Source organism: Achromobacter sp. MYb9 (assembly GCF_002975275.1).
Lineage (GTDB): Bacteria > Pseudomonadota > Gammaproteobacteria > Burkholderiales > Burkholderiaceae_B > Achromobacter.
Genome location: NZ_PCOQ01000001.1, coordinates 396,758 through 453,760 on the forward strand (window position 1 = coordinate 396,758; position 57,003 = coordinate 453,760).

Here is a 57,003-nt window from a genome sequence, read left to right on the forward strand (position 1 = left end):
GGTGAGCCACAGCAGGGCCAGCGGCAGAACCACGCAGGTGACCAGCGATTTGGGCAGGCCGGCAAAACTGCGGGTGCGCACGGCGCGCAGCAGTTCAAGCGCCAGGCACACGGCGCCCAGCAGCGGCAGCAGATAAGCGGTGCCGGGCACCTTGCCGTCCACCAGCATGGCCAGGGTCAAGGCGCCAAACGCCACGAACTCGCCCTGGGGAATGAAAATGACGCGCGTAACGGCGAAAACCAGCACCAGAGCCATGCCCAGAAGGGCATAGATAGCGCCGTTGACGACACCGTCTTGCAGCAGGATCAGCGCAATTGAGGAATCCATCTAACAACCTTATTGATTCTTGGTGTCCCGGCCCCACCCGGGACACTGATACGACACACCGGCCGGAAAGGCCGGTGCGAAGCATTGCTCGGGTGCCGCAAGGCAAACGCCGGTCACTGGCATTTACCCCACGTGGCGCACCCGTGGATCGGGCAATCCTGGGAAATTACAGGCCGGGCTGATAGACCCACTTGCCGCCTTCGACCTTGACGATGACGCGCGAACGCTCGTCAAAGCCGGCGTGGTCGGTGGGCGACATGTTGAACACGCCTTGCGACGCGGCCAGGTCCTTCACGCCTTCCAGCGCGTCGCGCATGGCGGCGCGGAATTCCGGCGTGCCGGGCTTGGCGCCCGACTTCAGCGCCACGGGCAAGGCCGCCACGACCAGTTGGCCGGCGTCCCACATGTGGCCGCCGAACGTGTTGGTCGAGCCGGCGCCGTTGGCCTTCTCGTAGGTCTCGACGTAAGCCAGGGCCGACTTCTTGACCGGGTTGGAATCGGGCAGTTGAGCCGCCACCAGCAGCGGGCCGGCCGGCAGGAGCATGCCGTCGCAATCCTTGCCGCAGACGCGCAGCACGTCGTTGTTGGCGGCGCCGTGGGTTTGATAGATGGTGCCGCCGAAATTGCGGGCCTTCAGTTCCTTTTGCGGCAGGGCCGACGGCGTGCCGGCGCCGGCGATCAGGATGGCGTCGGGCTTTGCGCCGACCAGCTTCAAGACCTGCCCCGTCACGCTGGTGTCGGTGCGGCTGTATTTTTCGATGGCGACGATCTCGATGCCCTTGGCCTTCGCGGCCTTTTGCATCACGTCCAGCCAGCCGTCGCCGTAGGCGTCGGCAAAACCGATGAAGCCCAGCGTCTTGACCTTGGACTTTGCCATGGCGTCAGCCAGGGCACCGGCCATCAGCGCGTCGTTCTGCGGGGTCTTGAAGACCCAGCGGCGCTTGTCGTCCACGGGTTCGACGATCTTGGCGCTGGCGGCCACGCTGATCATGGGCACCTTGGCTTCGGCGGCCACGTCCACCATGGCCAGCGAACCCGGCGTCACGGACGTGCCGATCAGCACGTCGACCTTGTCGTCGGAGGCCAGCTTGCGCGAGTTCTTGACGGCTTGCGTCGTGTCGGTGGCGTCGTCCAGGACGATCCATTCGATCTTCTGGCCGGCCACTTCCTTGGGCAGCAGTGCCACGGTGTTGCGCTCGGGAATACCCAGCGACGCGGCGGGGCCGGTGCTGGAGACCGTCACGCCCACCTTGACCTGCGCACTCGCCAGGAGCGGCAGAGTCAGGGCTACGGCGGCAGCCGCCGCGGACAAGCCGAAGTGCTTGCGCATATTTTTGTCTCCTGTGGTGGCTCTTATGTGCCTCGATTGAGGCGAAGCGAGCCTAGTTAAAGTTATACAGAAAAAAATATTATAGGGTTAAAACAGTATCAAATGACTTCCCGCAACTACGGTAAATCCCTGATGTGCTACGGAAACCTGGTTTTAGCGAACGCATTTGTTAATGGCGAACTTGTACTAGAAAAGCTTTCGACGCGTCAGTTGGGGGATTCCCTGTGCCGGCTGCCTTACCGTCCCAGCATTGGCCACACGCGCTCCACCCGCGAGGCGACCCACGCGGCCACGACGGCCTTGACCAGATCGCCCGGCAGGAACACCGCCACCGCCATCGCCGCTTTGGGCAGGCCCATCTTGGTCACGGACGCCAGCCACGGCACGCCGAAGGCATACACCACGGCGATGCCGCCCACGACGCAGGCGGCCACATAACCCGCCAACCCCGTCCAGGTCCCCGTGGCGCGGCTTGCCAGGCGGCGCGCCAGCCAGCCCGTGACGAAAGCGCCTGCCACAAGCCCGATCAGGAACCCGCCCGTGGGACCGAAGAAAGCGCCCAGTCCGCCGCGGCCGCCGGGCAGGACAGGCAGGCCAATGGCCGCCAGCGCCAGATACAGCAAGCAGGCCAGCGCGCCACGCACGGGCCCCAGCATCGCGCCGGCCAGCATGGCGCCAAGCGTCTGCAGCGTAATGGGCACCGGAATGCCGGGCAGCGGGATCGGCGGCATCAAGCTCAGCACGACAATCAGCGCCGCGAACAGCGCGATCAGCACGGTGTTATTGGATTTCATGGTTTTCCCCTCTACGGAATCAAGGCAGTACGCGCCACCATCATGGGCTGCGTGCGTCGATGGCTTCGGCCACTTCCTGGGCGCGCTTCAAGGTCAGGACGATCAAGGGCACGATCAGCGCCACGGGATGGGCCCCCAGCCCGCGCGCGGCTTGCGCTTCGCGGATTTCTTGGAAATTGCGCCAGATCTCGGGCACGAAACGCAAGGCCAACGCCAGCGCCAGCGCGACCTTGCCTGCATCCACCAGACCGATGCGCTCGAACGGCGCCAGCGCTCGTTCGCAGACGGCAATCAGGTCGGAGGTCCGGGTGGACAGCGTCACCGCCAGCGCCAACCCCACCATCGCCCCCACGCGCAGCACTACGGCCAGCGCTTCAAGCCAACCCTGGAACCACCCGGTGAACAGCGCCACGGCCAGCAGCACCCAAAGCAGCCCGCGCGTCTGCCGCCAGACGGCGGCGGCGGTCACGCCCGTGGACCCGGTCAACGCCACGGCGGCGGCAAACGCCAGCGCCAGCCAGCGGGGGTCGCGCAGCATGAACAACCCGGCCCCGGCCGCGACCAGCGCCGCCAGCTTCAGCCAGGCCGGCAGCCGGTGCAACGGCGTCTGGCCGGCGACATATAGGGGCTCCATCATGCGCAGTGCTCCCGGTACCAGCGCAGGGCGGCGGCAGGCGTGTCGTCCGCGGCGATGCCGCCGTCACGCACGACCAACACACGGTCGAACGCTTCCAGCAATTCCAGATCGTGGCTGACGACAATGGCGTCATGGGGCAATGCGGCGATGGCGTCGCGCACCCGATTGCGGTTGCGCAGGTCCAACTGGGTAGTGGGCTCGTCGAAGACGATCAGCGCCGGCTCCATCACCAGCACCGCCGCCAGGGCCACAAGCTGGCGCTCGCCCCCCGACAGCGTATGGCTCGTGCGGTCCGCCAGATGGCCCACGCCCAGCGCACCCAATTGGGATTCGATGCGGGTTTCGCGCAGCGCCTTGTCGGGTTCCAGGCGCTTCAGCCCGAACGCCAGGTCTTCCCGCACGATGGGAAAAACGATCTGGTTTTCCGGGTTCTGGAAGACGAAGCCGACCCGCTGGCGCACGGCCTTCAGGTCTTTCCGGGTATCCAGCCCGTCGACGCGGACGCTGCCGGCGGACGGCAGCACCAGGCCGTTGACCAGCCGCGCCAGCGTGCTTTTGCCGGCGCCGTTGGGGCCGACGATGCCGACGCGGCGTTCGGCCAGGGTCACGCTCACCCCGCGCAGCACTTCCGCCTGGGGCGTGGACACTACCGCCTGGTCAAACTCGATTAACATGGGGCGGGATTATGCCCGAACCATTTCGGGCATCGGGACTCCAAGAGCTCATATGGAAAAAGTACGCAAAACCGACGCCGAATGGCGCGCACAGCTTTCCCCCGAAGAATACGTGGTCACCCGCGAAAAGGGTACCGAACGCGCATTCACCGGGCGTTACTGGAATACCACCACGCCGGGCATCTACCGCTGCGTGGGCTGTGGCACGGCCCTCTTCGCATCCGACACCAAATTCGACGCCGGCTGTGGGTGGCCCAGCTACTTCCAGGCACTCGACCCGGAACTGGTCCGCGAAGAGCGCGACACGACCCACGGCATGGTGCGCACCGAAGTGCTGTGCAACGTCTGCGATTCGCACCTGGGCCACGTCTTCCCCGACGGCCCTCCGCCCACCGGGCTGCGCTATTGCATCAATTCCCTGTCGATGACGTTTGAACCCATAGAAGACTGAATGAAGAAGTTTCTGTTCGACCTGTTCCCGCTGTTCCTGTTCTTCATTGCCTACCGGTACACGGATATCTTCATCGCCACCGGCGTCGCGATGGCGGCGGCCGTGCTGCAGATCATCTGGCTGAAAGCCACGGGCCGCCCCACCGAGGCCATGCACTGGATCAACCTGACGGTCATCCTGGTCTTCGGCGGCGCCACGATCTGGTTGCACAGCGACGTCTTCATCAAGTGGAAACCCACGGTGCTGTATTGGCTCTTCGGCGGCGCGTTGCTGTTCGCCCGCCTGCTGTTCGGCCGCAACCTGATCCGCCGCCTGATGGAAAAGCAGATCCAGTTGCCCGATACCGCCTGGGACAAGCTGAACCTGGTCTGGGCCGGGTTCTTCCTCATCGCGGGCGCCCTGAACCTGTATGTGGCGTTCTCCGGCCATTTCACCGAATCTCAATGGGTCAGTTTCAAGGCCTTCGGCCTGATGGGCCTGATGGTCGTGTTCGTGATCGGCCAATCGGTATGGTTGGGCAAACACATCCAGACCGACGAAAACGCCAGCTCCGGCACCCCGCCGAGCAAGCCCTGATCCGCCAGACGGCCCTATCATCGGCGTGCCCGCCCTTGGGCGGCGCGCCGGAACTTACACACTGCCGCCATGTCAGACAACACCGACCGCATCGCCCTGATCCGGGAGCGCCTAGCCGCCCTGGAACCCCTTACCCTGGACATTCTGGACGACTCGCATTTGCATGCCGGCCACGAAGGCAGTAAAAACGGCGCCGGCCACTATCGCGTGCACATCGTTGCGTCTTGCTTTGCAGGGCTCTCCGCCGTAGCGCGACATAGGCTGGTGTATCATCATTTGCAAGATTTGATCCCCTATCCGATTCATGCGCTTGCGCTAGATGCCCAGGCTCCCAAATAGAAAGTCAAAGGATATTCATGAAACGCATCGTCATGCTGGCTGCGGCCTGCGTCATCGCCGTGCCTGCTTTCGCGCAAAACGTGACAACCGTCAACGGTAAGGCCATTCCGCAGAAGAACCTGGATCAATTCGTCAAGCTGCTGGTCAGCCAGGGCGCGACCGATTCGCCGCAACTGCGCGAACAGGTCAAGCAGGAAATGATCAACCGCCAGATCTTCGTGCAAGCCGCCGAATCCAGCGGCATTGCCAAGCAAGCCGACGTTCAGACGGAAGTCGAACTGGCCCGCCAAGGCATCCTGGTCCGCGCCCTGATGGCCGACTACCTGGCCAAGAATCCCGTGTCGGACGCCAAGGTCACGGCGGAATACGACAAGATCAAGAAAGAACAAGCTGGCAAGATGGAATACAAGGTCCGTCACATCCTCGTCGAAGACGAGAAGACGGCCAATGACCTGCTGGCCCAGATCAAGGGCAATAAGGGCAAGTTCGACGATCTGGCCAAGAAAAACTCGAAGGACCCCGGCAGCGCCGAAAAGGGTGGCGATCTGGGTTGGGCTCCCCCGACCAACTACGTCCAGCCGTTCGCGCAAGCCGTGACCCAGCTGAAGAAGGGCCAATTGGTCGACAAGCCGGTGCAAACCCAGTTCGGCTGGCACATCATCATGGTCGACGACACCCGTCCGGTCGAATTCCCGCCGCTGGATCAAGTGCGTCCGCAACTGGAAGAAATGCTGCGCCAGCAAACCCTGGCCGACTACCAGAAGCAACTGCGCGACAAGGCCAAGATTCAGTAAGCCTGCGCCAGACACAAAACTGCCCGCCCTTGCGGGCAGTTTTTTTTTTCCGCGCGGTAGCGCGGCGCCAAGACAAGAACCGCCCTCCCTTGGGGCAGCAAGCGCCCAAAAAAAACTGCACGCCTCGGGCATGCAGTTCTTTTGTTTCCAGGGGACAGGCCGGCTTGGCCCTAAGACATGCCCAGCAGGGCCTTCAGCGCGTCTTCGTCCAGCACCGTCACACCCAGTTCCTGCGCCTTGGTCAGCTTGCTGCCGGCCTCTTCACCGGCCACCAGATACGCGGTCTTCTTCGACACCGAGCCGCTGACCTTGCCGCCAGCGGCCTGGATGTGCATCGAGGCCTCTTCGCGCGTCCAGTTGGGCAGCGTGCCCGTCAGCACAAACGTCTTGCCGGCCAGCGTCGTGCCCTGCGGCACCGCTTCGGCCACCGGGTTCACGCCCTGCGCCTTCAGTTGTTCGATCACGTCGCGGTTGTGCTGCTCGGCGAAGAAGCGGCGAATGGACGCCGCCACCACCGGGCCCACGTCGGGCACCGAAGACAGGGCGTCTTCGTCCGCGTCCATGATCGCGTCGATGCTGCCGAAATGCCGGGCGACATCACGGGCGGTCGTTTCGCCCACGTGGCGGATACCCAGCGCGAACAGTAAACGGCCCAAGCCCGGCTCGCGCGCCTTTTCGATGGCGGCCACCAGGTTGTCGGCGGACTTCTGGCCCATGCGGTCCAGCCCCACCAGTTCCAGCGGCCGCAGGCTATACAGGTCAGCCAGCGTCTTGACGCGACCGCTGTCGACCAACTGGTCCACGAGCTTTTCGCCCAAGCCTTCGATATCCAGCGCCTTGCGGCTGGCTGCATGCCACAGGGTCTGCTTGCGCTGCGCCCCACAGAACAGGCCGCCGGTGCAGCGCGCGATGGTTTCGTCTTCCAGCCTTTCGATGGCCGACCCGCAGACGGGGCAAGCCGTCGGCATGACGAATTCCCGGGCATCATCCGGCCGTTTTTCAAGCACGGGCCCCAGCACCTCGGGAATCACGTCGCCGGCGCGGCGCACAATGACCGTGTCGCCGATTCGCACGTCCTTGCGGCGGATCTCGTCTTCGTTGTGCAGCGTGGCGTTGGTGACGGTGACGCCGCCCACGAACACGGGCTTCAGGCGCGCCACCGGGGTGATCGCACCGGTGCGGCCGACCTGCACCTCGATATCCAGCAACGTCGTCGTGGCCTCTTCGGCGGCGAACTTGTGCGCCAGCGCGAAACGCGGCGCGCGCGCCACAAAGCCCAGCACCTTCTGGGCCGGCAGCGAATCCACCTTGTAGACCACGCCGTCGATGTCGTAGGGCAGGGTCGCGCGCATCGCGCCCACCTTGGCATAAAAGGCCATCAGCCCTTCGGCGCCCGTGGCCCGATGGTTGTGCATCAGGTTGACCGGCAGGCCCAGCTCGTGCAGCCATGCCAGCATCGCGCCGTGCGATTTTTCGGGCAGCAGCGACGCTTGGCCGGCACCGGCCGACGCCTCGTCGAACAGGCCGCTCTGCGCGCCGGGCAGGCCTTGGACCTCGCCCCAGCCGTAGGCGAAAAAGCGCAACGGCCGCTTGGCCGTGATGCGCGGGTCCAGCTGGCGCAGGCTGCCGGCGGCCGCGTTGCGCGGGTTGACGAACACTTTTTCGTCGCGCTTGGCCTGGGCCACGTTCAGTTTTTCGAAGTCGGCGCGGTTCATCAGGACTTCGCCGCGCACTTCCAGCACCTTGGGCGCGCCATCCTTCAATTGCAGCGGAATCGCCTTGATCGTGCGAATGTTGGACGTGACGTCCTCGCCCGTCTGGCCATCGCCGCGCGTGGCGGCCTGCACCAGGCGGCCGTCTTCGTAGCGCAGGCTGATCGCCAGGCCATCCAGCTTCAGCTCACAGAAATAATCGGCCTGTTGCGCCTGGCCCAACAGGCCCGCGCCGCGCAACGTATCCGTCACGCGGCGATCAAAGGCCGTGACCTCTTCTTCGTCGAATGCATTGTTCAGCGACAGCATGGGCACGGCGTGGCGCACCGCGCCGAACGCCGAAACCGGTGCGGCGCCCACGCGCTGCGTAGGCGACTCCGGCGTGACAAGTTCGGGGTGCTCGGCCTCCAGGGCTTCAAGCTGGCGCATCAAGCCGTCGTACTCGGCGTCCGAAACGGTGGGTTCGTCGTAGACGTAATAACGGACGTTGTGCTGTTCAAGCTCTGCGCGCAAGCGCGCCGCGGCCTTGGCCGCGTCTTCCCCACCGGACGCGCTGCTCATTAAGCGAACACCCGTTGAGCGCGCTCGCTTCCGGCGGGCAGGCCCGCTTGTTCGAGCTGTTCGAACAGCACTTGCAGCCGTTCGTCGATGACCGTCTCCGACCCCTCGGCAAGCGGTTTGCCTTGGTCGTCGACCAGTTCGGCACGCAAGCGCGCCGCCAGGTCGCGGCCCACATCGACCATGCGGCCAAAGGCGCGGCTGTCCGCCGGCGCGCAAGGCACGTCCAGCAGCAAGTACAGGCGTTCGATGCCGCCCATTCCGGCGTCAAAGGCGGCGCCGTCGGCACGCGACAGCGTGAACCGGGTCGCGCCATTCTCGGCCGGCCAGGCAAGGCGATTGCCTTCGGCCACGAAACCCGTATCACGGGCGACGGACAGGACTTCGGCGGCCGGTTGGGCGGTGCCCAGCATCAGGGTCAGGCCGACCTGGGTATCCAGCGCGGCGCAGGTATCGTCCAGACGGGCGCCCTGCTCCAGCACGGCTTGCTGGTCGGGGCCTTCGATCGTGGCGTCGAAGCGTTCAGCCATGTCTTGCGCACGGGCCCAGGCTTGCGACCATTCGATGGCGGTCAGCGGACCGCTGCGGTTGGCCAGCAGCACGGCCAGTTGCATCGACGCATAGGTTTCGCCGGCATGGACGCGGGCACGATGACGGCGCTGGTCGGTTTCGGCGAACACGCGCATCGGCTTGCGGCCAACATGGCGCAGGCTTTGCATATACGGCAGCAGGTCGGCGCCGCGAACCGGTTCCGCGAAGTTGATCTCGATGACCACTTCGCAGGCGGGATCGGGTTCTTCGGTGTCGTCGGCATCGCTGCCCGGGTCCACCGGTGCCGGCTGGCCTTCCTTGCGCGGTGCGTCGCCACCCATGCCGGGCTCGCGGCGGGAAACCGCCCCGGAGGCCGTGGTCGCCGCGCCGGCCGCGGCCGCAGCCGCGCCGCCCAGCAGGGGATCCTGCTCGGAGGTGGGGAAATGGCTCTGCATCTTGCGCCGGACGCGCCGGTCCTGCCACCAGTTGAACCCCAGCACCAGCAGTATCAGCAAGACGCCCAGGGCAATCAGCCCGATCTGCAAATCACTCATGTGTAAATCCCGCGCCAACAGGGCGGCGCCTTTCTAAATATTGGGTTTATGCCGCTTCGGAGGCCATCATCTGCACGGCCGAATCTATATCTACCGCAACGATACGCGAAACCCCTTGCTCTTGCATGGTTACCCCGATCAGTTGCTTGGCCATCTGCATGGCGATCTTGTTGTGCGAGATGAACAGGAACTGCGTTTGCTCGCTCATGCTGGCGACAAGATTCGCATAACGTTCCGTGTTCGCATCGTCCAGCGGCGCGTCCACCTCGTCCAGCAGGCAGAACGGCGCCGGGTTCAGCTTGAACAGGGCGAACACCAGCGCGGTCGCGGTCAGGGCCTTTTCGCCGCCCGACAGCAGGTGAATCGTGCTGTTGCGCTTGCCCGGAGGCTGCGCCATCACCTGCACGCCGGCGTCCAGGATTTCCTCGCCAGTCATGCTGAGCTTGGCCTCGCCCCCGCCGAACAGCTTGGGGAAGAGCTCGCCAAAGTGGCCGTTCACGACGTTGAACGTCTCTTGCAGCAGTTCGCGGGTCTCGCGGTCGATCTTGCGGATGGCGTCTTCCAGGGTCTCGATGGCGGTCATCAAGTCCTGGTGTTGCGAATCCAGGAAGCCTTTGCGTTCGCGCGACGTGTTCAATTCATCCAGCGCCGCCAGGTTGACCGAGCCCAAGGACTCGATCTGGCGCGAAATGCGCCCCACTTCCTGCTGCAGCCAGCTGGCGCGGCGCCATTCGTCGGGCGCGTTGGCCAAGTCCTGGGCCAGCGCTTCGCGGTCGACTTCGCGGGCGTTCAACTGCTCGGTGAACTGTTCCTCGGCCAGGCGGGCCGCCTGTTCCTGCAACTGCAATTCCATGATGCGCGCCCGACGCGGTTCCAGCGTTTGCTCTTGCTGCTGCCGGTCTTCGTCGGCGCCGCGCAACAACGCCGACAGGTTTTCCATTTCCTGGCGGGCGCGGGACAGCGCTTCCTCGCGTTCGGCACGCGCTTCCAGGGCATCCTGCAAGCCGGCCTGGGACGCGGACGCATCCAGCTCGGCCAGATCGCCCATCAGTTGTTCAAGTTCAACCGCGCCGCGCTGGCTCTGGTCGGCCGCCAACTGCTGGTTGCGTTGCAGGTCGGTGATGCGGACCTGGATGCCGCGCTCGGCGAACTCGGCTTCCTGGGCCGCGCGTTCCAGTTCACGCAGGCGCGTGCGGGCCGCCTCAGCTTGGGCGGCCAGCGTTTCGCCGTCGATCTCGGCGTCGGCGAAACGGGATTGGTGTTCAGCCAGCTCTTCGTCCAGGGTTTCGAAGCGGGCTTCGGCCTCTTCGCGCGTGGCAAGCAGGTCTTCTTCCTGCACCTTGATTTCTTCAAGGTCCTGCCGCAAGCGCGACGCGCGTTCGCCGGATTGCTCGGCCTGTTGCTGCAGCCGCGAGTGTTCCAGCTGGATGTCGTGCACCCGGCGCGTGACTTCCGCCACGCGGGTGCGCGCCGGCGCGATGGCCTGGGACACCTGCTGCCAGGCCGCTTCGGCACGGGCGACCGCGGCGCGCGCCTGGTCGGCGATCAGTTGCTGGGCTTTGATTTCGCGCTGCAGGTTTTCGATTTCCTGCTGGCGGGCCAGGAGGCCGGCCTGCTCGGAGTCTGGCGCGTAGAAGCGCACGCTGTGCGCGTCGACCAGATGGCCGGCCTTGACCACGCAGGCGCCGCCGGCGGGCAAGGATGCCCGCATGGCCAGGGCCTGGGTTACGTCGGTCGCGGTGTAGACACCGGCCAGCCACTCGTTCAGAAGCGTGCGCAGGTCGGGGTCGGTAATGCGCAACAGGCTGGCCAGCGGTGTCAGGCCGGCGGGTGCCGCCGGCGCGGGCGCGGCGACGGGCAACTGGTAGAACGCCAGGCGAGCCGGTGGCGCATCTTCGGCAAAGGCGCGGGCCCAGTCCAGGTTGCGCACTTCCATCGACGCCATGCGTTCGCGCAGCGCCGCTTCAAGGGCGGTTTCCCAGCCTGGCTCGACATGCAGCTTCTGCCACAGGCGCGACAGGCCGGCGAGCTCGTGCTTGGCCAGCCAGGGCTCCAGCGCCCCCTGCTTTTGCACGTCTTCCTGCAATTTCACCAGCGCCGACAGGCGGGCTTCCAGGCGCGCCAGATTCTGCGCGTCGGTCTGGGCGGCGGCCTGGGCGCGACTGCGCTCGGCGTCCGCTTCCGGCACCCGGCCTTCCAGCGTGGCCAGTTCTTCCTGGGCTTCTTGCAGCTGGTCTTCGCCCGCAAGGCGGTCGCCGGCCAGTTGTTCCAGACGCACCGGGTCCGGGGCGTGCAGTTCGCGCAGTTCCTGTTGCAGACGCTCGCGCCGCTGCTCCAGGACCTGCATCTGGCGGTCGGCGTCGCGCTGGGTCTGAGCGACCAGCGCCAGGTTCTGCTCGACGCGGGCCAGCGCGGCTCGCATTTCGTCGCGGCCGGATGCGGCCTCGCGCACGCGCTGCTCGACCGAAGGCAGGCCGGCCTGGGCATCTTCCGCCGTGGCGCGCGCCTCTTCGGTGCGGGCGGCGGCGGTGGCCAGGTCGTCTTCGGCCTGGGCGATCTGTTCCGTGCAATGCTCGCGCTGGCTGGTCCATTCCGCGATCTGCTGCTGCAGTTGGTCGCGGCGCGACTGCAGGCGATTGCGGGAATCGACCACGTGGCGGATCTCGGCCTCCAGGCGGCTGACCTGGGCGTTGGCCTCGTACAGCGCGCCCTGGGCGGTGTGTACCGCGTCACTTGCGGCGTAATGGGCCTGGCGCCGGGATTCCAGCGCGGCTTCGCCCGCCCGCAGGCCGGCGATGGCGGCTTCCAGCTCGTTCTGAGCCTGCGCCATTTCCTGGACTTTCTTGGCGCGCTCCTCGCGCGCCCCGGTTTCCTTCAGGAACCACAACGCATGCTGCTTCTTTTCGCCGTCGGCCTGGAGTTCGCGGTAGCGCGTGGCCACTTCGGCCTGCGCTTCCAGTTTTTCCAGCTGGCTGTTCAGTTCACGCAGGATGTCTTCGACGCGGGTCAGGTTCTCGCGCGTGTCGGACAGGCGGTTTTCGGTCTCGCGGCGGCGTTCCTTGTAGCGCGACACGCCGGCCGCTTCTTCCAGGAAGACCCGCAGTTCTTCAGGGCGCGCCTCGATCAGGCGGTTGATCATGCCCTGGCCGATGATGGCGTAGCCCCGCGCGCCCAGGCCGGTGCCCAGGAAGATGTCGTGGATGTCGCGGCGGCGGACCTGCTGGTTATTGACGAAATAGCTGCTGGTGCCGTCCCGGGTCAGAACGCGGCGCACGGCGATTTCGGCGTAGGTACTCCATTGGCCGGCGGCGCGCCCTTCGCTGTTGTCGAACACCATTTCCACCGACGCCCGGGCGGCCGGCTTGCGGTGGCCGGAGCCGTTGAAAATGACGTCCTGCATGGACTCGCCGCGCAGCTCGGAGGCCTTGGCCTCGCCAAGCACCCAGCGTACTGCGTCAATGATGTTCGATTTTCCGCAGCCGTTGGGACCCACCACGCCGACCAGTTGGCTGGGCACGGGGATCACGGTGGGATCAACGAAGGACTTGAAGCCGGCGAGTTTTAGCTGAGTAAGACGCACAGTACGATGACGACGGGGTGGGTTGAACGAAAGGCGTTAACGGACCTGCCGCACAGATTGCAAACCGGCCCGTCAAGGGCCGGCTCACATATGGGTCGTATGATACCGCAGGCAGTCTGTCCCTAAACGTTAGCAACGGTCAACCCACGGGCAAACGCTCAATAGCGCGCACCCACGCTCCGGCTATACTCCCTGACACTTTTTGGCACGACACATAATTTTCACGCGGACCGGCCGGGCTCAGGCCAAAGAACGGGGACATTCTTGAAACGTGGTTTCTATCTGGTCATGGCCGCGCAGGCCTTCTCGTCATTGGCGGACAATGCGCTGTTCATCGCAGCCATCGCCTTGATACAGGAGCTGCATGGCCCCGACTGGCTGGCGCCCATGATGAAATGGTCTTTCGCGCTGGCCTACGTGGTGCTGGCCGCCTTTGTTGGCGCCCTGGCGGACTCCTTCCCCAAGGGGCGGGTGATGTTTTCCACCAACGCCTTGAAAGTGGCCGGCTGTCTGCTGATGTTCTCGTACGCCAGCATCGGCGTCGCCCCTGAATATCAGACGTATCTGGTGTGTGCCGCCTACGCCGTCGTGGGCATCGGCGCCGCTGCGTATTCGCCCGCCAAATACGGCATCGTCACCGAAATGCTGCCGCCCCACATGCTGGTCAAGGGCAACAGCTGGATCGAAGGCCTGACGGTCTTCTCCATCATTCTTGGCACGGTGCTGGGCGGTCTGTTGATTTCTTCCTCGGTCTCCACCGCGCTGCTCAGCCACTCGTTCATCGGCAGCCTGGTGCACACGCCGGCCGAAGCCGCCATCCTCGTGATCGCCTTCGTCTACCTGCTGGCGGCGCTGTGCAACCTGATGATTCCGCACACCCACGTGCGCTATCCGCCGCAGCAAAAGAACCCGGTACGGCTGATCCGCACGTTCTGGGGCTATGTCCGCGTGCTTTGGCGCGACAAGCTGGGTCAGATCTCGCTGGCCGTCACCACGCTGTTCTGGGGCGCCGGCGCAACCCTTCAGCTGATCGTCATCGAATGGGGCCGCAGCCACCTGGGCTATCAGCTGGACAAGGCTTCGATGCTGATGGGCGTGGCCGCGCTGGGCACGGTGGTGGGTTCGATCCTGGCGGGACGCATCCCGCTGCGCCGCGCGCTGGCCGTGCTGCCCGTGGGCGCCGCCATGGGGCTGGTCGTGCTGCTGATGCCGCTGGTCTACTCGCCCTGGAGCGTCTACCTGCTGCTGCTGATCACGGGCGGCCTGGCCGGGTTCTTCGTGGTGCCCATGAACGCCCTGCTGCAACACCGCGGCCACGTGCTGCTGTCGGCCGGCCATTCCATCGCCGTGCAGAACTTCAACGAACAGCTCAACATCCTGCTGATGGTGGCGATGTACACCCTGCTGCTGTGGCTGCAACTGCCGATCAACATCATCATCATCATTTTTGGCACGGTCGTCGCCGTGCTGATGGTCGTGTTCATGCGCTGGAGCAAGCGCAACATGCTGGCCAATCCCGATCTGCACGACCAGATCGGCCAGGAAGGCCATGGCCGCGCACTGGACTCCACGCACTAGGAAATCACCGCCAAGCGATTGATATTCCAAAGAAAAACCGGGCCTTGGCCCGGTTTTTCTTTTGCGACCGGCGGCCGCCGTCAGACCATGCGGGACGCCAGCTTCAGGTCCTGCCAGGCCCGCGCCTTCTCGGACGGGCTGCGCAGCAGGTACGCCGGGTGGTAGCTGACGATGACCGGAATCTCGGCGCCTTCGTCCGTCTTCAACGAATGAACACGGCCCCGCAGGCTGCCGATCGTGGCGTCCGTGCCCAGCAGCGTCTGCGCCGCGAAGCGGCCCAGCACCAGGATGCGCTCGGGTTTGAGCAAGGCAATCTGCCGCATCAGGTACGGGCTGCAGGCCGCGATTTCCTCGGGTTTGGGGTTGCGGTTGCCCGGTGGACGGCACTTGATCACGTTCGTGATGAACACGTCGGTTTCCCGGCTCATGCCCACGGCGGCCAACATCGCGTCCAGCAGCTGGCCGGACCGGCCCACGAAGGGATGGCCCTGCCGGTCTTCTTGCTCGCCCGGGGCTTCGCCCACGACCAGCCAGCGGGTCGGGGTGGCGCCTTGACCGAACACGGCGTGGCGCCGCCCGTCGCACAAGCCGCAGGCGGTGCAGGCCACGACCTGTTCACGCAATTCGTCCAGATTGGCGTTCTTGACGGCCTCGGCCACCGGGATGCGCGGCGCCTCGACGACGTCGTCCTCGGCCGCCTTGGGCTCCGGGCGCGGAGGCGGGCCCGTGCGATTCAGGATGGACGCCGGAATGCCCGGACGGCCATTCGCGCGCTTGGACGCGACGGTCTCGACCACAGGCGCGGCGCCAGCAATGGCAGCCGGCGCGGCAGGCGCGGGCGCAGGCGCCACGGGCAGCGGCGCGGTGTCTTGCACAACGACGGCTGGCGTTGCGTCGGGAACGGAAACCGGTTCGGAAACAGGCGCTTGCGGCACCACGACGGGACGCACGGCGGCGGGCGCCGGACGCATCCACAGGCGTTCCATGCCGATTTCCCGCAGCCAGATCCTTTGCAGCGGATTGATGCGGGGAACGGCCGGCTTGGCGGCAGCGGTCGGCAGGCTCATGCCGCTTCCTCCGCCGCAGCCGCAAACCGCTTCTGCATGACCAGCGCGTCTTCACGGGCCCCCTTGGCGGCCGGGTAATACCCGCGCCGCACGCCGATCTGCAAATAGCCGTGATGTTGATAGAAGCTGACGGCGGACGCGTTGGACGGGCGCACTTCCAGCAGCACGCCTTCCAGTCCGCGCTGGCGCGCCTGCTGTTCGCACCAGTCAAGCAGGACGCCGCCCAGGCCCTGGCGATGCAGGGGCTTGGCCACGGCGATCACCAGCAGGTGAGCCACGTCGGGGGCGAACATCAGGATGCAGAAGCCCGCCACCTTGCCCTCGCGGCGGAGCACCCAGGCGCCGTATCCGGCAGCCAGCGCATCCGCGAAATTGCCGCGGGTCCAGGGAAACGCCTGCACATGGGCTTCCAGCGCCACGACGTCGTCCAGGTCGGCTTCGGTGAGCGGCTGCGGGATCAGGGGCGCTTGCGACGCCAGTGACGGCTGCGCCTTGGGGTTGCCACCTTCGCCACGCATGCGTTCGGCGGTGGTGAAGGCCACTTTGTCGCGCACGTACAGCGGTGCGGCCTGTTCGGGCGGCAGGGCCTCGCCACGCAGCCATCCCTGGCGCGCCAGCCGCGCTACGCTGGCGGCTTCAGGCCGTTGCGCGTCGGCGGCGCGGCGCCAGGCCGCGGGATGCGTCATGTCAGCCGCATAGGCGTCCCAGGCGTCGCCCGCCAGCACCAGATTCAGGCTCAGCCCCGCCTGGGCCGACCACGCTGGCAGATGGTGCTCGGTCCAGGGCACGACTTCGGCCGCCGCGATCAGCAGCGGCGGCTGCACGGTTTCCCAGCCGCCCTCGCCTTCCGGCGCGGCCGCCGGGCGGTAGACCGCCAGATAGACTTCATTCATGCGGGCGTCCAGGGCCACGACGATGGCATCGGACGGGGTTGCGTCCGCGACCTGGGCGGCAACCGCCTGGTGCGACACGACCGGCAGCACGGGTATGCCCAGGCCCAGCCCCATGCCCTGGGCCACGCCACAGGCCACGCGCAGCCCCGTAAAGCCCCCCGGCCCCTGGCCGAAGGCCACGGCGTGGAGCGACGAAGGCGCCAGGCCCGAGGCCGCCAGAAGCTCGTTGGCCATCGGCAAAAGCCGTTCGGCGTGCTCCTGGGAGCCCTCGTGTTCCCGGGTACTGACCTCCAGGCGGCCATCGACCGCCCGCAACAGGGCCACCCCACAACGGGACGAAGACGTTTCCAAAGCCAGCAGGTTTAGTTCCATAGATGCAGATTGTACGAAATACGGCGGCTTTGCCCCCGGTTGTAAGGGGGATTTCAACCATGGTTCGCAATGTGTAATATCTTGTGAACGCCCACTAGCCGCTGGTTCTCGTCACTGTTACATTTCCGGCCATGAATACGCAAAACACCACCCCCACCCGAAAAATCCTCGTCGTCGACGATGATCCGCGCTTGCGCGATTTGCTGCGCCGGTATTTGTCCGAGCAGGGATTCAACGTTTTCGTTGCCGAAGACGCCAAAGAGATGGGCAAACTCTGGCAACGCGAGCATTTCGACCTGCTCGTGCTGGATCTGATGCTGCCCGGCGAAGATGGCCTGTCCATCTGTCGTCGGCTGCGCGGTGGCCACGACAACACGCCCATCATCATGCTCACGGCCAAGGCGGAAGAAATCGACCGCATCGTGGGCCTTGAAATGGGCGCGGACGACTACCTGTCCAAACCGTTCAACCCCCGGGAACTGCTGGCACGGATCAACGCGATCCTGCGCCGCCGCGGCACCGAGGAACATCCCGGCGCCCCCAGCCAGGAAAACGAATCCATCGCCTTCGGCCCCTACGTGCTCAACCTGTCCACCCGTACGCTCACGCGCAACGGCGAACAGGTGCCGATCACCACGGGTGAATTCTCGGTGCTCAAGGTGTTTGCGCGCCATCCGAAGATCCCCCTGTCCCGCGACAAGCTCATGGAGCTGGCGCGCGGCCGCGAATACGAAGCTTTCGATCGCAGCCTCGACGTCCAGATCTCGCGCCTGCGCAAACTGATCGAACCTAATCCGTCCAAGCCCGTGTTCATCCAGACCGTTTGGGGTCTCGGATACGTGTTTGTGCCGGACGGTGGTAGCTGATCGGCTCGCCCGCCCCGGGCAGGAGCGCAGCCTCGTGCCCCGCTTGCGCAGAACCTTCAGGAACCTGACTTCACGTTTGCGGCTCGGCTTGTTCGGCCGCACGTTCCTGCTGCTTGCCGCGCTGATGTTGGTCAGCCTGGGCGCGTGGCTACAAGTCTTCTTCAGCATGGAGCTGGGACCGCGCGCCAATCAAATGGCGCAGCGGGTGATCACGGCCGTCAATATCACACGCACGGCGCTGATCTACTCGCACAACGGCGAACGCAGCAAGCTCCTGCTGGACCTGGCCACCAACGAAGGCATCCAGGTCTATCCGCGCGAAGTCACTGACTTTGCCGAAGCCCTCCCCGACGACGACTATTGGCAACGCGTTGCCCAGCATATCCGCACGCGCTTCGGTCCGGAAACGCAGATCGCCTGGGGCGTGAACCAGGTGCCTGGCTTCTGGGTCAGCTTCCAGATAGAGAAAGACCTGTACTGGCTGGTGTTCGAGCGAGAGCAGATCGGGTTGACGGGCGGGATCGAATGGTTGGGCTGGGGCGCCACGGCGTTGCTGCTTTCCCTTGTCGGGGCGGCGGTCTCGGTGGGCTTCGTGAACCGGCCGTTGTCGCGGCTGGCCCGGGCGGCCCAGGTGCTGTCGCGCGGCGAGACACCCGCAGCCCTGCCCGAGCAGGGTCCGCTGGAAATCCGCGACCTGAACGCCTCGTTCAATCGGATGGCCAAAGACTTGCGACAGGCCGAGGCAGACCGGGAACTGATGCTGGCGGGGATTTCGCACGACCTGCGCACGCCGCTTGCCCGCATGCGGCTTGAGATCGAACTGAGCGGCGTGTCGGAAGACGCCCGCCAGGCCATCGACGAAGACCTGGGCCAGATCGACCACAGCATCGGCCAGTTGATGGAATACGCACGTCCGGCCGGCACGCTGCCGCAACTGGCGACGGACATCTCGGCGGTCCTGGCCGAACTCTACGAACGCGAACGCAGCCACACGGCGTCGCTGGGTGGAGACCTCGACGCCTCGCTGGAACCGGGGCTGCGCGCCCGGATCACGGCGCTGGACTTGAAGCGCGTGGTCAGCAACCTGATCGAAAACGCGCGGCGCTATGGCCGGTCCAGCGACGGCATGGCGCACCTTGTCATGACGCTGCAAGCCGAAGGCGGCATGATCGTGATCGAAGTCTGCGACCGCGGGCCCGGCATCGCTCCTGAAGATGTCGACCGGCTGCTGCGGCCTTTCTCGCGGGGCGAGGCGGCGCGTACCGGTGTCAGCGGCGCGGGCCTGGGTCTGGCCATCGTCGAACGCCTGCTCAAGCACGTGGGCGGCACGCTGCGAATGCTCCCCCGAGAGGGCGGCGGGCTGACCGCGCGGATAGAGTTGCCCAAAGCCAAGTTTAGGAATTATCAATTAGACAACGATAATCCATAGCGTAGAATTTATGCTTTAAGGCACAGCCTTATTTCCACCAACAACTACTGGGAGTACACATGAAAACTGTTGGCGACAAACTCGAGCCCTTCAAGGTCACCGGCGTCAAACCCGGCTTCAACCAGCACGAAGAAAATGGCGTGTCGGCGTTTGAAGACATCACCGAAAGCTCGTTCCCCGGCAAGTGGAAGGTGATCTACTTCTACCCGAAAGACTTCACGTTTGTGTGCCCGACCGAAATCGTCGGCTTCAACAAGCTGGCCAAGGATTTCGAAGACCGCGACGCCGTCCTGCTGGGCGGCTCGACCGATAACGAATTCGTCAAGCTGGCATGGCGCCGTGAGCACCCGGACCTGAACAAGCTGGGCCACTACCAATTCGGCGACACCACCGGTGCCCTGATCGACCAGCTGGGCGTCCGTGAAAAGGGTGCTGGCGTTGCCCTGCGCGCCACGTTCATCGTTGATCCGGACAACACGATCCAGCACGTTTCGGTGAACAACCTGAACGTCGGCCGTAACCCGGAAGAAGTTCTGCGTCTGCTTGACGGTCTGCAAACCGACGAGCTGTGCCCGTGCAACCGTACGGTTGGCGGCGCCACGCTGTAATTTCCAGCCCGGCAACGGGCCTGCTTGCAGGCCCCGAGCTGGGCTTTAATTGCGCTAGATTATAGGTAAAAACTATGGAATTTCTTACCACCATTAAGGAACAGCTGCCGGATTGGGCCAAGGACATCCGCCTGAATCTGGACGCCGTGATTGCCCGTTCGACGCTCGCCCCTGAAGATGCCGTGGGCGCCGCCCTGTCCGCCGCCTACGCCGCGCGCAGCCCGGTGCTGGTGGAAGCCTTCAAGAGCGGCTTGTCGGAAGGCGACGCCAATGCCGCGCTGACCGCTTCGGCGCTCATGGGCATGAACAACACCTGGTATCCCTACGTGGAAATGACCGGCGATGCGCAGTTGAAGAGCCTGCCGGCGCAGCTGCGCATGAATGCCTACGCCACCCACGGCGGCGTGGAAAAGAAGCGCTTCGAACTGTTCGCGCTGGTGGCCTCGATCATCGGCAAGTGCCACTTCTGTGTGGCCTCGCACTATGAAAACCTGAAGAACGACGGCCTGTCGACCGAACAGCTGCGCGACGCGGGCCGTATCGCATCGGTGGTGAACGCCGCCGCCCTGGCACTGGCCGCCCAAGGAAAATAGCCCCCACGCCGCACACGCTGCGCGTGCTTGCTGCCCCCCGAGGGGGCGCTTTTTGCCTTGGGGCGGCCCGGCGGCAAAAATGGCCCCCACGCCGCACACGCTGCGCGTGCTTGCTGCTCTGCTCCTTGATGGGCACAAAAAAACCGCCTGTTCGCACAGGCGGTTTTTTCATGCGGCTGGCGATGGCTACTTCTTCGCCATGTCCGAGGTGGTCGGCAGGCCGTTGGCGGCCCATGCTTCGACGCCGCCGCGGTACCAGTAGGCCGGCCAGCCCAACGTCCCGGCGCGCAGGGCCGCGTTATAGGACGAACGGTCGTTCATGCTGCCGCCCAGGAACACGACCGGCACATCCCGCTTGCCGCCGCTTTTCTTCAGCAACCAGGCGTCCAGCGAGGCTTGCAGCTGATCAGTGACGCTGCCGTCCGAACCGGCGTCGGCCAGCGGGAAAGCGATCGGCACCGTGTCGCGCAGGCCGCTGGTATCGACGATCAGGATGTTCTTGTCGTTCTTGACCATCGACACCAGATCCGCAGTGGTAATCACCTGGGCCCGGTAGATCTGGTTGGGCGTCGGCCCCTTGTAGGGCGCGGCGAACAGCATGGTCGTGGGCGGCACGCCCATGTCTTTCAGTTCGTCGATGGCGCTGGGGGGCATGCCTTGGCCGGGCGCCGATTGCGGCTGCTGGCGTGGCGCAGTGGCCGGGCCGCCGCCCTTGTTGGCCACGACTTCGCCATTGACGGTACCCATTTCGATATCGGAAATCATCACCGCGATGCTCTCGATGAGCTCATAGCACATCGTGATCGAGCCTTCACGCGGGCTGTACCAGGCGTTGAGCTTGCCGCAGTCCTTGAACACCACGTTTACCGGACGCGGCAGCACATAGGTCTGCCCGAGCAACTTGATGTTGTTCGTGATCGCTTCGGAAAGGTTGTTGGCGAACAGATTGCCGATCTTGCGCGAAGACGGTTCGAAGACCACCTTCACCGGCGCGCCGGGCGCATTGGCAGGCTGCAGGCCGTCCGGCGTCCAGGTGCCGACGCGGGTATAAGGCGCCAGGATCTTGCGCCAGGCGCGGTTCTGCTTGTTGAATTCGTCCGAGCAACGCGCCTTGGTCCGGTCTTCAAGCCCGACGTGCTTGGCCACCGGCTCGAAGACGCTGGGATTACCGCCATACATGATGCAAAGCATGTTGCGGAAGCGCTTGAGGTCGCCCGTATGTTCGTCTTGCCAGGCCGAAGAGGCCGACGCGCCGTTGCTTTCAGCCACTTTGCCGCTGTAGTACCACTGCAGCGCGGCATAGGTGGCCGCATCGCGGGCCATGGTGTTCACGTCCTTGTCGTTCGACGGGTACATCGTCGGTTCGACAATCTGCAACGCCGCATAGATGTCGACCGCGTCTTCTTCCGCGCCGGTCGACGGCAATTCCAATTCGCCGATCAGCGCGTGGCCGAACTCGTGCATGAAAATGCTGCGCATGATCCCGATGTACACCGAAACGATGCGCAGGGTGTCGCCACCGAAGCGCGGATAGGGGCCCGCGCCCGGCAATCCCGAGCTGCCGTTGCCGGCGGCCGGGGTCTGGGCGGGTGCTGGCGTTCTTTGCGGATTACCGCCTTGCGGGGCGGTTTGCGGCGCCCCCGCGCCGCCGCCGCCGGGGCGCGGGGGCAGTCCGCCGGCGGGCGCCGCCGCGCCGGACGGCTTCGAACCCACATTCGACTCGATGGTGAAATCCGCGATGCCGAAGGTGCCCACGTCATACGCCATGATGCCGATTTCGGAACCCACCGCGGGTGAATCGGTGACGTCGCCGATAATCTGGCCGTTCACGACGAACCGGGCAGCGCCCGGAAGCTCGACCACTTTCATGCGGTCGGACCCATCCAGTTTCGCCAGGTTGGGCACCGACGCGATATCGCGTCGCTTCTGGCCTTCCAGGCAGAACAGCAACGTATTCTTGTCGGCCGTGATCTCAAGCAGGCACAAGCTCTTGGCGGCGCGGTTATTCAGCACGACGCCGATGGAGGCTTTCGGATTCTGCGAATTGACGACCACATTGACGTCGGTCACGCGGCCCGTTTCGGGCGCCGGCCCCACATTGAGATACAGCGTCTGTTCGCTGCCCGGCGTCGCCGTATTGCGCAAGCTGAACCAGCCGTCTTGCACGCCGGCGGTCCAGCCTTGCAGCAGTTGCTGCCTGACCGTGCCGGCCAGCGGGCCAAGCTGTTGTTCAAACTCGGCGTGTGCAGCCGAACTGAATGCACCTAGGACGAAAATCAGGGCGACGCCGCGTAAATGCATCCGAATGTCTCTGTGGTCGAAATTGAAGAGCGGAGAATATGCCAGATCAATTCGACCCGCTTATTTATTTGTTAAAGATGTATTCCAAAGTAAATAAGCCGGGAATTCATGTGCATCGCGCTGGGGCCGCCGGGTTCCTTCCCGGCTCAGGCGCGGGCCAGCAGGGCCACGACGGTAGCCGCGATGCCTTCCTTGCGGCCCAGATAACCCAGGCCCTCGTTCGTCTTTGCCTTGATGTTGACTTCGGTCTCGGCCAGACCGGTATCCGCGGCGATGTTCTTCACCATGGCCGGCGCATGCGGGCCGATCTTGGGCGCTTGCGCGTGCAGAGTGGCATCGATGTTCACCGGCGCCCAGCCGGCGCTGCGCACTCGCGCCATCGCCTCGCGCAGCAGCACGCGGCTGTCCGCGCCCTTGAAAGCCGGATCGGTATCCGGAAAATGCCGGCCGATGTCGCCCAGGCCCGCCGCGCCCAGCAGCGCGTCGGTGATCGCGTGCAGCAGGACGTCCGCATCGGAATGTCCCAGCAGGCCGTGCGTGTGCGGGATCGTGACCCCGCCGATGATCAGCGGGCGGCCTTCGACCAGCGCGTGCACGTCAAAGCCCTGCCCGACGCGAAAAGGAATGCTCATAGCCATTTTTCCATCAGTTCGAAATCATCCGGCCACGTCACCTTGAAGTTGCGCAAGGCGCCCGGAACCAATAACGGCGCATATCCGGCCGCCTCAAGGGCTGAAGCCTCGTCGGTGACGGTCACGCCATTCACGGAGGCCGCCGTCAGCGCATCGCGCAGCACGCCGGCCCGAAACATCTGCGGCGTCTGCGCCAGCCACAAGCCATTGCGGTCCAGGGTGCGCTCGACCCGCTCGTGGCCGCCCTTGACCGTATCGGCAACGGGCAACGCCAGCAAACCGCCAACGGGGTCGGCCAGGCAGGCGTCGATCAGGCGGCGCAGCGCGGCTGCCGGCAGGCCGGGACGAGCTGCGTCATGAACCAGCACCCAGGCATCGTCTGCCACCCCGCTGTCGGCCAACGCACCGGCAACGGTGTCGGCCCGGGTCGTGCCGCCGCAGGCGCGCCATACCGTCCGAGGCAGGCCCGCCAGCGCCGCGTCCACCCAGCCGTCGCCCGGCGTCACGGCCACGCGCACCTGAGACACCCGTTCATCGGCCAGCAGGGCGCGCACCGCATGGCGCAGCATGGGCTGTCCGGCCAATGGACGATACTGCTTGGGCACGGCCTGCGCGCCGGACGGGTTGGCGCGGGCGCCGACACCCGCGGCGGGGACGATTGCAATGATTGAGTCAGACATGGTGCGGTGATTTTATAATCTTCCGCTTGATGCCTGCTTCCAGCCTGATGCCCACCCCCAATTCCTCCGCCACCGCCGCCCCGCCCGTCCCGGCGACCGCCCCAACTTTGTCCGCGCTAAAACCCGGCGCGCGCTATGCGCAGCCCCGGCCGCCCGGTTCGGGAGACGCCTGGCTGCTGGCGGACTTGGCCCGTCAGGCGTCCGCGCCCGTGGTCATCCTGACCGCCGAGCCGGTGGAGGCCCAGCGGCTGGCCGAAGAAATCCAGCTATTCGCGCCGGACCTGCGCGTCAGCCAGTTGCCCGACTGGGAAACGCTGCCCTACGACGCGTTTTCGCCGCACCAGGACCTGATCTCCCAGCGTCTGCACACGTTGCACTCGCTGATGATGAAGACGGTGGACGTGCTGACGGTGCCGATCACGACCGCGCTGTACCGGTTGGCGCCGCCCTCGTTCCTGGCCGCCTATACGTTCTCGTTCAAGCAGAAGGACAAGCTGAACGAAGCCGCCCTGCGCGCCCAACTGACGTTGGCCAACTACAACCACGTCACCCAGGTGACCGCGCCGGGTGAATTCTGCCTGCGCGGCGGACTGATCGATCTGTTCCCCATGGGCTCGGCCGTGCCGTACCGGCTGGACCTGTTCGATGACGAAATCGAGACCATCCGCAGCTTCGACGTCGACACGCAGCGCAGCCTGTACCCCGTGCGCGAGGTCCAGTTGCTGCCCGGCCGCGAATTCCCGATGGATGAGGATTCGCGGACCCGTTTCCGCGCACGCTTCCGAGAGATTTTTGAAGGCGATCCGTCCCGCGCCCTGCCCTACAAGGACATCGGCAACGGCATCCCGTTTGCCGGCGTCGAGTACTACCTGCCGCTCTTCTTCGAGGAAACGGCGACGCTCTTCGATTACCTGACGGCAGGGACGGTCACCGTCACGGTCGGCGATATCGACGACGCGATCCAGCGCTTCAACCACGACACATCCAGCCGCTACGGTTTCTTGAAAAGCGACCGCGAGCGCCCGGTGCTGCCGCCGTCCTCGTTATTCCTGGACAACGAAACGCTCTACGCAAGCCTGAAGGCGTTCCGTCGCCTGTCGCTCACCGCCGGCGAGCCGCACCCCGACTTCAAAGCCGTGCCCGACGTCAGCGTGGCGCGCCGTTCCGAGGACCCGATCGCCAAGCTGCGCGCGCTGGTGCAGACCCGCCAGACCCGCGTGCTGCTGTGCGCGGATTCGGCCGGCCGCCGCGAGACCCTGGTGCAGATGCTGAACGAGTTTGGCGTCACGCCCGATGCGCAGCCGGAAACCATCGAAGCCTTTCTGGCGTCCGACGCAAACTTCGGCATCGTCGCCGCGCCGCTTGCCACCGGCTTCGGTTTGCCGCAGGCCAACCTGGCCTTCCTGACCGAAAACGACCTGTACCCGGGCCTGGCTTCGACCGGCCGGCGCGGCAAGCGCTCGCAGGAACGCGCCAGCAACGTCGAAGCGATGGTGCGCGACCTGTCCGAACTGCGCGCCGGCGACCCCGTGGTCCACGCGCAGCACGGCATTGGCCGCTACCATGGCCTGGTCAACATGGACATGGGCGAAGGCGAGATGGAATTCCTCCATCTTGAATACGCCAACGGCAGCACCTTGTACGTGCCGGTGTCGCAGTTGCACGTGATCGCCCGCTATAGCGGCGCCGACCCGGAAGCCGCGCCCTTGCACCAATTGGGCTCCGGCCAATGGGACAAAGCGCGCCGCAAGGCCGCCCGCCAGGTGCGCGACACCGCGGCCGAGCTGCTGGCGCTGTATGCGCAGCGCGCCGCCCGCGAAGGCTTCGCCTTCAATCTGCCGCTGAACGACTACCAGGCCTTCGCCGAAGGCTTCGGCTTCGAAGAAACAGCGGACCAGGCCGCCGCCATCGAAGCCGTGCTGGCGGACATGACCTCCGGCCGCCCCATGGACCGGCTGGTCTGCGGCGACGTGGGTTTCGGCAAGACCGAAGTGGCGCTGCGCGCGGCCTTCCTGGCGGTGGCCAACGGCAAGCAGGTTGCCCTGCTGTGCCCCACCACCCTGCTGGCCGAACAGCACGCCCAGACGTTCTCCGACCGTTTCGCCGACTGGCCGGTGCGCGTCGTGGAGTTGTCGCGCTTCCGCTCGGCCAAGGAAGTGGCCGCCGCCATCGAAGGCATCAACGACGGCCGCGTCGACATCGTCATCGGCACGCACAAGATCCTGTCCAAGGATGTGAAGTTCAAACGCCTGGGACTGGTCATCATCGACGAAGAGCACCGCTTTGGCGTGCGCCAGAAGGAAGCGTTGAAAGCGCTGCGCGCCGAAGTCGACGTGCTGACGCTGACCGCCACGCCCATCCCGCGCACGCTGGGCATGTCGCTGGAAGGCATCCGCGACTTCTCCGTCATCGCCACCGCACCGCAGAAGCGCCTGGCGATCAAGACCTTCGTGCGCCGCGAAGACGGCAGCACCCTGCGCGAGGCCCTGCTGCGCGAGCTCAAGCGCGGCGGCCAGTGCTACTTCCTGCACAACGAGGTTGAAACCATCCACAATCGCCGCGCGCGGCTGGAAGAACTGGTTCCCGAAGCCCGCATCGCCGTGGCCCACGGCCAGATGCCCGAGCGCGAACTGGAACAGGTGATGAAGGGCTTCTACCAGCAGCGCTATAACGTGCTGCTGTGCACCACCATCATCGAGACCGGCATCGACGTGCCCAGCGCCAACACCATCGTGATCCACCGCGCCGACCGCTTCGGACTGGCGCAGTTGCACCAGTTGCGCGGCCGCGTGGGACGTTCGCACCACCAGGCCTACGCCTATCTGCTGACGCCGGGCGAGGACGCCATCACGTCCAACGCCAAAAAGCGCCTGGAGGCGATCCAGGCCATGGAGGAACTGGGTTCCGGCTTCTACCTGGCCATGCACGACCTGGAAATCCGAGGCACGGGCGAAGTGCTGGGCGACTCGCAATCCGGCAACATCCAGGAGGTCGGCTTCTCGATGTACAACGAGATGTTGAACGAGGCCGTCCGCGCGTTGCGCGCGGGCGAAGAACCCGACCTGGACGCGCCCTTCAACCTGGCTTGCGAGGTCAATCTGCATGCCCCCGCGCTGCTGCCTTCCGACTACTGCGCCGACGTGCACGCGCGCCTGGGTATCTATAAGCGTCTGGCCCACGCCGCCAACGAAGACGATCTGATCCTTATCCAGGAAGAACTGATCGACCGCTTCGGCAAACTGCCCGAAGCCGCGCAAACGCTACTGGCCACGCATCGTTTACGACTGGCCGCGCAACCGTTGGGCATCGTCAAGATCGACGCCAGCGAAACCCAGGCGCTGATGCAATTCGGCCCCAAGACCACGGTCGATCCCGGCCGGATCATCGAACTTGTGCAACGCCAGCGCAACATCAAACTGGCAGGACAGGATAAATTGCGGATTGAGATCAAGGCCGCGCAGATCGCCGCTCGCGCCGACGCCATACGCGTCGTGCTGCGCGCCTTGAAATAATCCCGCCAACCTTCGCAACTTTATGACTACCCATCACCTTGTCGTCCAATCCCCCGGCCTGACCGTCGAACACGCGGAACAGCTGGCCGCCCTGGCTCAGGCCCAGGGCGTGGCGCGCATCAGCAACACCGCGGCCCGTCTGCTGGACGTGCAGCACGACGCCCTGACCCGCGCCGAAGTCGTGGCCTGGGCCGACCGCAACGGCGTGGATGTGGCCTTTCTGCCGGCCGGCCTGAAACTGTCGCAATGCAAGGTGCTTGCGATGGACATGGATTCCACGCTGATCAACATCGAGTGCATCGACGAGATCGCGGGTGTGGTGGGGGTGAAAGACAAGGTGTCCGAGATCACCGAAGCCGCCATGCGCGGCGAGATCAAGGACTTCGCCGAAAGCCTGCGCCGCCGCGTCGCCCTGCTCAAGGGCGTGCCGGCCGACGCGCTGGAGCAGGTCTATGTTGAAAAGCTGCGGCTGAACCCGGGCGCGGAACGCCTGATCAGCACGGCGCAAGCCGCCGGCATCAAGGTATTGCTGGTATCGGGCGGCTTCACGTTCTTCACCGACCGCCTGCGCGAGCGGCTGAAACTGGACAGCGCCCATGCAAACACGCTGGAAATCGACAACGGCCTGTTGACCGGCCACGTCGTGGGCGACATCCTGGATGCCTCGGCCAAGGCGGTCTACCTGCGTGAATTCGCCCGTGTGCACGGCGCCACGAAAGACCAGATCATCGCCATGGGCGACGGCGCCAATGACCTGCTGATGCTGGGCGCGGCGGGCTTCCCCGTCGCCTACCACGCCAAGCCGTTGGTGCGCGAGCAAACCCGCTTCGCGTTGAACGTGACGGGCCTGGACGGCGTGCTGAACTGGTTCGAAAGCTGATCGGCGGCAGCCTTCGCGGCCGTCCGAAACAACAACCCACCGCCTGCCCCCCAAAAAAAACCACCTTGCGGTGGTTTTTTCATTGCAGCTTCGAAACCGTACCGGCCCATCAAGAGCGGTCCGTCGCTACGGCCTCATCAATACCGGACCTTAAGCGACAGCAATGCCGCCCGGCCCGAACCCAACGCAGCATAGTGCGCCGCGTAAGCCTTGGTGTAGTACGTTTCGTCGAACAGGTTCAACACGTTCAGCTGGGCTGAGAAGTGCTCGTTGAACTCGTAGCCCGCCATCGCGTCGAAGCGCCAGTACGAAGGCACCCAGCGCGCCTTCGGCGTGCCATCCGGGTTGTTCGATGCGTCGGCATTGCCGAACTGCTTGTCGACGTAGTAGGCGCCGCCGCCGACCGTCAGCTTGGGCAGCACCTTGTAGGTGGTCCACAGGCTGAAGGCATTGCGCGGCGTATTGGGCAGGTCCTGGCCCACGGCGCCGCTGTTATAGGCGCCCTTGGTCACTTCGCTGTCCATGAAGGTGTAGCCGCCAAACACGTTCCACCTGGGCGTGATGTTGCCCGAGAAGCCCAGTTCGATGCCCCGCACCCTGGCCTCGCCCACTTGCGACACTTCCGTGGCGGACACGGCAACGCTCGTGTTCTTGCGAATATCGTGGAAGGCAGCCGCTGACAGCGTCAGCCGGTCGTCGAACACCTGCCATTTCGTGCCCAGCTCCACGGTACGGCTCTTTTCGGGCTCGAGCGACGCGCTCGTGGCCGTGGCGGCATCGCTGATTGCGCCGGCCGCGATGGCCGACGGCGTGGATGACGTGCCGTACGTCGCGTAAATCGTGCCATTGGGCAGCGGCTTGTAGGCCAGGCCCAACTGGTAGTTAAACAGATTGTCTTCGCGGCTGGTGTTGTAGAACGCCGGCGTGCCGGCCGGGTCGTTGCGGCCCTTCGCAATGTTGCTGCCGCTGGTGCGGTAGTTGTCCCAGCGCGCGCCGATGCTGGCTTGCCATTGTTCGTTGAACTTGATCGTGTCGAAGCCGTACAGCGCCACCGTGTCCGTGTTGTAGCGGGCCGGGTTGTCGTTGCGTTGCAGGTGTCCCGGATACGAGGTGCCCGGGTCCGGATCCCACAGCGAAGCGCACAGCGCCGGATTCGGGCTGCCCGCGCAGGCGCTGGTGCCCCCGGGAATGGACTCCGTATAGCCGTCCTTGTCCTGCTTGATGTTGCTGTATTCGAAGCCCAGGTCGAACGAGTGCTTCAGGCTGCCGGTATCGAACTCGCCGGTCAGATCCGTCTGGTTGGCGAAGCTCTTGGTGACGTAGTAGCCCGACTTCAACGCGCGGTAAACCAGCCCGTTGGGCACGTTGCCCTTGCTGTCGTCCGGGTTGGTGGCGGCGAAATCGGTCGTGCCACGGCCATACCGGGTCACGTTGCGCAATTGCAGCTTGTCCGAAAAATCGTGCTGAAAATCGACCGTCGCGACATCATCCCGCGTGCTCATGAAGTCCCGGCCCGTCAGGCCGTAGAACGTCTTGCGGCTCACGCCCCGCGTCTCCGTCACCGGCTGCCCCGTCTTCGGGTCATACGGAATGGAGTAGTCCGGCATGCTGTCGTCTTGATAATGGTAGTAGCTGAGCGTGATGCGAGTCGGCGTGCCGATTCCAAGCATCAGCGACGGCGCCACGCCCCAGCGCTCGAAATCAACGGCGTCGTCGCGGCCGGCCACGTCGCCCTTGTTGCCCATCACGTTCAAGCGGAACGCCGCCTTGTCGGCCAGGCGCCAGTTGCCGTCGATCGTGGCGCGGTAATTGTTGTCCGTGCCAATCTGGGCGGTGGCTTCGGTGAAGTCCGTCGCCTTCGGCGCCTTGCTGACCATGTTGATGCTGCCGCCAGCGCCACCCCGGCCCGAATACACCGAGTCCGGCCCCTTGATCACTTCCACCTGTTCCAGGTTGAACGTATCGCGCACCTGGGTGCTGGAATCGCGGATGCCGTCCAGGAACAGGCTGCCCGCGGCATTCTGGCCGCGGATGATCGGCAGGTCGCCGCCCGGACGACCGCCCTCGCCCGCGCCGAACGTGATGCCCGGCGAATTGCGCAGCACGTCTTGCAGCGTGGACGCCGCCTGGTCCTGGATCACCTGCTTCGGCACAACCTGCACCGTGCGCGGCGTATCCAGCAAAGGCGCGGTCATCTTCGGCGACGGCACTGTCGTCGTCTGGTACGAAGACCCTTCACCCTCCACCCGAACCGGGGCAAGCTGCGTCACGCCCGAGTCCGCGGACTGCGCGGCGGCGTAGGGGCTGATGAACAAGGCGGGCGCGGCAATGGCGGCGGCCAACGAGGTAGTAAGCGTATTCAGCGAATACGAATCTTGGGGCTTCAAACCAGCTTCTCCAGAATATGAATAGCAACGATTCTTATTTTTTTACCGGTTGCGATTTTGATCTTGGGCGCTGAATGAAACCTGAACAAAGCGCTGCGCTTAGGTTAAAGACGAAAAAAACAACACTTATGCCTGCAAGATCGCTATAAATAACGGCTTATAGCGCAATGGCGCGGCGACGCCCCTTGCAGCGTCACGGCAAGTCCGCGATGCCATTGCACGCGCCTGGGGTGGCCGCCCTGCTGCGCGGCCTTGCGTGCGGCACATTTCACGGACCCAAAAGAAAAACGCCCCTGAAGGGGCGTTTGGTGCCTTGGCGGACCATCAGGCGCGCAGACGGGGGTGCCGTTTGAACAAGTAGCGGTAGACGAAGCCCGGATAGGCCAGCACCAGGTACAAGCTCAGGGTGATCGCGTAGAACTCCCAGGTCTGGGCAAACCGGTTACCCAGCGTGGACTCGAACGCAAAACCCAGCGCGCCGACGATGGCGTAGAACACCAGCACTTCAACCAGGCGCAGCCAGAACGGTTTGACCACGGCCTCGCCGGCCTGCTTCCAGGGCAGGACGGCGAACACCCGTTCCGTCAGGAACGGGAGGTTGGCGCTGACAAGCGCCAGCGCGATCAACAGCCACACCGCCAGCGTCTGGTTCATGGCGGGTATCCGATTACAGGGACAGCGACGAACGGATGGCCTGTACGCACAGCGCCATCAGGCCGCCCGGAAGCAAGCCCAGCACCAGCATCATGGCGCCGTTGATCGACAGCAGCCCGCGTTGACCGCAGGTGGCGGCGATCGGTGCGGCGTCGGCCGCCGGTTCGTCGAAGTACACGACCTTGACGACACGCAGGTAGTAGAACGCGCCGATCAGCGAGAACAGCACGGCGATCACGGCCAGCGTGACGTGGCCGGCGCTGATCAGCGCTTGCAACACGGCCAGCTTGGCATAGAAGCCCACCAGCGGCGGAATCCCGGCCAGCGAGAACATCAGCAGCAGCACGATGGCGGCATGCCACGGGCTACGGCGGTTCAGGCCCTTCAGGTCGTCGATCTGCTCGCATTCGAAACCCTGGCGCGACAGCAGCAGCACGATGCCGAAGCTCGCCAGCGTGGTCAGCACGTAGGTCAGCATGTAGAACAGCGACGCGCCATAGGCGGCGGACGACAGTTCCGGCTTGCCCGCGACCGAGCCCGACATCAGGCCCAGCAGCACGAAGCCCATGTGCGAGATGGTCGAGTAGGCCAGCATGCGCTTGAAGTTGGTCTGCGCGATGGCGGTCAGGTTACCGATGGCCAGCGACAGCACGGCCAGGATCATCAGCATCGGCTGCCAGTCGGCGGCCAGGCCATGCAGGCCGTCCACCAGCAGGCGCAGCGTGATGGCGAAGGCCGCCAGCTTCGGCGCGCCGCCCAGAATCAGCGTGACCGCGGTCGGCGAACCCTGGTAGACGTCGGGCACCCACATGTGGAACGGCACTGCGCCCAGCTTGAACGCCAGGCCCGACACCAGGAACACAATGCCGAACACCAGCGCCATCTTCTCGGCCTTGCCGGCGGCGACGACCTTGGAGATCTCGGCCAGGTCCAGGTGGCCCGTGGAGCCGTAGACCATCGACATGCCATACAGCAGGAAGCCCGAGGCCAACGCGCCCAGCACGAAGTACTTCATGGCGGCTTCGGTGGCCACGACGTCGTCGCGGCGCAGCGCGATCAGCGCATACAGCGCCAGCGACATCAGTTCCAGGCCGAGGTAGATCGAGATCAGGTTCCCGGAGGAAATCATGACCATCTGGCCCAGCAGCGCGAACAGCGTCAGCACGTAGAGTTCGCCGCCCTTGAGCATGTCGCGGACCTGCGCATAAACGCGGCCGTAGACCAGCGTGGCGCCCACCGCGATATAGGACGCGATCTTCAGCAGGTGCGACAGTTCATCGGTGACGTACAGCCCGTGGAACGTCGCGCCCGCGACGCCGTTTTTCCATTGGAAGGCCGACACGACGGTCAGCACGCCCAAGGCCAGCAGGGTCAGCAGGAACGTCGGCTTGCGCTCAGGGTGATTGCTGACCGCGTCGACGAGCAGGATAGCCAGGCCGAAAACCAGCAGGAGGATTTCCGGTGTCGCCAGGGCGAAATCGATTTGGGATTGCATCATTGTCTTGTCTTACAGTTTCGAGACGGCAACGTGTTGCAGCAGGGCCTCGACCGACACGTGCATGACGTCGGTGAAGGGCTTGGGATAGATCCCCATGTACAACACGGCGATCGCCATCACGCCAAGAATCACAAATTCGCGGCGGTTGATATCGGTCAGTTCGCGCACATGGTCATTGGCGATGTCGCCCAGGACCACGCGCTTGACCATCCACAGCGAATACGCAGCACCCAGGATCAGGGCGGTGGCCGCCAACAAGCCGATCCAGAAGTTGTGCTCGACCGCGCCCATGATCACCATGAACTCGCCCACGAAACCGCTGGTGGCCGGCAAGCCGCTGTTGGCCATCGAGAACAGGATGAAGAACGTGGCGAAACGCGGCATCACGTTGACCACGCCGCCGTAATCGGCGATGCGGCGCGAGTGCATGCGGTCGTAGAGCACGCCAATACACATGAACATGGCGCCCGACACGAAACCGTGGGAAATCATCTGCACGATGGCGCCTTCGATGCCGGCCGTGTTGAAGATGAAGAAGCCCAGGGTCACGAAACCCATGTGGGCCACGGACGAGTAGGCCACCAGTTTCTTCATGTCTTCCTGGATGATCGCCACCAGGCCGATGTAGATCACCGCGATCAAGGACAGCGTGATCATCAGGCCAGCCAGGCTGTGCGAGGCATCCGGCGTGATCGGCAGCGAGAAGCGCAGGAAACCGTAGGCGCCCAGCTTCAGCATGATGGCGGCCAGCACGATGGAGCCGCCCGTGGGCGCTTCGACGTGAACGTCCGGCAACCACGTGTGGACGGGCCACATCGGCACCTTCACCGCGAATGCCGCCAGCAGTGCCACGAAGATCAGGATCTGTTCGGTCTGGCCCAGCTTGACCTTGTGCCAGGTCAGGATGTCGAACGAACCACCCGAGGCGTGCCACAGGTAGATGAACGCGACCAGGGTCAACAGGGAACCCATCAGCGTGTACAGGAAGAACTTGAATGCTGCGTAGATGCGGTTATCGCCGCCCCACGCACCGATGATGATGTACATCGGGATCAGCGTGGCTTCGAAGAACACGTAGAACAGCATGCCGTCCAGCGCCGCGAACACGCCCACCATCAGACCCGACAGGATCAGGAAGGCGGCCATGTACTGCGCCACGCGGCTGGTGATGACTTCCCAGCCCGCCAGCACCACGATGATGGTGATGAAGGCGGTCAAGAGAACGAACCACAGCGAAATGCCGTCGATGCCCAGATGGTAGTTGACGTTGAAAGCCTCGATCCAGGAGGCCTTCTCCACGAACTGCATGGCAGCCGTGGTGGAGTCGAAACCGGTGTAGAGCGGGATCGTGACGAGGAAACCGGCCAAGGCGCCGGCCAGCGACAGGCCGCGCGTCAGACCGGGACGGTCGTCACGGCCCACCGCCAGCACCAGCAGGCCGAATACGATCGGGACAAAGATCGCAAGCGTGAGCCAGGGGAAAGTGTTGGATGCCATCTCGCTTGCCATCATTGGGGAATCAGCACAAAGAAAGTCACCAGCGCCATGATGCCGATGATCATCGCGAACGCGTAGTGATAGATGAAGCCGGACTGCAGGTGGCGGCTGACCGCTGCCACCCAGCCCACCACGCGGGCGCTACCGTTGACCAGAAGGCCGTCGATGATGCCGCGGTCGCCGGTATTCCACAGGCCACGGCCCAGCGCGCGCAGGCCACGAGCGATGATCTGCTCGTTGACCCAATCCACGTAGTACTTGTTTTCAAGCACCTTGTTCACGCCAGACAAGCTGGACTTGATCGCGGCCGGAACCTTGGGGTTGATCAGGTAGCAGTACCAGGCGATGACGAAACCTGCCACGACCAGCCAGAACGGCAGGGTCTGGAAGGCATGCAGGCCATAGGCGACCCAGCCGTGCCATTCTTCGCTCAGTTCGTGCATCGCCGGATGCTGCGGCAGCACCGTGATGACGCCGTTGAAGAACTTGCCGAACAGCATCGGGTCCACGGCCCACGCACCCACCAGCACCGACGGGATCGCCAGCAGGATCAGCGGCAGCGTAACCACCCAAGGCGATTCGTGCGGCTTGCCGCCGTGATGGCCGTGGCCATGGTCGTCGTGCCCGTGGTCGTCATGGGCATGGTCGTCGTGACCATGGCCGTGACCGTGGCCGGTGGTGTCGAAGCGTTCCTTGCCGTGGAAGACCAGGAAGTAAACGCGGAACGAGTACAGCGAGGTCACGAACACCCCGATCAGCACGGCGTAGTACGCGAAGCTTGCGCCCCAGACGTTAGCGTGGCCGGCGGCTTCGATGATGTTCTCTTTCGAGTAGAAACCCGAGAAGAACGGCGTGCCGACCAGGGCCAGCGTGCCGAGCAGGAACGTGATCCAGGTGATGGGCATGTACTTGCGCAGGCCGCCCATGTTGCGGATGTCCTGGTCGTGGTGCATGCCGATGATGACCGAACCCGCGCCCAGGAACAGCAGCGCCTTGAAGAAGGCGTGGGTCATCAGGTGGAAGATCGCCACCGAGTAGGCCGACGCGCCCAGCGCCACCGTCATGTAGCCCAGCTGCGACAGCGTGGAGTACGCGACGACGCGCTTGATGTCGGTCTGGATGATGCCCAGGATGCCCAGGAACAGCGCGCCGATGGCGCCGATCACGATGATGAACGACAGCGCCACGTCCGACAGTTCGAACAGCGGCGAGAAACGCGCGACCATGAAGATGCCGGCCGTCACCATGGTGGCGGCGTGGATCAGCGCGGAGATCGGGGTCGGGCCTTCCATCGAGTCGGGCAGCCAGGCGTGCAGCGGAACCTGGGCCGATTTGCCCATGGCGCCGATGAACAGGCAGATACACGCCACCGTCAGCAGCATCCAGTCCGAGCCCGGCAGGGTCATCGCGGCCAGCTTGTCGGCTTGGGCGAACACGTCGCCGTAGTGCATCGTGCCGGCGTAGGCGAACAACAGGCCGATGCCCAGCACGAAGCCGAAGTCGCCGACGCGGTTGATCAGGAACGCCTTCATGTTGGCGAAGATCGCCGTGGGGCGGGTGTACCAGAAGCCGATCAGCAGGTACGACACCAGGCCCACCGCTTCCCAGCCGAAGAACAGCTGCACCATGTTGTTCGACATCACCAGCATCAGCATGGAGAACGTGAACAGCGAGATGTACGAGAAGAAGCGCTGGTAGCCGGGATCATCCGCCATGTAGCCGATGGTGTAGATGTGCACCATCAGCGACACGGAGGTCACCACGACCATCATCATGGCCGACAGCGGATCGATCAGGAAGCCGATTTCCAGCTTGGTCTTGCCGATCAGGCTCCAGGTGTAGACCGCGCCGTCGAACCGCAGGCCGTTCAGCACGTCGGCCAGCACCACCACCGAACCGATGGCGGAGATCAGCACGCCCAGGATGGTGATGACGTGGGACGCGCGACGGCCGATGGGACGGCCCAGGAAGCCGGTGCCGAAAAGGCCCGCGAGAATTGCTCCGGCCAGCGGTGCCAGCGCGATGAGCAAGTAGAGATTGGGTGAGCTAGACATTTTCTTCCAATACCCCGTCAGCCCTTCAGGCGATCGAGTTCGTCAACGTTGATCGTGTTCAGGTTGCGGAACAGCAGCACCAGGATGGCCAGGCCGATCGCCGCTTCAGCGGCGGCCACGGTCAGGATGAAGAACACGAACACCTGGCCGGCGGTGTCGCCGAACCAGCTGGAGAACGCCACGAAGTTCATGTTGACGGCCAGGAGCACAAGCTCGATGGACATCAAGAGAATGATCAGGTTGCGGCGGTTCAGGAAGATGCCGAAGATCCCGATGGCGAACAGGATCGCCCCCAGGATCAGATAGTGGGCCAGCGTCAGCGTCATTCTTTTTCTCCTTGGGGCGCAGCGGCAACGCCGTTGGCGGCGTCGCGCTTGGCCTGGGCACGGTCGCTCTGGGCCGGCATGTCCACCATGCGGAAACGATCCTTCGAGCGAACGCGCACGGCGGCCACCGGGTCGTTGTACTTCACGTCGCGGCGGCGGCGCAGGGTCAGCGCAATCGCGGCGACCATGCCGACCAGCAGCAGCGCGGCGCCAACTTCAATGGCGTAGACGTACTGGGTGTACATGACTTCGCCCAGCGCGCGAGCGTTGTTGTAATCGCCGGCAACCGGCGCTTGCGGACCCGAGCCGTACCAGGTGGAACCCAGCACGAAGGACATCTCCAGCACCAGCACCAGACCGATCACCAGGCCCAGAGGCAGGTAGGTCTTCATGCCCTGGCGCATGGTGTCCATGCGGATGTCCAGCATCATCACGACGAAGAGGAAGAGCACCATCACGGCGCCCACGTACACCAGCACCAGCAGCAGCGCCAGGAATTCGGCGCCCAGCAGCATCCAGAGCATGGCGGCGTTCGAGAACGCCAGGATCAGATGCAGGACTGCGGTGACGGGACTGCGCGCGGTGATCACGCGAAACGCCGCGATCACCAGCACGGCGGCCAGTATGTAGAAAAGGACAGTGGTAAAAGTCATGGATCAGACCCTGGGCTTCAACGGTAAGGAGCGTCGTCGGCCCGGCGGCGGGCGATGTCGGCTTCGTAGCGGTCGCCCACGGCGAGCAGCATGTCTTTGGTGAAATACAGGTCGCCGCGCTTTTCACCGTGGTATTCGTGGATATGGGTTTCCACGATCGAGTCCACGGGGCAGCTTTCCTCACAGAAGCCGCAGAAAATGCACTTGGTCAGATCGATGTCGTAACGCGTGGTGCGGCGGGTGCCGTCCTCGCGCTGGTCCGATTCGATGGTGATCGCCAAGGCCGGGCACACGGCTTCGCACAGCTTGCACGCGATGCAGCGCTCTTCCCCGTTGGGGTAGCGGCGCAAGGCGTGCAGGCCGCGGAATCGCGCCGACGTAGGCGTTTTTTCCTGCGGATAGCGCAAGGTGACCTTGCGCTTGAAAAAGTACTTGCCCGTCAGGCGCATGCCCTTGAGCAACTCGGTCAGCATCAGACTGCCGAAGAAATCTTTGATCGCTTCCATATCCTGCCTCTGCTTGGCGGCTTAGCGCCAAATGTTCCAGGGCGTCTGCATCCAGATCGCCACCACGACCAGCCAAACGCCGGTCAGCGGGATGAAGATTTTCCAACCCAAACGCATGATCTGGTCATAGCGGTAGCGCGGGAACGATGCGCGGAACCACACGAACAACGAGACCACGACGAACGTCTTCAGACCCAGCCAGATCCAACCCGGGATCCAGGTCAGCGGCGCGATATCGATCGGGGAAGCCCAGCCGCCCAGGAACATGATCGACGCCATGCAGGACAGCAGGATCATGTTGGCGTATTCACCCAGGAAGAACAGGGCGAAGGCCATACCCGAGTATTCGACCATGTGGCCGGCCACGATTTCCGATTCGCCTTCCACCACGTCGAAGGGGTGACGGTTGGTTTCGGCCACGATCGCCACCACGTAGATCACGAACAGCGGCAACAGCGGCAGCCAGTTCCACGACATGAACGTCAGGCCCTTGTCGGCGAACCAGCCGCGGTTCTGGACGTTCACGATCTCGGACATGTTCAGGCTGCCGGACACCAGCAGCACCGTCACCAGCACGAAGCCGATGGCCAGTTCGTACGACAGCATCTGGGCAGAGGCGCGCAAGGCGCCCAGGAACGCGTACTTGGAGTTCGACGCCCAGCCCGCCACGATCACGCCATAGACGCCGATCGAGGTGATGGCCATGATGTACAGCAGGCCGGCGTTGACGTTGGCCAACACGACCTCAGGGCCGAAGGGCACCACGGCCCATGCGGCCAGCGCGGGCATCAGCGTGACCACGGGGGCCACGACGAACAACACCTTATTGGCCTGGCTGGGGACGACGACTTCCTTCGTCAACAGTTTGAACACGTCGGCGAACGGTTGCAGCAACCCCTTGAAGCCCACGCGGTTCGGGCCCACGCGCACGTGCATGGCGCCGATCATCTTGCGTTCCCAGTACGTCAGGTACGCGACGCACAGAATGATCGGCACGGCGATGATCACAATCTTGATGAGGGTCCAGAGGACCATCCAGACCGTCGGGCCCAGCAATGCCTGCCCGTGGCTCTCAAGAACATTAAGCCATTCCATCAGGCACGCTCCACGCTGAGTTGACCGAATGCGCCACCCAGGGCTGCGGTGTTTTCAAAGGCTGCGGAAATGCGCACGGCGCGATCGGCCACGGCATCATCCTGCACGGTTTCGAGTTCGACGGCGCCCTGGGCGCCCGCGACGCGGACCTTGACCCCGGCCGTCAGGCCCAGGCTGGTCAACGTGCGGCCGTTCATGGCGGCAGCCGGCTTCTTCGAGGCCGGGGATGCTTGCAGCGGCTCGGAACGGCGGACCATGGCGTCGGTGCGGTAGATCGGCACGTCGGCCACGCGTTCCAGGCCGCTTGCGGCCTGGCCCAAGCCCAGCGGCGCCTTGACGTCGTTGGACAAGCGGCCTTCGATGCCACCGGCCAGCGCGGCGTCGCGCACGGATTCCGAGGTCTCGTCGTCAAAGCCGGCCAGGTGCAGGACGTTGCCCAGCACGCGCAGGACTTTCCAGCCCGGACGCGTCTGGCCCAACGGCGTGACCGTGCCCTTGAAGCTCTGGGCCAGGCCTTGCGCGTTGACGAACGTGCCCGAGGTTTCGGTGAACGGCGACACCGGCAGCATGACGTCGGCCCATTCGGCGGCAGCCGAGCGGTACGGCGTCAAGGCGACGGCGAATTGCGCGCCGCGCAGCGCGGCGATCGCTTGCTGGCCGTTGTCGGCATCCAGCAGCGGCTCGGCGTGCAGCACGATGTAGGCCTTCAGCGGTTCCGCCAGCATCGCGGCGGCAGTCTTGCCGCCCTTGCCCGGAACGGCGCCAGCCAGGTAACCGCCGACGGTGTTGCCGCCGGAGGTCAGGAAGCCGAACTTGCCGCCGGCCAGATCGGCCACGGCGCGGCCGTTGGCGGCCAGCGTCGATGCCTGGGCGCTGGCCACGGCCAGGTTGCCCATCAGCACGGCGGTGTTGGCGCCGGAAGCCAGGCTGGCGGCGATGATCTTGGCGTTTTCGCCCGGGGTGACCGAGGCGAATTCGGCCGGAACAGCCTGATCCTTGGCTTGCGCCAGGGCCACGGCCACTTCGGCCAGCGCACGCGGCAGCTCGGACGGCGCCACGGTAATGCGGGCGGCCACGGGCATCAGGGGATCGTCAGCGGCGCTGTCGACCATCAGGATCTGCGTGCCGCGTTTGGCGGCCTGACGCAGGCGTTGCGCCATCAGCGGATGGTCCTTGCGCAGGAACGAGCCGACGACCAGGACGCGGTCCAGGTTGTCGAGTTCGGCGATGGGCATGCCCAACCACGGCGCACCGGTCAACGCGGCGTCAAAGGCCGGGTCGGTCTGGCGCAGGCGGAAGTCGATGTTCTCGGAGCCCAGCGCGCGGACCAGACGGCCCAGCAGCGCATATTCTTCGGTGGTGGCGTATTCGGACGCCAGCGCGCCGATCTGGCCAGCGCCGAAGCTGTCGCGAACGCGCGACAGGCCTTGGGCGACGGCTTGCAGCGCATCGGCCCAGGAAGCTTCCTGCCACTTGCCATCGGTGCCCTTGATCATCGGGGCGGACAGACGGTCGTCGCTGTTCAGGCCTTCATACGAGAAGCGGTCGCGGTCGCTGATCCAGCATTCGTTGACGGCTTCGTCTTCGAACGGCACCACGCGCATGACGCGGTCGCCCTTGACCTGGACCACCAGGTTGGCGCCCAGGCTGTCGTGCGGGCTGACCGAACGGCGGCGAGCCAGTTCCCAGGTACGCGCGCTGTAGCGGAAGGGCTTGGAGGTCAGCGCGCCCACCGGACAGATGTCGATCATGTTGCCCGACAGTTCGGACTCGATCGAGCGGCCGACGAACGTCGTGATCTCGGAGTGTTCGCCACGGCCCAGCATGCCGAGCTCCATGACGCCGGCGATTTCCTGGCCAAAGCGCACGCAGCGGGTGCAGTGGATGCAGCGGCTCATTTCCTCGGCGGAAACCAGCGGGCCCAGGTCCTTGTGGAAGACGACGCGCTTTTCCTCTTGGTAACGCGAGGAAGAACCACCGTAGCCCACGGCCAGGTCCTGCAGCTGGCATTCGCCGCCCTGATCGCAGATCGGGCAGTCGAGGGGGTGATTGATGAGCAAGAATTCCATCACCGATTTCTGAGCGGCGCGAGCCTTCTCAGAGCAGGTGTGGACGACCATGCCGTTGGTCACGGGCGTGGCGCAGGCGGGCAGCGCCTTGGGCGCTTTTTCCACTTCAACCAGGCACATCCGGCAGTTGGCCGCGATGGACAGTTTCTTGTGGTAGCAGAAATGCGGCACGTAAAGCCCGACTTTCTGAGCGGCATGCATGACCATGCTGCCTTCGGGCACTTCGACCTGATTGCCGTCGACGGTTAGTTCAACCATTGCTGTTCCTGAGACCTACAGATATTGCGGGACCACACAAGACTTATGCTCGATGTGGTGCGCGAATTCGTCGCGAAAATGCTTGAGGAAGCCACGGACGGGCATGGCGGCGGCGTCACCCAGGGCGCAGATGGTGCGGCCCATGATGTTGCCTGCCACGTTGTCCAGCAAGTCCAGATCTTCCGGACGGCCGTGACCGTTTTCGATGCGATGCACCATGCGGTAAAGCCAGCCGGTGCCTTCACGGCACGGCGTGCACTGGCCGCAGCTTTCCTCGAAATAGAAGTACGACAGGCGCAGCAGCGACTTCACCATGCAGCGCGTTTCGTCCATGACGATCACCGCGCCAGAACCGAGCATCGAGCCGGCCTTGGCGATGGAGTCATAGTCCATCGTGCATTCCATGATGATGTCGGCCGGCAGCACCGGGGCGCTGGATCCGCCGGGGATCACCGCCTTCAGTTTCTTGCCGCCGCGCATGCCGCCCGCCAGTTCCAGCAGGGTCGAGAACGGGGTGCCCAGCGGGATCTCGTAGTTGCCGGGGCGTTCGACGTCGCCGGTGATCGAGAACAGCTTGGTGCCGCCGTTGTTCGGCTTGCCGACTTCCAGGTAGGCCTGGCCGCTGTTGCGGATAATCCACGGCACCGCCGCGAACGTTTCGGTGTTGTTGATCGTGGTGGGCTTGCCGTACAGGCCGAAGCTGGCCGGGAACGGCGGCTTGAAGCGCGGCTGGCCCTTCTTGCCTTCCAGCGATTCCAGCAGCGCGGTTTCTTCGCCACAGATGTAGGCGCCGTAACCGTGGAACGCGTGCAGCTGGAAGCTGTAGTCCGACCCCAGGATCTTGTCGCCCAGGAAGCCGGCGGCGCGCGCCTCTTCCAGCGCTTCTTCGAAGCGTTCATACACTTCGAAGATTTCACCGTGGATGTAGTTGTAGCCGACGCTGATGCCCATGGCGTAGGCCGCGATGGCCATGCCTTCAATCACGATGTGCGGATTGAAGCGCAGGATGTCGCGGTCCTTGAACGTGCCCGGCTCGCCTTCGTCCGAGTTGCAGACAAGGTACTTCTGGCCCGGGAAGGCGCGCGGCATGAAGCTCCACTTCAGGCCGGTCGGGAAACCCGCGCCGCCACGGCCGCGCAGACCCGACGCCTTGACTTCGGCGATCACGTCTTCCGGCTTCATGCCGGTGGTGAGGATCTTCTTCAGGGCTTCGTAGCCGCCGCGCTTGACGTAGTCGGCCAGGCGCCAGTTGGCGCCGTCGACGTCGGCCATGATCTGCGGCTGGATGTGCCGGCCATGCAGGCACATCGAATTGGACACGTCGTTCAGCGGATTGGGATCCAGCCCTTGCGCGAACTGCTTGTACAGGTCGGGCGCGTTCATGCCGACTCTCCTTGCACCTTGAGGGCCGCGACCAGCGCGTCCAGCTTCTCGTCGGTCATGCGCACGCACATATGCTTGTTGTTCACGATCAGCACGGGGGAATCGCCGCAAGCGCCCATGCATTCGCCTTCAACCAGCGTGAACTGGCCGTCGGCGGTGGTTTGACGGTAGTCGACACCCAGCTTGCGCTTGAGGTATTCGCCGGCACGATCGCCATCGCGCAAGGCACAGGGCAAGTTCGTGCAGACGGCGATCTTGTTCTTGCCGACGGGCTTGACGTCGAACATGTTGTAGAACGTGGCGACTTCCTGCACCGCGATGGGCGGGACGCCAATGTAATTGGCCACATCTTCAATAGTTTCGGTAGCCAACCAGCCCTTCTCTTCTTGCGCGATGGCAAGCGAGGCCATGATGGCGGACTGCCGCTGGTCGGCCGGGAACTTCGCGAGTTCTCGGTCGATTTTCTGGTAGGCCTGTTCGGAAAGCAGCATAGTTTGAATCCGGGTTATGCGGGCGTGCTCGTGACTGTCTGGGCGGATCAGCGATCGATCTCGCCGAAAACGATGTCCTGCGTACCAATGATGGTGACGGCGTCGGCGATCATGTGACCGCGCGACATTTCGTCCAGCGCTTGCAGGTGGACAAAGCCGGGGGCCCGAATCTTCAGGCGGTAAGGCTTGTTGGCGCCATCCGACACCAGATAGATGCCGAACTCGCCCTTCGGGTGCTCCACCGAGGCAAACGCTTCGCCCGGCGGCACGTGGAAACCTTCGGTGAAGAGCTTGAAATGGTGAATCAGCTCTTCCATGTTGGTCTTCATGGCGGTGCGCGAAGGCGGGGCGATCTTGTGATTCTCGATCATGACCGGACCCGGGTTGTTGCGCAGCCATTCCACGCACTGGCGGATGATGCGATTGCTTTCACGCATTTCGGCGATGCGGACCAGATAGCGGTCGTAGCAGTCGCCGTTGACACCCACGGGGATGTCGAAATCGAGCAAGTCATAGACTTCGTAGGGCTGCGTCTTGCGCAAGTCCCAGGCGACGCCCGAGCCGCGCAGCATCGGGCCAGTGAAGCCCAGCGCCTTGGCGCGTTCGGGATCGACCACGCCGATACCCACCAGGCGCTGTTTCCAGATGCGGTTGTCGGTGAGCAGCGTTTCGTACTCGTCGACGCAGGCCGGGAAGCGGTTGGTGAAGTCTTCGATGAAATCCAGCAGCGAGCCCGAACGCGCGTCGTTCATCAAGCGCATTTCTTTGTCGCCGCGGTATTTGCTGGAGTCGCCGTACTGCGGCATCGTGTCGGGCAGGTCGCGGTAGACGCCGCCCGGACGGTAGTAGGCCGCGTGCATGCGCGCGCCCGAGACGGCTTCGTAGCAGTCCATCAGGTCTTCGCGTTCACGGAAGGCGTACAGGAACACAGCCATGGCGCCAACGTCCAGCGCGTGCGAACCCAGCGACATCAGGTGGTTCAACAGACGCGTGATCTCGTCGAACATGACCCGGATGTACTGGGCGCGCAACGGGGCTTCGACGCCCAGCAGCTTTTCGATGGCCATGACGTAAGCGTGCTCGTTGCACATCATGGACACGTAGTCCAGGCGGTCCATGTAGGGCAGCGCCTGGATGTAGGTCTTGTGTTCGGCCAGCTTTTCGGTGGCACGGTGCAACAGCCCGATGTGCGGGTCGGCGCGCTGGATGACTTCGCCGTCCAGTTCCAGCACCAGGCGCAACACACCGTGCGCGGCCGGATGCTGAGGGCCGAAGTTGAGCGTGTAGTTCTTGATTTCTGCCATGATTTAACGCCCCAAGCCGTAGGAGTCTTCGCGGACCACGCGCGGGGTGATCTCGCGCGGATCGATCGTGACCGGCTGGTAGATGACGCGCCGTTGTTCGGGGTCGTAACGCATTTCGACGGTGCCGGACAAGGGGAAGTCCTTGCGGAACGGATGGCCGATGAAGCCGTAGTCGGTCAGGATGCGGCGCAGGTCCGGGTGGCCTTCGAAGACGATGCCGTACAGGTCGAAGGCTTCGCGTTCGAACCAACCCACGGTCGGCCAGCATTCCATCAGCGACGCGATGATCGGGAATTCATCGTCGGTGGCCCAGGTGCGGACACGCAGGCGCCAGTTGTTCTCGATCGACAGCAGGTGGATCACCACGGCGAAGCGCGCGCGGTGGATCTTGGTGCTGGTTTCCTCGGGCAGCTGGCGGGTGCCGTTGCCCCACGTCAGGTAGTCGACGCCACAGAGGTCGATACAGGTTTCAAAGCGCAAGCCGGCTTCGGTGCGCAGCTTGTTGCAGACGGCGAACCACTGCGGCGCGGGCACTTCGAGCGTCAGCTCGCCCAACGCCTCGGTCAGCGCGATATCCGCGCCGAGGGTGGTCTGCAAATTGTTTTTCAGGGTTTCGAGCCTGGTCATCATCTTGTACGCTTAGGTGAACCGATACGCTGGATTCGCAAGGCCTGCGGCAACGACTGCCGCCGGCGGGGCGAAGGCTCAGCGCGCAATCGTGTTGGTCAGACGGATCTTGTTCTGCATTTGCAGCAAGCCGTAGACCAGCGCCTCGGCCGTGGGCGGGCAGCCCGGCACGTAGACGTCTACCGGTACGATCCGATCGCAGCCACGAACCACCGAATACGAGTAGTGGTAGTAGCCGCCGCCATTGGCACAGGAACCCATGGAAACCACCCAACGCGGCTCGGGCATCTGGTCGTAGACCTTGCGCAGCGCCGGCGCCATCTTGTTGCACAGCGTGCCAGCGACGATCATCAGATCGGACTGACGCGGGCTGGGCCGGAAGATGATGCCGAACTGGTCCAGGTCGTAGCGGGCCGCGCCCGCGTGCATCATCTCAACCGCGCAACAGGCCAGACCGAAGGTCATGGGCCACATGGAGCCGGTCTTCGCCCAATTAAGGAACTTGTCGGCGCTGGTTGTGATGAACCCTTGCTTGAGAATGCCGTCTATAGCCATATTCGTCTCTGATAGCGTGCTGTGAAAAAACCCGGAGGGGTTATTCCCAGTCCAGCGCGCCCTTTTTCCATTCGTAGATGAAGCCGACGGTCAACACGGCTAGGAAAACCATGACCGTCCAGAAACCGACGAGCCCGACTGTGCCTTGGGCGATGGCCCACGGGAACAGGAACGCGATTTCCAGGTCGAAAAGAATGAACAGAATCGCCACCAGGTAGTAGCGCACGTCAAACTTCATGCGGGCGTCTTCAAACGCTTCGAAGCCGCACTCATAGGGCGACAGCTTCTCAGCGTAAGGACGCCGCGGGCCAAGGAGGGAGCCGGCCGTTAGAAGCGCGAACCCGATAAGGGTGGCCACTACGATAAACAGCAGGACGGGAAAATACTGTTGCAGGTTCATTCAGGCGTCCGTCAAATGCGCAAACCTTAGGATTGTAGCATTCGCGTGGTTACTTCCGGCTGAACTCTGTAGCTTGAATAACAGGTGAAAGACTGCATTCCTCAAATGGAACAATCGCAGTCTCCGGCAGAGAACCCGAAGAATACAGGACTCTCCTGACAAGCACCTTCGGAACGCTAAAAAACCGCTCGATCGGACGAAAAAAAGCCACCCCGAGAGGTGGCTTTATACGAACGGGCCGAAGCCCGTTCGTTCGCTTGCGCTTTGAATCCAGACAGGGCTTGCGCCCTGCGTTGGATTAGAAGCGGTGGCGGATACCGACGCCGACAGCGGTCGACTTCAGGTCGTCGATGAAGGCGTAGTTCTTGGCGTACGAACCGTAGGCGTACAGGTTGGTGCGCTTCGACAGGTCGTAGGTGTAGCCCAGCGAGTAGACTTGGGTCGACTCGTCGCCGCCGGTCAGCTTGGTGTTGCTGGGGTCAACCATTTGCCACGAACCGAACAGGCTGCTTGCGCCGCCGATCGGGGCGGACAGGCCGACCATGTACGAGTTGGCCTTGAAGCCATCAGCAAAGGCGTTGGCGCCGAAGTTGATGCTGCCCAGGTTGGTGTCGACGCCTTGACCAGCGAACCAGCCGTCGGTCGTGCGAGCGTAGGCCAGAGCCAGCTTGACGACTTCAAAGTCGTACGAACCGCCGATGGCGTACTGACGCGGGGTAGCATCGCTCGATGCGCCCGGCAGCTTGTTCGAGCCGTTCAGTTGGTCGTACGTCAGGGCTGCATTCAGCGGGCCGTTGACATAGCGCAGACCGGTCGTGATGGCGCGGGTGTTGTCGGCGGTCTTGAAGCCGGTTTGCGACGAGTTGGTGTCGTTCACGTTGAACGAGTAGCCGACGCCGAACTGGAAGCCGCTGAACGACGGGGTCTGATACATGACCATGTTGTCGTAGCGGTTCGTGTTGGCGGCGCTCAGAGCCACGCCGATGTTAGCTTGACCGAAGCCAGCGCCGAACGGATCGATCGAGCCGAAGTACTTCGACGCGATGTTGGTTTGGCGACCGAAGTCCAGTTGGCCCCAGCTGTCGCTGGCCAGACCGACGGTGGCTTGACGACCGAACAGGCGGCCGCCTTGAGCGGAGTTGCCGTTACCGGAGTTGAAACCCGATTCCAGTTGGAAAACAGCGCGCAGGCCGTCACCCAGGTCTTCCGAGCCACGCAGACCCCAGCGCGAACCGTTCTGGACGCCGTTGATCATGCCGAAACGGCTGCCGTTCAGGGCATCGTTCGCAGCACCGCTGATCTTGTTGTAGCCGAGGCCCGTGTCGATGATGCCGTACAGGGTGACAGACGTTTCTGCCTGGGCGACACCGGCGAAACCGGCGAGCAGGGCGGCAGCGAGCAGAGTCTTTTTCATTTAAGAAATCTCCGTTGATTTGAGTGACAAGAGCAGCAATCCAGCAAACCAGCCTGCCGCCCCCCTAACTCCGCGAAGGGAAGTTGACGCTATTGCATCAAAAATCGGGGGGACTGGCTATGGTCGGCATCAGAAAAGTGCTGGTTTGCGACACCCCTGTTGGGATCTTGCAACATCACGCGAACATGGCGCCAAAGGTGCTAGGGATTACCCTCGGTTAAACAGGCAAGCCCGTATCCATGCGACTTTCAGCCCTGCCCCCAATTAACTGGGGCCTCTTTACAGGTCCCTTTCAATCGCCTTTCTGGCCGCCAGCGAGGCGCTTTCCATCTTAACGGCGGTTCCGACCGGGATGTCCGGAGCCTTGCCTGTCAGTGACGGCGTGCCCCACAAATAACATTGTTATTAATAAAAATCGTCGATATTATCGACCTGATCCCGTCACCACGCCTGCCCCATGCCCTCGCCCACCGCCCGTGCCGACCGCAATGAACGCCTTCACGCGCTGCGCCGCCAGTTGATCCTGGACGCTGCCCAGCGGGTGTTCGAACGGGACGGGCTGGAGAAAACGACGATCCGGGCGATTGCCAAGGAGGCGGGCTGCACCACGGGCGCGATCTACCCCTGGTTTGCCGGCAAGGAAACCATCTACGGCGCGCTGCTGGACGAATCGCTGCAGCGCTTGCATGCGCATTTGGCCAGCGCAGCCACCACCGGCGACGCACCGGCCGCCGCGCGCCGCGCCATCCGCGCCTTCTTCGGCTATTACGCCGAGCGGCAGACGGACTTTTCGCTGGGCATGTATTTGTTCCAGGGGCTGGGGCCGCGCGGCCTGGGCCGGGAAATGGACGAACAGCTCAACGCGCGCCTGCGGCAGTGCGTGGACCTGCTGGGCGTTGCCCTGGGCCGCACGAAAGGCTGGGACGCTGCCGCCGTGGCCGTCGAGCAGATGAATCTCTTCACCTACCTGATGGGGTTATTGCTGCTGCTGCACACCCATCGCCTGAAATCCCTGGGCCAGCATGCCGACGTGCTGCTGGACAACTACTGCCTCGCCCTGGAGCAACGATGACCGCAACCGTCCTGGCCGCCGACACCGACGTCCCGCTGATCAGCCTGGCCGACTTTCACATTTTGCTGGCCGATCAGCATCCCTTCTCGTTGCTGCTGGGCATCGACATCCTGCGCATCGGCCGCGGCACGGCGCGCGCGGTACTGCCCGCCCGCGAGGCCCACCAACGCCTGGGCGGTATCGTGGCGGGGCCCATGCTGATGGGCTTGGCCGACCTGGCCATGTATGCCGCCGTGGTGGGCGCCACCGGCCAGGCGCACGCCGTCACGGCCAGCCTGACCATCAACTTCCTGCGCAAAAGCCCCCCGGGCGCGATTTATGCCGACGCCCGCCTGCTGAAGGTGGGCCGTTTATCGGCCGGCGAAGTCATCCTGACCGGCGAAGGCTCGGACGAGCCGCTCGCCCACATCGTGAGCACGTGGTCCGTGCCGAAGCCATGAGCCAGCGCATCAGCATCTTGGGGATGGGCGGCACCGGAACGCTGGCCGCGCGGCGGCTGCTCGAGGCCGAACCGGACATCGCGTTGACCGTCTACGACATTGATCCCGAACGCTGCGAGGACTTCCGCGGTTCGGCCACGCTGGCCACCTCGGCCCGCGAAGCCCTGGCGGAATCGGACACCATCGTGCTGGCCCTGCCGCGCGAGCGCGAGATCGACCGCACGCTGGAGCGTTTCAGCGACGGCGAAGTCACGGCGCCCGTCGCCGGCAAGCAGATCATCGACCTGGCCCCTCCTCCCGGTGAACGGGCGCGCCGCCTGGGGCTGGCGATCGCAAGCGCGGGGGGCCGCTACACCAGCTTGCCCGGGCTGGCGGCGGAAGACTTCAGCACACGCCTACTGCGCGTCCTGCACTGCCCGGCGTGACGTGCAGTAGCGTTCGGCCACTGCGACGCAAACCGACAGCCAGGCCAGCCCGAACGTGAAACCCGCCACGACATCGCTAGCGAAGTGGACCTGCAACAGGATGCGGCTGAGTCCGATCGCCATGATCAGCGCGGCGAAAAGGGCCACGCAGGGCCACCGCCAGGCGGGTGGCGCCAGCCGCCACACCAGATAGCAGGCCGTGCCATACACCACCATCGCGGCCGAGGCATGGCCGCTGGGGAAACTCCACCCGGCCACCATGGCGTAGCCGTGGTCGTGCTCTGGCCGCACGCGTTCAAAGGTGTGCTTGAGCAGCGTGTTGATCGCCCCGCCCACGCCGGTGGCGATGGCGCAGAATGCCGCCAGCCGCCACCAGCCCGTCCAAAGCAGATAAAGCGTCATCAGCACGCTTAGCACCGTGAGGAGGTCGCGGTCGCCCAGATAGGTGAACCAGGACAGCAGCCACAGCAGCGACGTGTCCATCGTCATGCTCAAGGCGCCGGCCAGCGCGCCGTCGAACGAGACGATGCCGCCCTGGTGGCGCACTGCCATCGCCAGGCCCAGGAACAACAAGAGCAAGACGGCCAGCCCCGACGCGTAGACCGCGTTGCGGCGCCGTGCCGGGCAGTTGACGTAGGCGCGCGCGGCAAAGAACGCCCCCGCGCCCGCAAGCAGCGGCAGCGCGATAAACAATTCCAGGGCATGCGAGGCTGCCCATGCGGCATACGCATCGGTCATGACAGCGTCACCAGCGTCCTGTCGACCGGCGCGAACGCATGCGTGCCCGCCGCGTAGTCCCAACGCTCGACATGGCAGGCCTGCGTGCCGCTTTCGCCTTCGCCTTCGCGCGTGATCACGTTCACGGAGTTGGGCACGCTACCCCGGACGCGGTGCGAGCAGGCAGTGCCCGCCTGCACGATCCAGCCTGCCGGCTGGCCGGCTGCGGTCAAGGGCAGCACATAGGGAAGGTGAATGTGCCCGCCCAGGATCAGGTCCACCCCCGCCTGGGCCCAGGCGGCCAGCGCGCGTTCTCGGCCGATGAGCAGATTGGACAGGTCGGATTCCACCTTGGCCCGCACGGGGTGATGCGCCACGACCACCCGCAACTGGCCGGGACGGGCCTGGCGCAGGCGCTGCGCCACGCGGGCGATCTGCGTATCGGAGATTTCGCCATCCTTGCGGCGGCGCGGTCGCGTGGTGTTCACACCGATGGCCAGCAGCCCCGGGTTTTCGAACACCGGCTCCAGCACCGCGCCCAGCGCACGCTTGTAGTTGCCGTACGGATTGAGCGCGCGCGCGAACAGGTTGAACAGCGGGATGTCGTGGTTGCCCGGCACCGTGAGCACGGGCAAGGACAGGCGCTCGATGAATTTGCGGGCGGCGGCGAACTGGCCGCGCCGCGCGCGCTGAGTGATGTCTCCGCTCAGCACGACCAGATCCGGGTTCAGCGAACGGGCCAGGTCCAGGGCCGCTTCAACGACCGGCTTGCGCTCGGTGCCGAAATGCGTGTCGGATAATTGCAGGATGCGCGTCATGAGCGGTCCAGGTACGCCGAGTCCGCCGGCACCACCAGCGGCAGCTTTTCATCGGCCACCTTGAATTCCAGCGGCGTGCTCATCCAGGATATTTCGCCGTCCATCGCCACCTTGACGCGACTGCGCCCCCGGATATGCACCGTCAGCCGGTCGAAGGCGAAGCTGATCACGTGTTCGGCATCGCCCAACCGGCTGAACAGCCCGCGCACCAGCAAGCCATATAGCGCCAGCGTGCCGACCGGACGCGCCGCCATCGCCATCAGGCGGCCGCGGTCCAGCTCCTGGGATTCGATGCCGATGTGTTCGAGTTGCAGCTTGTTGTTGCCGACCACCAGCGTGGGCGAGCGCAGATCGCGCACTCGGCCTTCGTATTCCAGTTGCAGCCTGAGCTGGCGCGGCGCGCGCAGCAACGTGACGATGCCCGACCACAGCGCCACAAGGCGGCTGCGGCCGAAGCGCTGCTTATAGGCCTCGCGGTCTTCCAGCAGCGTGGGGTACAGGCCCAGGCTGGCGTTCACCAGGAACAGCCTGCCGTTCAGGTGTCCGACTTGCACGGGCTGTAGATGACCTTGCAGGAAACCGCGCAACGCGACCTCGGTGTCCTGGGAGATGCCGTAGCTGCGCCCGAAGTAATTGAAGGTGCCCTGGGGCAGGATGCCGAAGGGCACGCCCCGGCCCAGCACCGTGCTGGCCACGGCGTTGAGCGTGCCATCCCCCCCTGCGGCGATGACGACGCCCTGCTCGTCTTGCGCGCGCTTGACGGCGGCCTGCGCCGTTTCGGTCAGCCGGGAGGGATCATCGACGGGCATCAGCGTGTAGCGCCTGCCCGCCTCGTCGAGGATGCCGCGGATGGTGTCCTGCAGGACTTGCGCGTCGCCACGCCCCGAGCCGGTGTTGAGGACGATGAAAAGCGGTTCTTGTCCCGTCAGGGATTGCGCCCCGGTTGCCGGGCGCTGCTGGGATGACGTCATGGGAGAAAGATAGCCCATGCCGGCAAATCGCCGCAAGGCGGCCGGGCGACTCACCCGTCAGCACGCCTAGCGGCCGATGGCGTAGGCCTGCATCAGCCGCGGCGTGGCGGCCGCGTGCAGCAGCCCGTCGTCATCGCGCGAGGCGGCGGTCAAGCGGCCCACCGACCATTCAGGCACTTCCTCGATCTGGTGCCCGCGCTGGCGCAGCCCCTCAATGACCTCGGGACCGAAGCTGGCTTCGACCGCCAGATGACCAGGCTTGCGGTCGCGCGGGTAAAAGGACGTGGGGAAATGCATGGTGTGGGACATCGGCAGGTCGATGGCTTCCTGCAAATTCAGCCCGTGATGCACGTGACGCAGGAAGAACAGCAGTTGCCACTGCTCCTGTTGGTCGCCGCCCGGCGTGCCGAACGCCAGATAGGGCTTGCCGTCGCGCAGCGCCAGCGAGGGCGTCAACGTGGTGCGCGGGCGCTTGCCGGGCGCCAGCGTGCCGGGCAGCCCCTCTTCCAGCCAGAACATCTGGGCGCGGGTGTTCAGGCCGAAACCCAGTTCCGGGATGACGGGTGAAGACTGGAACCAGCCGCCGGAGGGCGTGGCCGAGATCATGTTGCCCCAGCGGTCGATGACGTCCACATGCGTCGTGTCGCCGCGCTTGGCCGAGGCGCGCATGTCGGCCAGCGTGGGCTCGTTGGTGGCGCTGCCATGCGCGGACACCGGGGACAGGCGTTCCAGCGTGTCCATCACGCGCGCCACCTGGGCCTCGAAGCCAGGCACCTGGCCCGGCAAGAGGTCGTGCGAGGCCGTCTCGCCGATCAACGCGCGGCGCTCGTCGTTGTAGGCGTCCGACAGCAGGTGCGCCAGCGGCACGTCGATGAAAGCCGGGTCGCCGTAATAGGCTTCGCGGTCGGCGAAAGCCAGCTTCATCGCCTCGGTGACGCGGTGGATGAATTCCACGCTGTTCGGGCCCACGCCAGTCAGGTCCATGCCTTTCAGCAGCGCCAGCGTCTGCAGGAAGACCGGGCCCTGGCTCCACGCGCCGGCCTTGGCGACCGTATAGCCGTGATAGTCGTACGTCAGCGGCTTGTCGTAACTGGCCGACCAGCCGGCCAGGTCGTCCGCCGTGATGACGCCGCGGTGGGTCGTGCCGCTTTCGTCCATGACGTCGGTGTTGCGGGCAAAGCGGTCGATTTCCTCGGCGATGAAGCCCCGGTAGAAGGCGTCCCGCGCCGCCTCGATCTGGCGTTCGCGATCAGCGCCCACGCTTTCCGCCTCTTTCAGCACACGCGTCCAGGTGCGCGCCAGGGCCGGATTACGAAACAGCTTGCGCGCTTCGGGTACCTTGCCGCCGGGCACGTAGACCTGTGCGGTCGTCGGCCAATGCGTTTCGAAGAAGTCCTTCAGGCCCGCAATGGTGTTGGAGATCCGCGGCATCAGCGCGTGGCCGTGCTGGGCGTAATAGATGGCCGGTTCCAGCACATCGCGCACGCGCATCGTGCCGTGGTCGCGCAGCAGCAGCATCCAGGCGTCGAATGCGCCGGGGATCACGGTGGCCAACAGGCCGTTACCCGGGATCAGCTTCAGCCCTTCGGCGCGGTAGCGCTCAAGCGTGGCCGCGGCCGGCGTCGTGCCCTGCCCGCACAGCACTTCCAGCTTGCCCGTGCGCGCGGAATAGAAAATGGCCGGCACTTCGCCGGCGGGGCCGACCAGGTGCGGCTCAACCACTTGCAGCACGAAGGCCGACGCCGCGCAGGCGTCGAATGCGTTGCCGCCGCGTTCCAGCAGCGACATGCCGGTCGCGCTGGCCAGCCAATGGGTAGAGGTCACGACACCGAAGGTGCCAAGGATTTCCGGGCGAGTCGTAAACATGATGCTTCCTGTAGCGGCGGCGCACGCCGCCCGCAAGTAAGAAAAACGGGACCCGATTCCGGATCCCGTCGTTGGCCGCCCGGCTTACTTCTTGGCGACGGTCACGCCCTTCAGGCGGATGAGGCCGTCGGGGTAAGGTACAAAGCCTTCAACCTTCTTTTGCACGCCGAAGGTCCACGGCAGGTAGAACAGGTAAACGATGGGGCGCTGGTCCTGCATGCTGGTCAGCACCTGGTCGTACAGCGCGCGGCGCTTGGCCGTGTCGGCTTCGGCGCGCGCGTCGTTCAGCAACTTGTCCACGCCCGCGTCGCAGAACTTGCCGTCGTTCAGGTTGCCCTTGCAGCTGAGGTACTGGTGGATGTTGCCGCTGGGATCGACGCGCCCGGACCAGCCGCTCTGGCCCACTTCGAAGTCGCCGCGCGCCAGCGACGATTGCAGCGACGCGAACTCCACCGGACGCAAGGTGATGTCGAAGCCCGCTTCGGCGCCCATCGCCTGCACCAGTTCGAAGACCTGTTGCATGGTGGTGTTGTTGCCGAAGGTGATCTCGAATTTCACGCGGTCGAAACCGGCTTCCTTCAAGAGCGCCTGCGCCTTCTTCGGGTCACGGCCCTTGTGTTCGAAGGCGGTGTTGTAGGCGAAGCTGGCGGGCGGGAACGGCTGGTAGGCGGGCTGGAACATGCCTTCGCCGATGACCTGGTTCAGCACGTCGCGATCGATCGCGAGGTCAAGCGCCTGACGCACGCGCTTGTCTTTCGCCAACGGGTTATTGGCACGTGCGCCATTGCCCAGGTTGATCGAAATAGACTGGAAGCCCAGGCCGGTTACGGGTGCCAGGCGCAGGTTGCTATCGTCTTTCACCGCCTTGGCATCGCTGGGCGCCACGCGCTCGATGATGTCCAGGTCGCCCGCGCGCAGGTTGTTCAGGCGCACCGTGTTGTCCGGAATCGGCGTGAAGACCAGGCGGTCGAAGTGGTAGTTGGCGGCATCCCAGTATTTGGGAAATTTCTCGAGCACGATGCGGTCGTTCTGCACGCGCTCCTTGAACTGGTACGGCCCCGAGCACACGGGTTTACCGCCAGGATCCTTATCGAACGAGGCGGGCGACATCATCATGCCGGCGCGGTCGGACAGTTGCGACAGCAGCGAGGCGTCCGGCTCCGACAGGTTCAGCACGACGGTGCTGGCATCGGGCGCATCGACGCTGGCGACGGTGGCCAATTCGCTCTTGCGGTTGCTGTCGGGCAGCGTGCGGGCGCGGTCCAGGTTGGCTTTGACGGCGGCGGCATTGACCGGCGTGCCGTCATGGAACACCGCATCGGTGCGCAGTTTGAAGGTCAGCGACTTGTTGTCCGGGCTGATCGTCCAGGATTGCGCCAGCTGGGGCACGATCTTCAGGTCGGGCGTGATGTCGACGAGCTTGTCGCACAGCGAGGCAAAGACGATACGGCCCACGAAGGTGCGCGCGCGCGCCGGATCCAGCACGTCCGGGTCGTCTTGCAGACCGATCCGCAACGTGGACTGGGCGTGCGCCAGTCCGCCCGCCAGCATTCCCGCCATGGCCATGGCGGCGCAAATTTTACGCATGGATGTTCTCCCTTGATTCATCTTGTTGGATTCTGCGCCAGGCGCGCGGCGATTGTATAGAGCGCTGGCCGCCGGACCGCCAAACGGGATCGAAGACGGCCGCCTCGCGGACGCGGCCCAGGCAACCACGCAACCCATTCAGGGCAGCCGGCAAGGCGCCGAGAAGTCCACCGCGGCAGCCACTGCGTCGCGCAGCCGGGCGACCAGCGCGCGCGTATCGTCGCGCCGGTACTGAAACGCGTAGGGCAATGCCGCCAATGCGGGCGCGCCCTGCAGGACGCGCAGGCTGCCTTCGGCCGCCAGGGCGTCGGCCCAATGACTGGGCAGCAGCCCGACGCCGGTTCCTTCGATCAGCAGGCCGGCGATGGCGCCCCAGTTGTTGCAGCAAAGGCGCACGCCGCCGGCATCGCGTCCGGCCAGCCAGTCGTCGATGATGCGCGTCGTGCCCGCGCCCGCCGGCAGGGTCACCAGCGGCAGGCGCGCCAGCAGCGCCGTCGTCATGCGGGTTTCGCCATCGAGCACGGCCGGCGACGCCACCCAGGCGAAGCGCGCCTCGCCGATGGGCGTGGACGCGATGTTCGCGCGCGACGACCGCCCCGCGATGACGGCGAAGTCCAGTTCGCCGTCCGCCACGCGCTGCTCCAGCACCTGGCCGATGTCCACATAGGGTTCCAGCACCAGCTCGGGATAGGCGGCGCGCACGCCGGCGATCAGGCGGGGCAGCCACGTCAGCGCGGTCAACTCGCCCACGCCGAAGCGGCAGCGGCCGCGCAAACCCGGGGTGTCGTTCATGGACGCGCGCACGCGGTCCGCGGCCGCCAGGAGTTCCCGGGCCTGCGGCACCAGGCGCTGGCCGGCGTCCGTCAATGCGGCCTTGTGACCGCTGCGGTCGAACAGCGCCTGGCCCAGCGCTTCCTCAAGCTCGGTGATGCGCTTGGACAACGACGACACCGACAGATGCAGGCGATCAGCCGCCACGGCGAAGCTGGCGCAGGTGGCGGCCCAATAGAAGGCTTCAAGTTGCTTGAGGGTCATGCGGCGATTGTAGGAGGATGCGCCCGCGCCGGGTGGCGCGATCAGCCCCGGTGGCCTTATGCCAGCCGGGGCATCAGCAGGTGGGGCGACAGCCGCAGGGTATCGATGCCGGCGCGCAGCATGCGTTCGACGCTGGGCCAGATATCGCCCTTCAGCCGGTCGGACCAGCAAATGCTGTCGAACACGCCGTCCACCAGCGAATGCAGGTAGATATTGGACAGCCGCACATCCAGCGCCTGCGGCAGGTCCTTGCGTTCAACCGCGGCCCGCAGCAGCTTTTCGGATGTGCGCTGCGCGTAGCGTTCCCAGAGATCGCGGCGGCGCAGCAGCGGCGCATTCTCGTCGCTGCGTTCGCACTTCAGGTAGAGGATTTCCAGCACGCGCTGCATCGAGCCCTCTTCCGAGTAGATCCGGATGAACTGACGCATGGAGACATACAGGGATTCCAGGGCCTCGCCCTCGGTCGACACCTCGGTCAACGAGGCCGCTTCGCCCAAGGCCCGGTCGCACATGGCGATACAGACGTCGATCTTGTTCTTGTAGTGACCGTAGACGGCGCCCCGGGATACCCCCGCGTGGTCCGCGATGTCGCTCATGGTGGTGCTGGCCACCCCTTTGGACAGGAACACGTGT

The 57,003-nt window shown here is 64.7% G+C and carries 51 protein-coding genes (2 of these 51 only partly in view); 14 read left to right on the forward strand and 37 right to left on the reverse strand.

The window, feature by feature from the left end; all coding sequences use genetic code 11:
• From CQ050_RS01840 to CQ050_RS01860, 5 genes are all read right to left on the reverse strand, one after another.
• Window positions 1–327: the 5' end (the start) of a branched-chain amino acid ABC transporter permease gene (locus CQ050_RS01840; RefSeq protein WP_105555135.1), read on the reverse strand. The gene continues 711 nt to the left of window position 1, outside the view; 327 of the gene's 1,038 nt are visible here — the first part of the coding sequence; its start codon is at window positions 325–327; its stop codon lies beyond the left edge, outside the window.
• Between the two features lie 166 nt (window positions 328–493).
• Entirely contained in the window at window positions 494–1,657 is a 1,164-nt protein-coding gene (locus CQ050_RS01845) for an ABC transporter substrate-binding protein (protein ID WP_105555136.1), read from the reverse strand.
• Between the two features lie 236 nt (window positions 1,658–1,893).
• Window positions 1,894–2,451: a biotin transporter BioY gene (locus CQ050_RS01850; protein WP_105555137.1), complete on the reverse strand. Its 558-nt coding sequence runs from the start codon at window positions 2,449–2,451 to the stop codon at window positions 1,894–1,896.
• A 40-nt stretch (window positions 2,452–2,491) separates the two neighbouring features.
• A complete protein-coding gene (locus tag CQ050_RS01855) occupies window positions 2,492–3,088 on the reverse strand; it encodes an energy-coupling factor transporter transmembrane component T (RefSeq protein WP_105555138.1) in 597 nt (198 codons plus the stop codon).
• Window positions 3,085–3,762: an energy-coupling factor ABC transporter ATP-binding protein gene (locus tag CQ050_RS01860; protein ID WP_105555139.1), complete on the reverse strand. Its 678-nt coding sequence runs from the start codon at window positions 3,760–3,762 to the stop codon at window positions 3,085–3,087. Before CQ050_RS01860 ends, CQ050_RS01855 begins: the two co-directional genes overlap by 4 nt.
• A gap of 52 nt (window positions 3,763–3,814) precedes the next feature.
• Here CQ050_RS01860 and msrB point away from each other — a divergent pair, with 52 nt between their 5' ends.
• The 4 genes from msrB to CQ050_RS01880 all read left to right on the forward strand — a co-directional run bounded on the left by msrB (window position 3,815) and on the right by CQ050_RS01880 (window position 5,922).
• A complete protein-coding gene (gene msrB, locus CQ050_RS01865) occupies window positions 3,815–4,213 on the forward strand; it encodes a peptide-methionine (R)-S-oxide reductase MsrB (RefSeq protein WP_105555140.1) in 399 nt (132 codons plus the stop codon).
• Complete coding sequence (locus tag CQ050_RS01870; protein ID WP_105555141.1) at window positions 4,214–4,789, forward strand: septation protein A; 576 nt, start codon at window positions 4,214–4,216, stop codon at window positions 4,787–4,789.
• 69 nt (window positions 4,790–4,858) lie between these two features.
• Complete coding sequence (locus tag CQ050_RS01875) at window positions 4,859–5,128, forward strand: BolA family transcriptional regulator (protein ID WP_105555142.1); 270 nt, start codon at window positions 4,859–4,861, stop codon at window positions 5,126–5,128.
• 17 nt (window positions 5,129–5,145) lie between these two features.
• Window positions 5,146–5,922, forward strand: a complete 777-nt coding sequence (locus tag CQ050_RS01880) for a peptidylprolyl isomerase (protein WP_105555143.1) — start codon at window positions 5,146–5,148, stop codon at window positions 5,920–5,922.
• A 170-nt stretch (window positions 5,923–6,092) separates the two neighbouring features.
• On the opposite strand, the gene ligA is transcribed toward CQ050_RS01880, so the two are convergent.
• Genes ligA through smc form a run of 3 tightly spaced genes read right to left on the reverse strand, consistent with a single transcriptional unit; the run spans window position 6,093 to window position 12,857 of the window.
• On the reverse strand, window positions 6,093–8,195 hold the full coding sequence (gene ligA / locus CQ050_RS01885) for an NAD-dependent DNA ligase LigA (protein ID WP_105555144.1): 2,103 nt from the start codon (window positions 8,193–8,195) through the stop codon (window positions 6,093–6,095).
• Complete coding sequence (locus CQ050_RS01890) at window positions 8,195–9,277, reverse strand: cell division protein ZipA C-terminal FtsZ-binding domain-containing protein (protein WP_105555145.1); 1,083 nt, start codon at window positions 9,275–9,277, stop codon at window positions 8,195–8,197. The genes ligA and CQ050_RS01890 overlap by 1 nt, the downstream gene beginning before the upstream one ends.
• A gap of 46 nt (window positions 9,278–9,323) precedes the next feature.
• Window positions 9,324–12,857 carry a chromosome segregation protein SMC gene (gene smc, locus CQ050_RS01895; RefSeq protein WP_105555146.1) on the reverse strand — a complete coding sequence of 1,178 codons (3,534 nt, stop codon included), beginning with the start codon at window positions 12,855–12,857 and terminating at the stop codon, window positions 9,324–9,326.
• 264 nt (window positions 12,858–13,121) lie between these two features.
• Between smc and lplT the strand changes: the two genes are divergently transcribed.
• The gene (gene lplT / locus CQ050_RS01900; protein WP_105555147.1) at window positions 13,122–14,435 is read left to right on the forward strand and encodes a lysophospholipid transporter LplT; all 1,314 of its coding nucleotides are present in this window, start codon (window positions 13,122–13,124) and stop codon (window positions 14,433–14,435) included.
• 80 nt (window positions 14,436–14,515) lie between these two features.
• Here lplT and CQ050_RS01905 read toward each other — a convergent pair whose 3' ends face one another.
• Both CQ050_RS01905 and tsaB read right to left on the reverse strand, forming a co-directional pair.
• On the reverse strand, window positions 14,516–15,502 hold the full coding sequence (locus CQ050_RS01905) for a uracil-DNA glycosylase (RefSeq protein WP_105555148.1): 987 nt from the start codon (window positions 15,500–15,502) through the stop codon (window positions 14,516–14,518).
• On the reverse strand, window positions 15,499–16,767 hold the full coding sequence (gene tsaB / locus CQ050_RS01910; protein WP_105555149.1) for a tRNA (adenosine(37)-N6)-threonylcarbamoyltransferase complex dimerization subunit type 1 TsaB: 1,269 nt from the start codon (window positions 16,765–16,767) through the stop codon (window positions 15,499–15,501). Before tsaB ends, CQ050_RS01905 begins: the two co-directional genes overlap by 4 nt.
• 131 nt (window positions 16,768–16,898) lie before the next feature.
• On the opposite strand from tsaB, the gene ompR reads away from it, so the two are divergent.
• From ompR to CQ050_RS01930, 4 genes are all read left to right on the forward strand, one after another.
• Window positions 16,899–17,633 (forward strand): two-component system response regulator OmpR, encoded by a 735-nt coding sequence (gene ompR, locus CQ050_RS01915; RefSeq protein WP_003813882.1) that lies wholly within the window; start codon window positions 16,899–16,901, stop codon window positions 17,631–17,633.
• A 34-nt stretch (window positions 17,634–17,667) separates the two neighbouring features.
• Entirely contained in the window at window positions 17,668–19,062 is a 1,395-nt protein-coding gene (locus CQ050_RS01920) for an ATP-binding protein (RefSeq protein ID WP_199196712.1), read from the forward strand.
• Window positions 19,063–19,121: 59 nt separating this feature from the next.
• Entirely contained in the window at window positions 19,122–19,670 is a 549-nt protein-coding gene (locus CQ050_RS01925; RefSeq protein WP_006217982.1) for a peroxiredoxin, read from the forward strand.
• Window positions 19,671–19,744: 74 nt separating this feature from the next.
• Complete coding sequence (locus CQ050_RS01930; protein ID WP_057284725.1) at window positions 19,745–20,263, forward strand: carboxymuconolactone decarboxylase family protein; 519 nt, start codon at window positions 19,745–19,747, stop codon at window positions 20,261–20,263.
• A gap of 186 nt (window positions 20,264–20,449) precedes the next feature.
• On the opposite strand, the gene CQ050_RS01935 is transcribed toward CQ050_RS01930, so the two are convergent.
• The 3 genes from CQ050_RS01935 to ispD form a co-directional block, all read right to left on the reverse strand.
• Window positions 20,450–22,564, reverse strand: a complete 2,115-nt coding sequence (locus CQ050_RS01935; RefSeq protein WP_105555150.1) for a DUF4344 domain-containing metallopeptidase — start codon at window positions 22,562–22,564, stop codon at window positions 20,450–20,452.
• A 146-nt stretch (window positions 22,565–22,710) separates the two neighbouring features.
• Window positions 22,711–23,196, reverse strand: coding sequence for a 2-C-methyl-D-erythritol 2,4-cyclodiphosphate synthase (gene ispF, locus CQ050_RS01940; protein ID WP_105555151.1), 486 nt, complete (start codon window positions 23,194–23,196; stop codon window positions 22,711–22,713).
• Window positions 23,193–23,876, reverse strand: coding sequence for a 2-C-methyl-D-erythritol 4-phosphate cytidylyltransferase (ispD, locus tag CQ050_RS01945; protein ID WP_105555152.1), 684 nt, complete (start codon window positions 23,874–23,876; stop codon window positions 23,193–23,195). Before ispD ends, ispF begins: the two co-directional genes overlap by 4 nt.
• 29 nt (window positions 23,877–23,905) lie before the next feature.
• Here ispD and mfd point away from each other — a divergent pair, with 29 nt between their 5' ends.
• Both mfd and serB read left to right on the forward strand, forming a co-directional pair.
• On the forward strand, window positions 23,906–27,388 hold the full coding sequence (mfd, locus tag CQ050_RS01950) for a transcription-repair coupling factor (RefSeq protein WP_199196713.1): 3,483 nt from the start codon (window positions 23,906–23,908) through the stop codon (window positions 27,386–27,388).
• Between the two features lie 22 nt (window positions 27,389–27,410).
• Window positions 27,411–28,268 carry a phosphoserine phosphatase SerB gene (gene serB / locus CQ050_RS01955; protein ID WP_105555153.1) on the forward strand — a complete coding sequence of 286 codons (858 nt, stop codon included), beginning with the start codon at window positions 27,411–27,413 and terminating at the stop codon, window positions 28,266–28,268.
• A gap of 137 nt (window positions 28,269–28,405) precedes the next feature.
• On the opposite strand, the gene CQ050_RS01960 is transcribed toward serB, so the two are convergent.
• From CQ050_RS01960 to CQ050_RS02040, 17 genes are all read right to left on the reverse strand, one after another.
• A complete protein-coding gene (locus CQ050_RS01960; protein ID WP_105555154.1) occupies window positions 28,406–30,655 on the reverse strand; it encodes a TonB-dependent siderophore receptor in 2,250 nt (749 codons plus the stop codon).
• Window positions 30,656–30,979: 324 nt separating this feature from the next.
• Entirely contained in the window at window positions 30,980–31,309 is a 330-nt protein-coding gene (locus tag CQ050_RS01965) for a DUF2818 family protein (protein WP_105555155.1), read from the reverse strand.
• Window positions 31,310–31,322: 13 nt separating this feature from the next.
• Window positions 31,323–32,807: an NADH-quinone oxidoreductase subunit NuoN gene (gene nuoN, locus CQ050_RS01970; protein WP_105555156.1), complete on the reverse strand. Its 1,485-nt coding sequence runs from the start codon at window positions 32,805–32,807 to the stop codon at window positions 31,323–31,325.
• A gap of 9 nt (window positions 32,808–32,816) precedes the next feature.
• Window positions 32,817–34,319 (reverse strand): NADH-quinone oxidoreductase subunit M, encoded by a 1,503-nt coding sequence (locus tag CQ050_RS01975; RefSeq protein WP_105555157.1) that lies wholly within the window; start codon window positions 34,317–34,319, stop codon window positions 32,817–32,819.
• Complete coding sequence (nuoL, locus tag CQ050_RS01980; protein ID WP_105555158.1) at window positions 34,316–36,358, reverse strand: NADH-quinone oxidoreductase subunit L; 2,043 nt, start codon at window positions 36,356–36,358, stop codon at window positions 34,316–34,318. The genes CQ050_RS01975 and nuoL overlap by 4 nt, the downstream gene beginning before the upstream one ends.
• A gap of 17 nt (window positions 36,359–36,375) precedes the next feature.
• A complete protein-coding gene (gene nuoK, locus CQ050_RS01985; RefSeq protein ID WP_006217969.1) occupies window positions 36,376–36,684 on the reverse strand; it encodes an NADH-quinone oxidoreductase subunit NuoK in 309 nt (102 codons plus the stop codon).
• Window positions 36,681–37,337: an NADH-quinone oxidoreductase subunit J gene (locus CQ050_RS01990; RefSeq protein WP_006223759.1), complete on the reverse strand. Its 657-nt coding sequence runs from the start codon at window positions 37,335–37,337 to the stop codon at window positions 36,681–36,683. The genes nuoK and CQ050_RS01990 overlap by 4 nt, the downstream gene beginning before the upstream one ends.
• A gap of 17 nt (window positions 37,338–37,354) precedes the next feature.
• Complete coding sequence (nuoI, locus tag CQ050_RS01995; RefSeq protein ID WP_006217967.1) at window positions 37,355–37,843, reverse strand: NADH-quinone oxidoreductase subunit NuoI; 489 nt, start codon at window positions 37,841–37,843, stop codon at window positions 37,355–37,357.
• A 21-nt stretch (window positions 37,844–37,864) separates the two neighbouring features.
• The gene (gene nuoH, locus CQ050_RS02000) at window positions 37,865–38,938 is read right to left on the reverse strand and encodes an NADH-quinone oxidoreductase subunit NuoH (protein WP_088587944.1); all 1,074 of its coding nucleotides are present in this window, start codon (window positions 38,936–38,938) and stop codon (window positions 37,865–37,867) included.
• Window positions 38,938–41,265, reverse strand: coding sequence for an NADH-quinone oxidoreductase subunit NuoG (gene nuoG / locus CQ050_RS02005; protein ID WP_105555159.1), 2,328 nt, complete (start codon window positions 41,263–41,265; stop codon window positions 38,938–38,940). Before nuoG ends, nuoH begins: the two co-directional genes overlap by 1 nt.
• Before the next feature lie 15 nt (window positions 41,266–41,280).
• Window positions 41,281–42,648 (reverse strand): NADH-quinone oxidoreductase subunit NuoF, encoded by a 1,368-nt coding sequence (nuoF, locus tag CQ050_RS02010; protein ID WP_088138982.1) that lies wholly within the window; start codon window positions 42,646–42,648, stop codon window positions 41,281–41,283.
• Window positions 42,645–43,139, reverse strand: coding sequence for an NADH-quinone oxidoreductase subunit NuoE (gene nuoE, locus CQ050_RS02015; RefSeq protein WP_006217963.1), 495 nt, complete (start codon window positions 43,137–43,139; stop codon window positions 42,645–42,647). The genes nuoF and nuoE overlap by 4 nt, the downstream gene beginning before the upstream one ends.
• 47 nt (window positions 43,140–43,186) lie before the next feature.
• Window positions 43,187–44,443, reverse strand: a complete 1,257-nt coding sequence (locus CQ050_RS02020; RefSeq protein WP_105555160.1) for an NADH-quinone oxidoreductase subunit D — start codon at window positions 44,441–44,443, stop codon at window positions 43,187–43,189.
• Between the two features lie 3 nt (window positions 44,444–44,446).
• The gene (locus CQ050_RS02025; RefSeq protein WP_105555161.1) at window positions 44,447–45,073 is read right to left on the reverse strand and encodes an NADH-quinone oxidoreductase subunit C; all 627 of its coding nucleotides are present in this window, start codon (window positions 45,071–45,073) and stop codon (window positions 44,447–44,449) included.
• A 75-nt stretch (window positions 45,074–45,148) separates the two neighbouring features.
• Window positions 45,149–45,625 carry an NADH-quinone oxidoreductase subunit B family protein gene (locus tag CQ050_RS02030; RefSeq protein WP_006217960.1) on the reverse strand — a complete coding sequence of 159 codons (477 nt, stop codon included), beginning with the start codon at window positions 45,623–45,625 and terminating at the stop codon, window positions 45,149–45,151.
• A 40-nt stretch (window positions 45,626–45,665) separates the two neighbouring features.
• The gene (locus CQ050_RS02035; protein WP_006217959.1) at window positions 45,666–46,025 is read right to left on the reverse strand and encodes an NADH-quinone oxidoreductase subunit A; all 360 of its coding nucleotides are present in this window, start codon (window positions 46,023–46,025) and stop codon (window positions 45,666–45,668) included.
• Window positions 46,026–46,323: 298 nt separating this feature from the next.
• On the reverse strand, window positions 46,324–47,439 hold the full coding sequence (locus CQ050_RS02040; protein ID WP_105555162.1) for a porin: 1,116 nt from the start codon (window positions 47,437–47,439) through the stop codon (window positions 46,324–46,326).
• A 457-nt stretch (window positions 47,440–47,896) separates the two neighbouring features.
• Between CQ050_RS02040 and CQ050_RS02045 the strand changes: the two genes are divergently transcribed.
• Genes CQ050_RS02045 through CQ050_RS02055 form a run of 3 tightly spaced genes read left to right on the forward strand, consistent with a single transcriptional unit; the run spans window position 47,897 to window position 49,376 of the window.
• On the forward strand, window positions 47,897–48,511 hold the full coding sequence (locus tag CQ050_RS02045) for a TetR/AcrR family transcriptional regulator (RefSeq protein ID WP_105555163.1): 615 nt from the start codon (window positions 47,897–47,899) through the stop codon (window positions 48,509–48,511).
• A complete protein-coding gene (locus CQ050_RS02050; protein WP_105555164.1) occupies window positions 48,508–48,951 on the forward strand; it encodes a PaaI family thioesterase in 444 nt (147 codons plus the stop codon). Before CQ050_RS02045 ends, CQ050_RS02050 begins: the two co-directional genes overlap by 4 nt.
• Window positions 48,948–49,376: an NAD(P)-binding domain-containing protein gene (locus CQ050_RS02055; protein ID WP_105555165.1), complete on the forward strand. Its 429-nt coding sequence runs from the start codon at window positions 48,948–48,950 to the stop codon at window positions 49,374–49,376. Before CQ050_RS02050 ends, CQ050_RS02055 begins: the two co-directional genes overlap by 4 nt.
• Here CQ050_RS02055 and CQ050_RS02060 read toward each other — a convergent pair.
• The 7 genes from CQ050_RS02060 to axyZ form a co-directional block, all read right to left on the reverse strand.
• Window positions 49,347–50,114: a phosphatase PAP2 family protein gene (locus tag CQ050_RS02060; protein WP_105555166.1), complete on the reverse strand. Its 768-nt coding sequence runs from the start codon at window positions 50,112–50,114 to the stop codon at window positions 49,347–49,349. The genes CQ050_RS02055 and CQ050_RS02060 overlap by 30 nt on opposite strands.
• The gene (locus tag CQ050_RS02065) at window positions 50,111–50,911 is read right to left on the reverse strand and encodes a metallophosphoesterase (RefSeq protein ID WP_105555167.1); all 801 of its coding nucleotides are present in this window, start codon (window positions 50,909–50,911) and stop codon (window positions 50,111–50,113) included. The genes CQ050_RS02060 and CQ050_RS02065 overlap by 4 nt, the downstream gene beginning before the upstream one ends.
• Window positions 50,908–51,882 (reverse strand): diacylglycerol kinase family protein, encoded by a 975-nt coding sequence (locus CQ050_RS02070; RefSeq protein WP_105555561.1) that lies wholly within the window; start codon window positions 51,880–51,882, stop codon window positions 50,908–50,910. Before CQ050_RS02070 ends, CQ050_RS02065 begins: the two co-directional genes overlap by 4 nt.
• A 66-nt stretch (window positions 51,883–51,948) precedes the next feature.
• The gene (locus CQ050_RS02075; protein ID WP_105555168.1) at window positions 51,949–53,748 is read right to left on the reverse strand and encodes a gamma-glutamyltransferase family protein; all 1,800 of its coding nucleotides are present in this window, start codon (window positions 53,746–53,748) and stop codon (window positions 51,949–51,951) included.
• Between the two features lie 84 nt (window positions 53,749–53,832).
• A complete protein-coding gene (locus CQ050_RS02080) occupies window positions 53,833–55,335 on the reverse strand; it encodes an ABC transporter substrate-binding protein (RefSeq protein ID WP_105555169.1) in 1,503 nt (500 codons plus the stop codon).
• A 138-nt stretch (window positions 55,336–55,473) separates the two neighbouring features.
• Window positions 55,474–56,370: a LysR family transcriptional regulator gene (locus CQ050_RS02085; protein WP_105555170.1), complete on the reverse strand. Its 897-nt coding sequence runs from the start codon at window positions 56,368–56,370 to the stop codon at window positions 55,474–55,476.
• Between the two features lie 56 nt (window positions 56,371–56,426).
• Window positions 56,427–57,003, reverse strand: the 3' portion of a protein-coding gene (gene axyZ, locus CQ050_RS02090; protein WP_105555171.1) for a multidrug efflux transcriptional repressor AxyZ. It continues 62 nt past the right edge of the window; only the last 577 of its 639 coding nucleotides appear in the window; its start codon lies off the right edge, out of view — the gene reads right to left on this strand; it ends in the stop codon at window positions 56,427–56,429.

Bases quoted from the DNA above. Each gene is read 5' to 3' on its own strand.
- serB (WP_105555153.1), top strand. From the start codon at position 27,411: ATGACTACCCATCACCTTGTCGTCCAATCCCCCGGCCTGACCGTCGAA.
- CQ050_RS02055 (WP_105555165.1), top strand. From the start codon at position 48,948: ATGAGCCAGCGCATCAGCATCTTGGGGATGGGCGGCACCGGAACGCTG.
- CQ050_RS02075 (WP_105555168.1), bottom strand. From the start codon at position 53,748: ATGTTTACGACTCGCCCGGAAATCCTTGGCACCTTCGGTGTCGTGACC.
- nuoG (WP_105555159.1), bottom strand. From the start codon at position 41,265: ATGGTTGAACTAACCGTCGACGGCAATCAGGTCGAAGTGCCCGAAGGC.
- CQ050_RS01935 (WP_105555150.1), bottom strand. From the start codon at position 22,564: ATGCATTTACGCGGCGTCGCCCTGATTTTCGTCCTAGGTGCATTCAGT.
- CQ050_RS02065 (WP_105555167.1), bottom strand. From the start codon at position 50,911: ATGACGCGCATCCTGCAATTATCCGACACGCATTTCGGCACCGAGCGC.
- ispF (WP_105555151.1), bottom strand. From the start codon at position 23,196: ATGAGCATTCCTTTTCGCGTCGGGCAGGGCTTTGACGTGCACGCGCTG.
- CQ050_RS02045 (WP_105555163.1), top strand. From the start codon at position 47,897: ATGCCCTCGCCCACCGCCCGTGCCGACCGCAATGAACGCCTTCACGCG.
- CQ050_RS01975 (WP_105555157.1), bottom strand. From the start codon at position 34,319: ATGATGGCAAGCGAGATGGCATCCAACACTTTCCCCTGGCTCACGCTT.
- msrB (WP_105555140.1), top strand. From the start codon at position 3,815: ATGGAAAAAGTACGCAAAACCGACGCCGAATGGCGCGCACAGCTTTCC.
- mfd (WP_199196713.1), top strand. From the start codon at position 23,906: ATGCCTGCTTCCAGCCTGATGCCCACCCCCAATTCCTCCGCCACCGCC.
- CQ050_RS01925 (WP_006217982.1), top strand. From the start codon at position 19,122: ATGAAAACTGTTGGCGACAAACTCGAGCCCTTCAAGGTCACCGGCGTC.
- nuoH (WP_088587944.1), bottom strand. From the start codon at position 38,938: ATGGAATGGCTTAATGTTCTTGAGAGCCACGGGCAGGCATTGCTGGGC.
- CQ050_RS01965 (WP_105555155.1), bottom strand. From the start codon at position 31,309: ATGAACCAGACGCTGGCGGTGTGGCTGTTGATCGCGCTGGCGCTTGTC.
- nuoF (WP_088138982.1), bottom strand. From the start codon at position 42,648: ATGAACGCGCCCGACCTGTACAAGCAGTTCGCGCAAGGGCTGGATCCC.
- CQ050_RS01905 (WP_105555148.1), bottom strand. From the start codon at position 15,502: ATGAGCCTGCCGACCGCTGCCGCCAAGCCGGCCGTTCCCCGCATCAAT.
- CQ050_RS01860 (WP_105555139.1), bottom strand. From the start codon at position 3,762: ATGTTAATCGAGTTTGACCAGGCGGTAGTGTCCACGCCCCAGGCGGAA.
- ompR (WP_003813882.1), top strand. From the start codon at position 16,899: ATGAATACGCAAAACACCACCCCCACCCGAAAAATCCTCGTCGTCGAC.
- nuoI (WP_006217967.1), bottom strand. From the start codon at position 37,843: ATGGAAGCGATCAAAGATTTCTTCGGCAGTCTGATGCTGACCGAGTTG.
- CQ050_RS02060 (WP_105555166.1), bottom strand. From the start codon at position 50,114: ATGACCGATGCGTATGCCGCATGGGCAGCCTCGCATGCCCTGGAATTG.
- CQ050_RS02085 (WP_105555170.1), bottom strand. From the start codon at position 56,370: ATGACCCTCAAGCAACTTGAAGCCTTCTATTGGGCCGCCACCTGCGCC.
- CQ050_RS01870 (WP_105555141.1), top strand. From the start codon at position 4,214: ATGAAGAAGTTTCTGTTCGACCTGTTCCCGCTGTTCCTGTTCTTCATT.
- CQ050_RS02030 (WP_006217960.1), bottom strand. From the start codon at position 45,625: ATGGCTATAGACGGCATTCTCAAGCAAGGGTTCATCACAACCAGCGCC.
- CQ050_RS01880 (WP_105555143.1), top strand. From the start codon at position 5,146: ATGAAACGCATCGTCATGCTGGCTGCGGCCTGCGTCATCGCCGTGCCT.
- CQ050_RS01990 (WP_006223759.1), bottom strand. From the start codon at position 37,337: ATGACTTTTACCACTGTCCTTTTCTACATACTGGCCGCCGTGCTGGTG.
- ligA (WP_105555144.1), bottom strand. From the start codon at position 8,195: ATGAGCAGCGCGTCCGGTGGGGAAGACGCGGCCAAGGCCGCGGCGCGC.
- CQ050_RS02050 (WP_105555164.1), top strand. From the start codon at position 48,508: ATGACCGCAACCGTCCTGGCCGCCGACACCGACGTCCCGCTGATCAGC.
- CQ050_RS01850 (WP_105555137.1), bottom strand. From the start codon at position 2,451: ATGAAATCCAATAACACCGTGCTGATCGCGCTGTTCGCGGCGCTGATT.
- CQ050_RS01890 (WP_105555145.1), bottom strand. From the start codon at position 9,277: ATGAGTGATTTGCAGATCGGGCTGATTGCCCTGGGCGTCTTGCTGATA.
- CQ050_RS01855 (WP_105555138.1), bottom strand. From the start codon at position 3,088: ATGATGGAGCCCCTATATGTCGCCGGCCAGACGCCGTTGCACCGGCTG.
- CQ050_RS01845 (WP_105555136.1), bottom strand. From the start codon at position 1,657: ATGCGCAAGCACTTCGGCTTGTCCGCGGCGGCTGCCGCCGTAGCCCTG.
- CQ050_RS02035 (WP_006217959.1), bottom strand. From the start codon at position 46,025: ATGAACCTGCAACAGTATTTTCCCGTCCTGCTGTTTATCGTAGTGGCC.
- ispD (WP_105555152.1), bottom strand. From the start codon at position 23,876: ATGTCTGACTCAATCATTGCAATCGTCCCCGCCGCGGGTGTCGGCGCC.
- nuoK (WP_006217969.1), bottom strand. From the start codon at position 36,684: ATGACGCTGACGCTGGCCCACTATCTGATCCTGGGGGCGATCCTGTTC.
- CQ050_RS02070 (WP_105555561.1), bottom strand. From the start codon at position 51,882: ATGACGTCATCCCAGCAGCGCCCGGCAACCGGGGCGCAATCCCTGACG.
- nuoE (WP_006217963.1), bottom strand. From the start codon at position 43,139: ATGCTGCTTTCCGAACAGGCCTACCAGAAAATCGACCGAGAACTCGCG.
- CQ050_RS01875 (WP_105555142.1), top strand. From the start codon at position 4,859: ATGTCAGACAACACCGACCGCATCGCCCTGATCCGGGAGCGCCTAGCC.
- CQ050_RS01930 (WP_057284725.1), top strand. From the start codon at position 19,745: ATGGAATTTCTTACCACCATTAAGGAACAGCTGCCGGATTGGGCCAAG.
- CQ050_RS02020 (WP_105555160.1), bottom strand. From the start codon at position 44,443: ATGGCAGAAATCAAGAACTACACGCTCAACTTCGGCCCTCAGCATCCG.
- tsaB (WP_105555149.1), bottom strand. From the start codon at position 16,767: ATGGAACTAAACCTGCTGGCTTTGGAAACGTCTTCGTCCCGTTGTGGG.
- nuoN (WP_105555156.1), bottom strand. From the start codon at position 32,807: ATGATGCAATCCCAAATCGATTTCGCCCTGGCGACACCGGAAATCCTC.
- CQ050_RS02025 (WP_105555161.1), bottom strand. From the start codon at position 45,073: ATGATGACCAGGCTCGAAACCCTGAAAAACAATTTGCAGACCACCCTC.
- nuoL (WP_105555158.1), bottom strand. From the start codon at position 36,358: ATGTCTAGCTCACCCAATCTCTACTTGCTCATCGCGCTGGCACCGCTG.
- CQ050_RS02040 (WP_105555162.1), bottom strand. From the start codon at position 47,439: ATGAAAAAGACTCTGCTCGCTGCCGCCCTGCTCGCCGGTTTCGCCGGT.
- CQ050_RS02080 (WP_105555169.1), bottom strand. From the start codon at position 55,335: ATGCGTAAAATTTGCGCCGCCATGGCCATGGCGGGAATGCTGGCGGGC.